Source organism: Alteromonas sp. ABV4_150 (genome assembly GCF_056311745.1).
Genome location: NZ_CM149971.1, coordinates 3,459,774 through 3,517,444, shown reverse-complemented (window position 1 = coordinate 3,517,444; position 57,671 = coordinate 3,459,774). Strand labels below are relative to the sequence as shown.

The following is a 57,671-nucleotide window of genomic DNA, read 5'->3' as shown; positions in this document are numbered from 1 at the left end:
ACCCAACCAGCGGTTAGTAACTCGTTAGCCAGATTAAGAGAAATGCTGAACGATCCCCTTTTCGTGCGCACAGGCCATAGCATGACGCCTACACCCGTAGCGCAGAACATTATTGTGCCAGCTCGACAAGCCCTCGCTTTGTTGCGAAAAAGCGTTCAAGAAAGTCACACCTTCGACCCGTTGACCGCAGAGAAGTCTTTTAACTTTGCCAGCCGAGATTTGTTAGAGGCCAGTATCATGCCCCGCCTAGTGTCTCGTCTACAGAATTTAGCGCCTAATATTGCTTTAACGAACTATGAGATCCCTCGAAGCCAAGTAGTATCAGCAATGGCGGCAGGTACGCTAGATTTCTTCGCAGATGCATCTACGTTTACTGACCCACATCTGTGTAAAGAGAAAATAGCGCAAGACCGATTTGTGGTACTCGCTCGCAAAAACCACCCTGCTCTTAAAAACGGTTTGGATTTAGATACATTTTTGCGTTTGGGGCATATCAACGTATCTCAGCGCAAGTCGGGCGCGGGTCCTATTGATGTTGCTCTCGACAAGATGGGCAAACGAAGAAAAGAGGTTATGCGTGGGCAGCACTTCTTAACCGTGCCTAGTACTATCGTAAAAACTGATTTAATCGCCTGCTTACCGTTTCATTTGGCCAAACACTACGACCTTGCCATCTATGAAATGCCGTTCGATCTTCCAGCAGTTGAATATTATTTATATTGGCATGTCAGTGCAGACCACGACTATGCACACATGTGGATGCGCGAACAAATAATGGAAGTTGCAAGCAACTTTAAGCCTAACTAATTTTAAACGCTTTTGACACGCATTGAAAAACGCCCTGCTCCCGCGGGGCGTTTTATTATTCGATTAATCTGTTAATCACATCGATAGGTTGACGTGGATTTTCGCTTTAAAAACGTGCTACTTGACTACGACAAGAAAAGCCGACTACCAACATTTTTGGCGATGGTTTACCCTTGTCGTACTCAAAAACAGAAGCCCAACTGAGCGCATAGATTGCTTTAGCATTTTTCTGAACGAAACATTCTGCATTATCAACTTTTAGACATGTGTAGTATTTGACTCAAGCGCGCAGAACGAGTTTGCATTACAGATAAAACTTTCACACCCATTTGATATAAAGATATATACCCAAGTATTGGCTAGAGTATTTTTATTCATTCAGCTTTGTCGTTTAATTCTCCCAACAAGACAACGACTAAAATTTACTTGAGGAATTAGCCATGTTGAAAATAGTTAAAGCTTCTCTAGTTATCGCTGGAACTTTCGGTGTGTCATCAATAGCACACGCAGACGTAAGCGAAGCGTTAGCAAATATATGCACCATCGTTCAGGCAGACGACAAAGGCGAACTAAGAAAGAAAATGCGTGCTGTTCAGTCTGACTATCGAATGAAACTTAAAGATTATTATTCGGGTGTAAGCTGCAGTGGTAATAGCCTTATCCGTACGGCTATGTTGAGTAACGCAGTAGAGGCCGGTGAGTTATTGGTTAAAAAGATGCCAAAAAGTGACTTGCAAGCCCCTGAAGCAGACGGCAAAACCTTACAAGCTTGGGTTGCAGAAAATGGTTTGCAAGACAGCCCTATCGCTGCGGTGCTCAACGAGCGACTGTAGAAAAATTTCACGCCATGTGAACCAGTTCAACATGGTTGCAGAGAAATCTGCACTTTAAGAAGCGACCTCCGGGTCGCTTTTTTCTTTTTAAGTTAAAAAAAGGAGAGTTAATGTTAACTCTCCTTTTGTTTACTTATGAGTAACTAAAACCTAACTGGCCTTAGCCACCGCTAGCTTTTCTTCAGAAATTGCTTCGCTTATCGAAAGTACAGGCTCATTTTGATAGACACGCTCAAGGAATACCCTGTAGACATCAGCAAATTTTTCTTGCTGAGCAAGCTCACCAAACACTTCTTCTATCTTCAAGAAGCTTAAGCTGTCCGTCTCGTTTTGCTGAGCAGCTTGATGAAGTGTATCAGACAATACGTCGTTGATTTCTAGCGGCTTTCCATCTTGAGACGCATGTTTATCAGAATAATACGACCAACACGCGACGACGAAGGCACTAATACTTACATCGCGACCCGCTGCTACGTTATCGCGTACCGTAGGCAGCAAGAATACTGGCAGTTTGGCTGAACTTTCTAAACAAATACGTGCCAAGGTATCCTTGATAAACGGGTTTGAAAAACGAGAGATTAACGTGTCGCGATAATCGAATACATCGATGCCTTCAACCTGGTCTAGGGTTGGCATCACCTCTTTTTCCATAAAGATAGACAATACCTGCTTTAACTGCACAGCTTCTACACTCTCATGGATAGTATTAAGACCAGCTACTGAACCCACTAGCCCTAGTACTGAATGCCCGGCGTTTAGCATGCGTAGCTTCAGCTTTTCATAAGGGGCCACATCGTTAACAAACTGTGCGCCCACTTCGTCGAACTGTGGCTTAATGTTGCAAAAATCGTCTTCAATAACCCACTGATCGAAAGGCTCACATACCACCGGCCAGCTATCTTCAATACCCTGCGCTTTTAACGAAACAATATCTTCGTTGGTAGTAGCGGGCGTAATTCTGTCTACCATAGAGTTAGGGAAGCTAACATTCTCGTTAACCCATTGGGCTAACGCTTGGTCAAATAGTTCGATATAAGCTAGCAACATTTTTTTCAGCACATGACCATTGTGCTGAATGTTGTCGCACGACATAACAGTAAACGGCTTAACATTGTTTTCTTTACGCTTTTTAATAGCAGCAACCAAATAACCAAACACGAGTTTTGGATTTTTGGGGTTTTCAATGTCATGAATAACGTCTGGATTAGTGGTAATAAACTCCCCAGTAGACGCATCAAAGTTATAACCGCCTTCTGTGATAGTTAAAGAAACAATGCGCACTTCAGGCTCAGACATTTTATCAATGACAGCTTGAGGATTATCCGTTGCCATCATAAACCCTGTCATTGCACCTATAACTGACGCAACGCGCGAGCCGTCATTATGTTTTTCAACTAAGGTGTACAGGTTATCTTGCTCATCGAACACTTTTTTCATTGCACGATCGTTCTCGCGAAGACCCACGCCACAAATGCCCCAAGACAAATCGCCGGTTTTCGCCATCAGCCTGTCTACGTACATAGCTTCATGTGCACGATGAAAGCCGCCTACCCCAATGTGAACGATACCTGTTTGAACATTCTCCACATCGTAGGCTGGGCGCTGAATACCAGCCGGCAACGACGGTAAATTAGCTTTGTTTAATAAAATAGACGTTTGAGATTGCATAAAAACCTTATTAGCTTTGAAGCGCTTTTTGGCGACGCATCGCCCAATACGCAGTAACGAAATAGATAACGGTGCACGCGAACCCGATATTGAAAAATAGTTCTCGATTCGCTTCGTACATTGCAAGCGTGTCACTAAGAGAAAAAGTTTTAATTGCTAGCGCGATGGACACAGCTAGGCTAGCTACAGAAGTAAGACGCAATAGTTTGGTTACAGCGCTAATATCTTCAACGTAATCGTTTTCTAACGCGGCTTCTTGTTGTTGATGCGCTTCAACGCGAGCATCGAAAGCCTCTACCTGCGCTTCTTGTTCTGGGTAAGATTGTTTTGCGCCGTACTTGGCTGCAAGCGCAGTATAAACCGCAATAGTAAAGAACCAGGTTGGTATAAACAGGTAATAGAAGGAAATCACATCTAAAGCATTTAAACCAAAGCCAAACACAAGTCCTAAGCCCCAGCTTGCAACAGCTGGTGTGCTATGGGTAAGACTTTGATAATGTGCCCAGTAGCGTGTATACCCAATTCGAGGGAAAATCATATGCTCAGCGAATACTATTGCCCCCACTGGAACAACAAGTAGCCCGGCGTAAGTGAGCAATGGTAGTAGCTTGGTAAATACAAACGGAAAGCAAGCAATAGCTACCGTAACCATACCGACAATTGCAGTGGTTTTGGTACGTGATTTATCTTTGAAAATAGCTTGTGCAGCAAGTCCTGCACGATAAAGGTTAGCATTTGCGGTAGTCCAACCTGCAACGATAACAATAACAAGGCCTGATAGACCTAGCGCGTGGAATGCAACATCGCCTGGATCGAGTTCAACAATAGATTTTTGAACGATAACTGCGGTTCCTGCCCCCATAATGCCCGCTGAAATCCATGCGATATAGTGACCGAACAACATACCTGCTGATGTGCAAAGCCCGTAGCGCTTGCGCTTTGCAAAACGTAGTAGCGCCATATCAATAAGGCCAAAGTGCGTGATAGTATTAGCTGCCCAAGAAAAGCCTATAACTTCTAATAAGCCAATGCCTGGTTCACCGCTTTGCGTTAACCCCGTCCACACTGACGTACTGCCGATGTGCATAAAGTCGTTCCACGATGTTAAAAACGTTTGTCCTATCACCGACTCTGCCAGAGCAGGCATAAGAATAAGCGGGCCACAGATAAACATAGTGAACAGCCAAGGGGCGCAAATACGTGAGAAGTCAGATACAGCGTTAAACCCATACATGGCAACAAACACAACGATAACCCCTACCGCTAGCACTACAGCAACAAAAGCTAAGTTAGTCGGATACCAGTTCAACTGCGCAGGAATATTGAGTGCAAAGCGCACAGCCGTTGCCGATACCGTGATCATCGCAGCGGATATTACAGTGAATATGATCACATTCGCCCAGTTATAGAGCTTTGTCATCGAATCACCCGCTATCTTCTGAAGATAGGAGTACAAGCTTAGACGGGTTTCAACAGCTATAGGCGTAGTGATAAGTGTCCAGCTTAAAACAGCTAATAGGTTACCAATTAGTAGACCTAACAAAATGTCGGTCATGGTGGCGCCTAAGGCGACAAACGTTGCACCAAAAACAAATTCTGTTGCGGCAACATGTTCACCGGCATATAAGCCCATGAAATGTTTCCATCCCTTTAATTTATGTTTGGCAACAGGGAGTTGCTCATCGCTTACTTGTGAAATATCAATATCACTCGACGTTGACTTCATCTTCAAATCTCTTGTTGTAGGTGGTCGTCCCTTATAGAAAATCACTTTTATGGGCATTAGCCCAACATTTGGGACATATCTCATTTTTAGAGATATTTGCACATGGGAGTGAAATTGTAAATACCTATTAACAAAACAAACTGCGATGTAAGTACATTTTTAACACAACATCATTTGCTATTTTTCGCCAAACTAGTGCTGATGAAACGCTAATCTTTTGAACTTATGAGAAAAAGGCGAGGGACCAATTGTTAATGAATTGCATATTAAAAATTACGCTTTAGACATGCGCTTTACTAAACTCTTTTAAAAGGTAGAAAGCAAAGCATCAATTACTTTACACTTAGGCAAATGTCCACACTGTTTTATAATGCGAATACCAAGATGATCGAATGTCTTTGTTCTTTTGGCAGTGAAGTCTTTGTATAACTGGTGTTTTTGATATGAGGAAAGTAACCTTTGCAAACAAATACCGTGAAGTTAGTGATTTTTGATTGTGACGGTGTACTCATTGATAGCGAAGTGCTGTCGATGGAAGCTTGGCAGGAAACGCTAAACAATTTTAACATTTCATTATCGAAGCAATACTTTATAGACCACTTTCTTGGTAAAAGCTTGGAGCACGTAGAGCAGGTAGTGAAGAACGACTTTTCGCTTGACCTTAACTACGCAATTAAAGAAAACTTTCACGCTTTACTTTACGAAAAGTTTGAACACTCATTGAGAAAAACATCTGGCATCATTGATGTATTATCTAATCTTGATGGCCACGACATCCCCTATTGTGTTGCCACCAGTAGTTCACCTGAAAGGACTGAAAAAGCGTTAAAACGCACCGAACTCTTGTCTTATTTTGAGGGTCGTATTTTCACCCGCTCAATGGTAAAAAACGGAAAGCCAGCACCAGACCTTTTTTTACTTGCCGCAGCAAAGATGAATACAAGACCTGAAAACTGTCTAGTTATTGAAGACTCTCAACCCGGTTTGACCGCAGCAGTAGCCGGCAAGATGCCCTACCTACACTACAGGGGTGGTGCACATCTACATAACGATACAAAAGCTGATATTCCGAATAACAGTAAATCACTCAATTCATGGGACGAATTTTATTCTCTTCTCCCTGACATTTTCGACGCGAGAAAAATAAATGAGTAAGAAAGCACAAAACGAACTCAACAAACTAGACGAAGCCGCTAGAGCAGGATGGATGTATTACGTTGGGGGCAAAACACAAGACGAAATTGCAAAGACCCTTAACACATCACGCCAGAGCGCTCAGCGCCTTGTAGCGTTATCTATGTCGGAAGGCTTAGTTAAAGTGCGTTTAGAGCACCCCATAGCCAGATGCATGGAGTTGGCGCAAGGGATTAAAGAAAAATTCGGGCTCACGTTTTGCGAGGTGGTACCCAACGTTGACGACGATCCTAATTCCACACAGGGACTCGGCCAAGCTGGTGCTGCCGCCATAGAGCGTGCCCTTAAATTTGATGCACCACAGACTATTGCGTTTGGTACAGGGCGCGTTCTTCGAGCATGTGCCGATGAACTATCTATTTTGCATTGCCCTCAACATAAAATAGTGTCTTTGGTTGGCAATATTGCAGAAAACGGCGAAGCAACTCGTTATGATGTTGCCGTTCACGTTGCAGATAGAGTAAAAGCACAGCATTACCCCATGCCGATACCAGTTATAGCCTCAAGCAACACAGAACGCGAAGTGTGGCAGCAACAACAGCATATATCACGTATTCACTCACTTGCTGAACAGGCAGATATTAGTTTTGTTGGCATCGGTAATTTAGGTAGCGTATCGCCGCTTTACAAAGACGGCTTTATCGGTGATGACGAATTAGGCGTCTTGGCTGATTCTGGCGCTTGTGGGGAAATAATAAGTTGGATATTCAATGAGGAAGGTGCACTCATTAAATGCGATATCAACGAAAGGGTGACGAGCTTTAAATTAAAAGCTACGCCAGAAAAGCCCGTTATTGGCGTAGCGGCCGGCGATAGTAAATTTAAAGCGATAAGGGGCGCACTTCGCTCTAAGTTTTTAAATGGCCTTATAACAACGGAGCGGACGGCATCAGCGTTACTCGACGTCTAGGACTGTGTTCCACCGAGTAAACAACCAATCTTGATGTACTTTTGCGCCCACTCACCATGGCAAAATGTGCGCAACTTCGTCTTTCAACCTTGTCAAAATGCAAAAAAAACGGCATATATGCCGTTTTTTTGCACTTTATTTGATGACTAACAGGCGCTACCCTAGCGACCTCTAATTCTCTCCAACGCCTCTTATACTAAAGGCTATAGCCTCCTTCTTTCCTTTTACACCTTTAGTATAAGGTATTCGTCAACATACTCTGTTATTCGAGTGAGTATTTTTTAATCGTTTTGTTTGTTTTTTAATTAATCCCGAACAAACAAACCGATTAATAATACAAACGAAGGAACTTTAACCATGTTGAAAATTGTTAAAACTTCTCTAATCATCGCCGCTTCTACATTAGCTTTTTCAAACGCAGCTCATGCTGACGATGTAAACGAGGCATTGGCAAATATTTGCACTATCGTTCAAGCTGACGATAAAGGTGAACTACGTAAAAAGATGCGCCGAGTACAATCAGACTTTAAACTAAAATTACGTGATTATTACTCTGGTGTCTCGTGCGGTGGTCAAAGCCTTATTCGTACAGCCCTTACTAATGATGCAGTAGAAGTAGGCACGTTGCTTGTGAAAAAAATGCCTAGCAAAGACCTTACGCAGCCAGAGTCTGACGGTAAAACCCTACAAGCATGGATTGCGGAACAAGGACTACAAAGCTCGCCAATTTCAGCAGAGCTGAATGACAGAATTTAATAACCACTTTCACATTACCATGTGAGCCAATTCAACATGGTAGCAGCACATGCTGCGCTGAAGGCCCCTCTGCTACGGGGCCTTTTTTATTGCCTTTTACTATACAGCTTCCCCTACAAAATTTAACACGACTGTTTTGGTATTAAAATATTGAGCGAGATACGCAGCCCGGAGCATGTTTATATCCTATAGGTATACTTTGGTATACCCTGTTATTTTACAATATGTTTTTCAGTCACTTAGATTCAGGTTTAATACATCTCAACGAACAAACATAATCTTAAACACAACAACCGAAGGAATTTAACCATGTTGAAAATCGTTAAAACTTCTCTAGTAATTGCGGCATCTACTTTAGCTTTCTCTAACGCTGCTCAGGCTAATGACATCAACGAAGCACTGGCAAACATTTGTACTATTGTCCAAGCAGATGATAAAGGCGAACTTCGCAAAAAAATGCGTAGTGTACAGTCTGACTACAAACTAAAGCTTCGCGATTACTACTCTGGTATTTCATGCAATGGTCAAAGCCTTATTCGCACGGCGATTACAAACAATGCCGTTGAAGTGGGTACTCTGCTAGTTAAGAAAATGCCAAGTAAAGATCTGGCTCAGCCAGAATCAGACGGCAAAACGCTACAAGCGTGGATTGCAGAGCAAGGTTTACAAAGCTCACCTATTTCAGCTGAACTTGACGGCAGAATTTAATACAACAAATTAATCACACCATGTGATACACCGGTTCAACATGGTAGCGGCAGGACGCCGCACTGGAGGCCCCTTTTAGGGGCCTCACCCCTTTCTAGGCTCTATAAAATCTATCATTTCTTTTTGCACCCACTCAGGCTTTTCCCTGTGTAACCAATGCGACGCACTCGGATTGAACCGCTTTGTAATCTGCGGAACATAGTGTTCAATTTTATCTATTACACTTAAATCAAATGCATCATCCTGCTCTCCCCATAATAGTAGCGTTGGGCAGTGAATAAATATCTCGGGTATACGAATGTCATCTAACACTTTTTTAGATACATTCATTTGAGGCACTTGTTGTGGCATTTGCCTATAGTAGCAGAGCATCGCTCTAAGGATTTCAGGGTCACGCCAATCGTTGAGTAACTCTCTTGAGTAGCTAGATTCTTGCTCAAAAAAGCAGTTTCCGATCATATTTTTTAATAGCTGAAAGTCTGTACTTGAAAGAATGTGTTCTGCGTTCCTATCTATGAGCGTAGCGATATACTGGCTTTTTTCTCTTTGCATAGAAGAGGTTTTAATTGCACGTGTAAAACAAGATGGATGCGCAGCATTTACAATAACGAGCTTGCTTATCAATGTTTGGTGAAAAGCGGCTAATGGCCACGCTATTGCCCCACCCCAATCGTGCCCCATCAAAATAACCTGACGACCTTTTCTAACTTTCTCGATAAACGCGGCCATTCGGCTAATAAGCGATGGCACTTGGTAGTCTTTTTCCTTAGGCAGTGGGGTCGATAAATGATAACCGGGCAAATCTGGAGCGATGATGTCTAGTGAAGTCGGAAGCAACGACATTAACGCCTCCCACGTATGTGCGTTCTCTGGGAAGCCATGAAGCATTATAATTATGGGGTTCTTTGCGCCCTCTTCTTCTCGGGATAAATAATGAATTGAGGCCCCATCAACCATTGCGTATTTGGAATCAACCAATGTGCTCACTTCCTCTATGTGATTTTAAGAAACAAAAAAGCCGAGCAAAATAAGGTATCCGATGATTACTGTTTAAATCATTTTCCCGGCTACATTATTTTCTCGGCCTTTAGTGCGCCTTTTCTTAACGCACGTGTCTGGCTTGTATGTCACTATTCGATAGCAAACATGCTCTCTGGCATAGACATTAAGTTGTCAGCACCTGACTGCATAGCTGAAACAAGCGAGCGAGTACGGGTTAACAAACGGTCAAAGTAGAAGCCCGTTGTTAAAATTTTACTTTTATAAAACTCGGTTTCAGTGCTACCTGCATCAAGCTGCTCTTGTGCCTTCACTGCCATTTTAAGCCAGAAGTAAGCAACGGTGACATAACCTGAGTACATTAGGTAATCGACAGACGCTGCGCCAATTTCGTCTGGGTTCGACGCTGCTGCTTTACCAATGTCCATGGTAATTTGCTGCCACTCGTCAAGATGAGAGTTAAGTGCATTGGTCCAAGCGCTAAACTGGGCGTTGTCGCGCAATGAATTACAGTAGTCGCGAACTTCTTGAACAAATACATTAAGTAATTCGCCATTAGAGCCCATTACTTTGCGACCTAATAAGTCAACAGCTTGAATACCCGTTGTACCCTCGTACATAGTACAAATACGTGTATCGCGAGCTAGCTGCTCCATGCCCCACTCTTTAATAAAGCCATGACCGCCGTAAACCTGCATGCCATAACTCGTTGACTCTTGTGCTGTTTCGGTCAAAAACGCTTTAACAATAGGCGTTAAGAAAGCAAGTTTAGCTTCTGCGACCTGCTTTTCTGCCGCATCATCGCCGTAGAGCGTGACGTCAACCATTTGCATGCAGTAAGCCGCTAGCGCACGATTTCCTTCAGCAAACGCTTTTTGTGTTAGTAGCATACGGCGCACATCAGGATGCACAATTATTGGGTCAGCAGGGCCATCAGGATTTTTACGCCCCGTTAAAGAGCGAAACTGAATGCGGTCTTTCGCATAGCGCAATGCGCCTTGGAAAGAAGCTTCAGATGCAGCTAAGCCTTCAAGACCTGTGCCGATACGCGCAGTGTTCATAAAGGTAAACATGCAGTTTAGACCACGGTTAGGTGGGCCAATTAAGAAGCCCTTAGCGCCGTCAAAGTTGATAACACAGGTTGCACTGGCTTTAATACCCATTTTGTGTTCAATACTGCCACAGGCTACCGCGTTTCTGTCTTGCTTTTCACCCTCTTCAGATACGTTGAACTTTGGTACAACAAAGAGCGAAATACCTTTTGTACCCTCTGGCGCATCAGGTAAGCGCGCCAGCACGATGTGTACGATATTCTCAGACATATCGTGCTCACCGGCAGAGATAAAGATTTTTGTGCCTGTTAAGCTGTAGCTGCCATCTTCTTGAGGCTCGGCACGGCACTTAAGCATACCTAAGTCTGAGCCACAGTGTGCTTCAGTTAGACACATTGTGCCTGTCCACTCACCGCTAACCAATTTTTCAAGAAACATTTTTTGCTGCAGTTCCGTGCCGTGAGCTTTAAGCGTTTCCATACAACCCTGACTGAGACCAGGGTACATCGCCCACGAGTGGTTAGCACCAGAGAACCACTCAGCGATAATAGAAGACAACGAGTAAGGAAGCGCTTGGCCACCGAACTCTTCTGGATGCGACATACTTGGCCAACCACCCTCAACATAGGTTTGATAAGCTTCTTTAAACCCTTTTGGCGTAGTGACTTCTCCGTCAACCCACTTACATCCTTCTTCATCGCCAGACGCGTTGATAGGTGCCAGCGTATTTTCAGAGAATTTGGCCGCTTCAGCAAAAATTGCAGACACTAGGTCTTCAGAGGCTTCGTCGAAACCCAGTTTTTGATAGTGATTTTGATAATCTAGTAGCTCATGTGTTACAAACATGGCGTCACGTTGTGGAGCTTTATAACCTTCCATACCCAATACCTATATTACTTCAAATAGACCAGCAGCGCCCATGCCGCCACCGATACACATGGTGCAAACAACATATTTCGCACCGCGTCGTTTACCTTCGATGAGTGCGTGACCCACCATGCGAGCACCGCTCATGCCGTATGGGTGACCAATAGAAATGGCACCGCCGTTTACATTTAATAATTCGTCTGGAATGCCTAACTTATCGCGGCAATACAGTACTTGTACCGCAAACGCTTCGTTAAGCTCCCATAGACCGATATCGTCCATGGTTAATCCATGCTGCTTTAATAGCTTAGGAATGGCGAACACTGGGCCAATTCCCATTTCATCTGGCTCACAGCCTGCCACTGCAATACCGCGATAAATACCAAGAGGCTGAGCATTGCCTTGTGCCGCTGAGTGCTCATCCATAATCACTGTCGCACTGGCTCCATCAGAAAGCTGACTTGCATTACCTGCGGTAATACAACCACCTTCTATCACTGGGTTAAGCGCTTTAAGCCCTTCTAGCGTGGTTTCTGGACGGTTTCCTTCGTCTTTCGACAAGGTCACTTCGCGCTCTGACGTTTCACCTGTTTCTTTGTTAAATACGGCTTGAACGGCTGTGATAGGTACAATCTCATCATCAAACTTGCCCGCTTCTTGAGCCGCTGCTGTGCGCATTTGGCTTTGGTAACCGTATTCATCTTGTACGTCACGGCTAATGTTGTAGCGCTTACCCACCACTTCCGCAGTTTGAAGCATTGGCATATAAATATCTTTGTGCTTAGCAACCAGTGCAGGGTCTACTGCACGAAACATATTCATATTTTTGTTTTGCACTAAAGAGATAGAATCTAAGCCACCCGCAACCATAATGTTGGTATCGCCTGTACGAATTGAATTCGCTGCGGTAGCAATGGCATACATGCCAGAACTACATTGGCGGTCGAGTGTCATACCCGCTACGGTGACCGGTAAACCACCCGCTAGGCCAGCCAAGCGGCCAATATTCATGCCGCCACTGCCTTGGGTTAGCGCTGCGCCCATTACCACGTCGTCGACACTGGCAGGGTCGATCCCTGCGCGTGCTACCGCGTTTTGAATAGCATGGCCACCTAATGAAGGGGCTGGTAAATTGTTCAGTGCACCTTTATAAGCGCGCCCGATTGGCGTACGTGCTGTACTTACGATAACTGCATCGCGCATTTTCATGTTCCTTTCAGTTGGGCTGAAAGTTCAGCCAAAGTTTAGCTAGGCTTATTTGCTACTTATCAAAAATACCTAGCTTTACCAAATTCGGATGTCGGGTAACGAGAGCTATCGCTAGCTCTCACCGTCGATTAATTCTCGCTAACGAGAGCTATGTTTATTTCGCTTTATAGCTTTTAAACGTGCCGCCGCTTTGGGCCAATTTCACCAACAAATCACTTGGTTCAAGCCACATCTTTCCGTAATCACCCAATTGATCACGATAGGTAGTCAGCTTATCTAAAATAGTGCCTAGCCCTACTTCGTCGGCATATTGCATAGGGCCGCCGCGATACACAGGGAAGCCATAACCGTAAACATAAATCACATCGATATCGCTAGATTTAGCTGCAATGCCTTCTTCTAAGATGGCAGCACCTTCGTTAATCAATGAGTACATGACGCGAACCAGAATTTCCTCATCGCTAATGTCTGAACGCTGAACCACGCCTAGGCGTTCTGCTTCTTGCTTGGCAATTTCTAGTACTTCTGGATCTGGGACAGGAACTCGACTCCCCGGTTCATAGTTGTAAGCTCCGCGTCCGGTTTTAAGTCCGTTGCGCCCCTTTTCTACCAAGCGATCTGCCACTGCACCGTAAGCGGGGTCGTGTGCAATGTGCTCTTGTCGAGACTGTCGTACATAGTAGCCAATATCTAATCCAGCCATATCACCCATAGTGAACGGCCCCATTGGCATGCCAAACTCGGTTAAAACCCGATCAACTTGCTCAGGTGTTGCTCCTTCTAGCAGTAAGCGGTTAGCTTCACGGCCGTAAGGCTCAATCATACGATTGCCCACAAACCCGAAACATACGCCAACCAAAACAGCGACTTTTCTGATTTTCTTGGCCATCTTCATACAAGTTTTAATAACTTCAGCAGATGTCTTTTCAGCTTTGACCACTTCAAGTAGCTTCATCACATTCGCTGGTGAGAAGAAGTGAAGACCAATCACATCTTCAGGACGCGATGTGGCTGTCGCTATTTCGTCTATATCCAATGTTGACGTATTTGAAGCCAAAATGGCGCCTGGCTTACACACTTTATCTAGCGTCGAGAAAACGGTTTTCTTTACTTCCATCTTCTCGAAAACGGCTTCGATGACGAGATCAACATCAGCTAAGTCGTCATACGACGTAGTACCTGAAAGCAGTGCCATGCGGCTCTCTACCTGCTCTTGAGTTAACTTCCCTTTTTTCGCTGAATTTTCGTAGTTCTTTCTAATAAGCGCTAATCCCTTCTCTAGCGCTTCTTCTTTGAGCTCAAGCATTGTGACTGGAATGCCGGCATTGGCGAAGTTCATAGCGATACCACCGCCCATTGTTCCAGCGCCGATAATCGCAACTTTATCAATGTTGCGCTCAGGGGTATTTTTGTCGAAATCGCTTACGTGACCTGCTGCGCGTTCAGCAAAAAAGAAATGCTGCTGGGCACGCGCCTGTGGCGTGTTCATACACTCCATGAAAAGCTTGCCTTCATTTTTAAGGCCATCTTCAAAAGCGAGCGTATAAGCACCGCGTACCGCTTCGATACATTTTAATGGAGCAAAGAAACCACGGGTCGCTTTTTTAGTTTGTGCAGTTACTGCATCAAACACCGCCTGCGTTTCGTCAGACATGGACAGCGTGATATCACTGGTGCGTTTAATCGCTTTATCTGGCGTTAATGCTTGTAAATACGCTTTTGTATCTTCAAGTAAATGCTCAGGCTTATCAGAAATTTTGTCGAAGACACCTGGAAGTTTGACCACCGACGTAGGCTTGCCTGTTACGATCATTTCTAACGATGTTTGTGCGTCGGCTAAACGAGGAAGGCGCTGAGTACCGCCTGCGCCCGGTAATATGCCTAGATTTACCTCTGGAAGACCCACCTTATTGTCGGCAAAGGTGATGCGATGATGGCAAGCTAGCGCCACTTCTAAGCCACCGCCGAATGCTGGTCCAGGGAGAACAGCAACAACCGGCTTAGACGCATTTTCAATCTTGTCTAGTACCTCAGGCAGCATGGGAGACAAATCGCCACCAGAGAATTCGCTGATGTCAGCTCCACCCGAAAAAATAGGTAGTGAAGAAGTAATAACAATGGCACTTACGCTGTCGTCATTTAGTGCATTGTTTATGCCTTCTATCAACCCTACTCTGATAGCGCGTGACAGCGCATTAACGGGCGCACTTTGCATTGTCAGCGTGGCAACACCCTGTTGTACTGCATATTCTACGGCTTTATTTTCCATCTCAGTCATAACCATGTCCTGTTTATCACGTTAACTGGATGTTATTGCAGTGTTGTCAATCATCCAAGTTTATTGGTGTTATAGACATTTATCATAATATTTAATATTGACCGCCAGCCCCTTTGTGAATTCATTTCTCTGCGCAGAGCCTGTCCTACCTTGCCTAAGGTTTATTTGACAGAAAATAAAACCGGTGTTTTTGTTAATCGAGCAACACTTGTAATTACATTTTATTTACAAAAGGATGATTGGCTATGCAAGTGCTTAAAACACCGGAAAGCGCCTTTAATAAAATCACTGACTTTCCTTACCCACCCCGTTTCACTGAAATAACTGACACAGTAAGCGGTGAAATAAGAATGGCCCATTATCAATGTGGACCTAAAGACGGACATACCGTGCTATTAATACACGGCGAACCGACGTGGGCATATTTGTACCGCAAGATGATGCCCATATTGGCTGATGCGGGATTCAATGTCATCGCGCCGGATCTCATTGGTTTTGGACGCTCAGATAAACCAGTAAGAAAGGAGGACTACTCCTACGCTCGTCATGTGATATGGCTAAAAGACTGGTTTTCACAGGCTACTAAGGGCCCTGTTACACTCTTTTGTCAAGACTGGGGAGGTTTACTAGGCCTGCGACTCGTCGCCGATATGCCTGAGCGTTTTTCAGGTGTCATGGTATCTAATACTGGGCTGCCCACCGGCGATCATTCGCCTAGTTATGCTTTCATCAAGTGGCGTCGTTTCTCTCAGGACGTGCCCGAATTCCCCACCTCAACCATTATTCAAAATGCAACAACCACCGAATTGGACGAAGCAACGCTGGCTGGCTACGATGCCCCCTTCCCTGACGAAAGCTACAAAGCAGGAGCCCGCATGTTTCCTCTTCTAGTTCCTACAAGCCCCGATAATGCTGAGGCGCAAGCAAATAGAAAAGCATGGGAAAAACTGAAGCAATACAATAAACCTTTTATTACTGCATTTGGTGATAGCGACCCTGTCACCAAAGGTGGAGAAAAAGTATTTGAAAAGCTCGTTCCTGGCTGCAACGGCATGGCCCATACACAGATAAAAAACGGTGGTCACTTTATTCAGGAAGACCAAGGGGAACTGCTGGCCAATCTGCTTGTTCAGTTTATCCAGAATACGCAGCTTAAGTAACAAGACTTTCAACCGACACGAAACTATTAACTATTAGGAGATAACAATGGACGCTCTACTCGACTTTTCTGGACAAGTCGTATTAATTACCGGCGCAGGCAGTGGTTTTGGCCGCCTGTTATCGCTAGGTCTTGCCAACCGAGGAGCGAAACTCGTTCTTTCAGACATTAACGAAACCGCCCTTGAAGAAACACAAAACGACGTAAAGGCGCTAACAAATGCAGTCGTGATAGCAGGCAATATAGCAAGCGAATCGCTTAACAAAGCTCTAGTTGATAAAGCCATGGAAACCTTTGGCAAACTAGACATTGCCGTAAATAATGCGGGTATAGCGCATAACCCAGCGCCAATTCATCAAATGACAGAGGAAATCATGGATTCGCAGTTTGCCGTCAATGTTAAAGGCGTTATGTTTGGAATGAAGTACCAGATACCCGTTATGTTGGCACAAAAGCAAGGTCACGTTTTAAATGTTAGCTCACTCGCGGGCTTGGGCGGAGCGCCAAAGGGCGGTGCGTATGCTGCAGCAAAACATGCCGTGTCAGGGATAACTCGTACAGCAGCTGTGGAATATGGCCGCAAAAACGTTCGCGTAAACGCCATATGCCCCTTTTACAGTCCAACCAACATTCTAAATGTAGACGGCTACAACACCCCTGAGGCAAGAGAACAGCTTGGCATGGGAAGCCCGATGAAACGACTGGGCGAGCCACAGGAAATCGTTAACACCATGATGCTTATGCTATCGCCAGGCAATAGCTATATGAATGGACAAACAATAGCCGTAGACGGCGGTGTAACCGCGTGGTGATGTATTGCTTGAGTATTAGGTACAAAGGTATATAAAAAAATACCCTTGTATAACACCTAATCTTTCGATTCCATTCCACATTCGGTGTAATGAAAGCGAACAAACAAAGCCGATGAATGAGGTGGGTGCAACCACCTCAGCCATCGACATCGAATCAAGTAGTACTTAATCAGATTGTCTAGCGTTTACGTTGAACAAAAAAGAGAAAAAATGTGATGACAAGGCCAAATAAAAACAGTTTTTTAGCTATCGCACTTTTTCTAGCACATTCGTTGATGAATTGCAGTTTCGCGCAAGAAGCCCAACCTACGCTTGTAAATATGAAGGAAGCGACTTCATCCCAATTACTTAAGAAGCAGCGCCAGAATAAACCGCTAGCACTAAGCACAGTGAAGCGCGGTAGCAGTACTTCGCTTCAAAGCGCCAAACAGTTGAAAAGCCAGTACCTTATTCACAGCGTACTGCCGAGTGATCGCTTTAATGCGAAGTAATTCCTAGTCTAGAACCCGGCACTCAGCTTACCTTCCAACAAAATCGCTCGACGATAACACCTTGGTCATAGCGCCTTTATAATAGCGCCAACCAAATGACATTAGCGACATTTAATTCAATTATACTAATTATGTATAGCGCGACACCATTTTGAAAACTACCTTTAAGGTTAAAATCGGTAGAAAAAGTCATAAGAAAAGAGGTGAGCATGCTATTAAAACCAAAACATATCGCGTTATTGTTTACGTTGGCCATTGCAGTGTCCGCTATGGGATAGGTACGAAGACGTTTCAATATAGAAATGTCCTTTATAAGCAGTTTTTAATCGCAGTTCTTTCTTGCTTGAAGCAACATGTTATTTGTGAGGTTAACGTTTGAAGAACTCAAAACTTAGCGGATAAGTCCACAACTCTCCTTTATTTGCTTTAACCGCTGCCACAATAGCAAAGACGAAATTCATCAGACCTAGAACGATAAAGCCCAGCGCTCCTATAATTATTAACGTCAATACAAAACAAATAACCGAGTATATCAGCAAGCTTATCAACCAATTCGCAGTCACCCTGCCGTGCTGGTTGATGTCTTCGTTCTGATCTTTGTGAGCAATCCATAGCACGATAGGCAATATGACCCCCAAACCAGGTATAACGAAGCTGGATAATTGAGAAACATGAATAAGCGTGCAATAGCTTCGAGCGTTTAAACCCCAATAGAGTGGTTCTTCCGTTGACATAACTTTTCCTTTCTATTTAGTTGGTGCTATCTGATAAATGTAAGCAAATATTTCTTCGCCGCAGTCTATTTTAACCGGAACGAAGACCCGCTCATATTGCTCACCTTCAAAATCATCTAGCATAGGCCAATTGTCGCCGAGTTGGCCAGATTCAAGCACCATTCCTTTTACTAGCTGTTTGGGCACTGAAGAGTCGGAAATGATAATACCTAGAAAACCCATTGCTGCGCCCCACCCTTGTTTAACAAGATGCCCTTTTACTGTGCCGGATAACCACCGGCCTCTAATATGGGACACAATGTGGTGGTTTGGACAATCAGGTGCAAGGCTGCCATAAATAAATAGCCTTTCTAAAGCTGGGTTAGTAACTTCAAAATCATCATTTTCGTGCTTCATTAGGTTCTTCACTTCATTGGAAGCCGTTTGAGTTTAAAGGCTTATCGATTTCTTTCCAAGAGCACTTCTTAGTAATCTCTTTTTGCGTGCCATCACTGGCTTCCGTGCATGTGAGCAACTTAAATTTGTTTTACAAAAGGTGCATTGCGATTCACAATGCTACCGCATGTCTATGTGAACATCGATTCACTTTAAAATCAAAATAATTAAAGGACAAAGTATGCTCAATCATAAACGTACTCTTATAGCAGCATTAGTAAGCGTTTCGCTTATGGGATGTGGCGAAAGTACACCACAGACAGAAACTAAACCAGAACTTACCGCCCAAGACGCAAAACAGTTCTTAGAGCAAGCTCAAAATGATATCGCGAAGATGCAGGTGCCAGCTGCACATGCAGAGTGGAGCTATGCTACCAATATCAATTTCGACACAGCAGCAGTCAGTGCTTATTTTAACGAAGTACTTTCAACGAAAGTGGCTAAGCTAGCGAAAGAAGCAGCGAAGTTTAACGATGTAGAAGTAGATACCGACACTCGCAGGCAGCTTGATCTACTTAAAAACAGTTTAACAATGCCGCCGCCGGCAGATGCACAAAAAGCTGAGCGTCTTGCAAAAATTGGTTCTGATTTAAGTGCCATGTACGGCTCTGGTGAGTATTGCAGCGAAGATGGTACGTGTAAAAGCCTGGTCGAAATGAGCGCAGAAATGGCTACCCTACGCGATGCCGATAAATTGTTAGAGTATTGGACAGGCTGGCGCGAAGTCTCTAAACCTATGGCACCACTATATGCTGAACAAGTAACACTGGCTAACGAGGGCGCTGCAGAACTTGGGTTTGAAAACGTAAGTGAGTTATGGCGTGGCAAATATGACATGCCAGCCGACGACTTCCCAAAAGAGTTGGACCGTTTGTGGACACAAGTCGAACCCTTCTACGAGTCACTTCATTGTCATGTTCGGGCAAAGCTTGGTGAACATTACGGCGAAGACGTAGTGCCACAAGACAAGCCAATTCCGGCTCACCTGTTGGGTAACATGTGGGCGCAGTCATGGGGAAACATCTACGATATCGTTAAGCCTCAACAGGAAATGAAGGTTCCTGATGTAACTGGTGCACTCGCTGCACAAGGGTACGACGAAATAGCAATGGTAAAGCAGGCCGAGTCATTTTTTTCATCTCTTGGCTTTGAAGAGCTTCCAGATACCTTTTGGGAACGTTCTATGTTTCAGAAGCCTGAAGGTCGCGACGTGCAGTGTCACGCTTCTGCGTGGGATTTGGATGACAAAGACGATCTTCGCATAAAAATGTGTATTCAAAAGACTGGCGAAGAATTTAACGTTATTCACCATGAATTAGGCCATAACTATTATCAACGCGCCTATAAAGACCAGCCTCTGCTTTACCGCGGCTCAGCAAACGATGGTTTCCACGAAGCCATTGGTGACACGATAGCTCTGTCTATTACACCTAAGTACCTTAAGCAAATTGATTTGATAGATGAAATCCCTGACGCATCAAATGATATCGGTATGCTGATGCAGGTGGCATTGGATAAAATTGCCTTTATTCCCTTTGGCTTGATGGTTGATCAATGGCGTTGGAAGGTTATGTCAGGTGAAGTAACACCGGAACAATATAATCAGCTTTGGTGGGAGCTAAGAGAAAAGTATCAGGGCGTAATGGCGCCCGTTGAGCGCAGTACTGATGCCTTTGACCCTGGTGCAAAATATCACGTACCAGCTAACGTACCTTATACGCGCTACTTTCTTGCACATATTCTGCAGTTCCAATTCCACAAATCATTGTGTGACATTGCAGGTGATGAAGGACCGCTGAATCGCTGTTCTATTTACGGCAGTGAAGAAGCAGGAAAAGCACTAAATGAGATGCTAGAAATGGGAATGAGTCAGCCTTGGCAGAATGCCCTTGAAACACTGACGGGATCACCGCAAATGGATGCCAGCACCATTGCTGATTACTTTGCACCACTAAAAAACTGGTTGGATGAGCAAAATGCAACGCGCCAGTGCGGTTGGTGATTCGTCTCAAAGTACTGAAACACAAATTTAATTTTAGCATTTATAAATAATCTAGCCCCGTCACCATGGGGCTTTTTTGTACGATTTAAACTTTTGTTCTATTGAAAGTCCTAGGTATTAGCGTAACTTACCTTTATGAATAATCTTTAATGTTGCAACAACATGTGCCGCCCTTCAGCTTACCTCTTCTTTATCCTTGCTTCATTGGTTAGCTGGAACTTTTCCGCGCACGCTCAAATTGGCGCCCCTGCCTTTCACACGTTTGATATGGAAAGCGGTATCACCCATGTCACTGTTTCGGATACCGCGGAAGATAAATACGGCTTTCTCTGGCTAGCATCACAGTCGGGCATTGATAAATTCGATGGTTATACCTTTAGAAATTTTGGAATGTGGGACAAAGATAAGTCTACGGGCCTACAAACACTCAGTGTTCTTCAATTAGAAGCAAGTTTAGACGGTCAATATGTTTGGGTTGGCACCTTTAGCGGTCTGAGTCGAATAAATGTAGACACCGAAAAGTTTATACATTACGCCCTCCCTGTTGCATCTTCTTTTGACAAACAGGTCATCAATAGGCTGAAAACTACACACGACGGCACGCTGTGGATAATATCCGAACGAAATTTGTATCGATACCACGAAAAAACAGACAGCATAGAGTTAGTCAGCTATCTTCCTGATACTACGAGCACACTTACCGATATTGAGCTCATTGGTAACACACTTTATGTAACGTCCACCTCTGGACTTTATAAGTATGATTCTTTCAAAAGTTCACTGGACTTAGTTGCATACAAAGGCGTGAACTTCACGCGACTCGTCGCTGCCGAGCGTTCGAGATTTTGGTTAGGGACTTCTTCTTACGGCATTTGCTTATTTACCCCCAACTCAGAACCCGAGGTCATCACCAAACAGTGTACCAGCGAAATACAGGGGCTGTCGGATAATTCGGTTACAGATATTCTACTTCAGCGTAATGGTGACCTTTGGGTAGCAACCGAAAGAGGTTTAAACCTTCTAAAAGCACATAGCCCATACACAGTGTTACGTTTTCCTATCAGCGATAAAGATTCAGGAGACGAGCGAGTATCAAGCCTATACCAAACGAGCTCAGGCCTTGTTGTAGTAGGAACCAAAGACGATGGGTTCGCGATTAGCAACCCAGAACTGAGTAATTTTTATACTACCGAAATAGGAAACGGGCGTATTATTGGCTCTATGGCCAGCTATCAAGGCAATAAGGTGTGGCTAACAAATGAAAAAGGGCTATGGATTTATGATGTCGTCAATAAAACCTATGAAGGACCATTTACCTCAAATAACGCACAAACCTCAGATGACAAGGCTAACGACAAGTTAACCAGTGTCTTCTACGACAAAAGCAACGATACGCTATGGGTTTCGACACGCAGTGGGTTAGCGAAGCTAAACAGTAAAACAAACCAGTTCGATATTGTGGCTTTGCAAGGAAAGTCTGGCTACAGCATAAACATGGATGCTCAAGGGGATATATGGTTCGGTGGATATAGTGATGGTGTTTTTGTTTATCGCCCTTCTGAACGGCGTGTTATCAGACAATGGCCGCTCTCCCTCACCACTCGCATTATTTTTGAAAATGAAGAAAGCGCTTGGCTGAGCACAGTAACAGGCTTGCACTTTGCGAATAAACTTACAGGTGAGTTAACGAGTATTAGCGAGTACACCGACAAAATAACTGACAGTACGGTGGTGACTTGGATCTCTCGCTCGAAGCGTGGCGGTTACTGGGTAGGAACACAAGCCGACGGCTTATATTTTGTCACTAAAGATAGTGATGACTTTTCATCTATTAATGTCACCCAAATTAAGCCTGAAAGTAGACTAAGTAAAGTTTCAATTGGCGCCATTGTCGAAGATGACGAATACGGTTTATGGATTTCTACAATAGTCGGTATTACATACTTAGCGCCCGACCTCGATACACTCTACTACTATGGCGCAGAAAATGGTGCCCTCTCTACGGGATATTATATTGGATCTGTTGCCACTACCGAAAATAACACAATCCTTTTTGGCGGGGCCGAAGGGCTCACTCAGTTTACACCCTCTGATGTCGCCAACGTAAAATGGTCCCCTAGCGTACATCTTACTAATGTAGAAACAGTAACCCGTGATCAAAGCAATGGCACTAGCGTTCAACAACGTCTTAACTTGGGCGAAAACGTAGAACTTACTCATAATAATATCGCACTTTCTATAGAGTTTGCTGCCACTGACTACATGAACGCCAACGAACTGCGCTATGCTTATAAGCTGGTAGATTTCGAAAACAGCTGGCGATTTACCGACTACAAAGCCCGTGTTGCTACCTATACCAATTTAGAGCCTGGACATTATCGCTTTACAGTAAAAGCAATAAATCAAGAGAATGTGTGGAGTAGCGATGAGGCCCAACTTGAAATTATAGTAATACCACCATGGTGGGATAAGCCAATATGGCGTGGCGCCTTGTTAGTCACTGTTCTCTTACTCATCACTTCTGTCGTTTGGCTAAGAATTTCGGCGCTAAAAGCGCGCTCAACTGAGCTCTCTTTAAAAGTAGAAGAAAAAACGAGAGACCTTGAAGCCATGGTAGAGAAGTTGACGCTTTTATCTTCTCAAGACTCTTTAACTACACTTAAAAACAGGCGTTATTTTACGCAAAGAGCCAAAGCGGAATGGCAAGAATTCAAACGTCATAATCGTGGTTTCTCTTTACTGATTGTTGATATCGACTTTTTCAAAAAAATTAACGACCAGTATGGCCACCACGTTGGCGACTCAGTTTTGGTTAAAGTAGCTAAAACCTTGGAAAATAATCTTCGAGAAAGTGATGTGATTTCACGCTGGGGTGGAGAGGAGTTTTTGATTTTATTGCCTTCACTAAATTTACAAGAGGCGTATTGGGTTGCTGAAAAGTTACGTAAAAGTGTAGCGGAACAAGTTGTCGAAACACCGCCTCACACAGTCAATGTCACCATAACTTGTGGCGTCGCAGATATAAAGGACTATGACAGTATAGATGCCTGTATTCATGCAGTTGATAAAAAGCTCTACGTAGGCAAAGAGTCTGGGCGAAATGCTGTTGTGAAATAACTATAAGCTTTCATGATTTCAAACCAGAACACCCGGCTGATTTCGCTAATTGCATCTTGCTAGCCTATTTATGCAACCAATCTCTTTAGTATGGCATTCCACCGCAGTTTATGATCGCTTTTAGCACTTGCTTACTAAGCAGTTGTGTATCTAGAAAAGATAAACACTTTTTAATTGCAAGGAGGATATCATTATGGCTAACGTACTAGTTATTGGCGCATCAGGACAAATCGGTAAACAAGCTACCGTGAAACTTTTAGATGCAGGACACAAGGTGTTAGCACCAGTTAGAAGTCCAGACAAGTTATCTGATATACAAAACGATAATCTTAGTGTTGTGGAGCAAGATCTGGAGAAAGATTTTTCTGTACACTTTGAAGGAATTGACGTGGCGGTATTCACCGCGGGCTCCGGTGGAAATACAGGCGCTGACAAAACGCTCATGATTGATCTATGGGCTGCACGCAACGCGGTAAATTACGCCAAAGCAGCGGGTACATCTAAATTCATCATGGTAAGCTCTATCGGCGCAGGTGACCCAGATAGTGTTGAGTCAGCAATTAAGCCTTACTTAGTTGCAAAGCATATGGCTGACGAACACTTAATAAACAGCGGTTTGCATCACATTATTTTACGCCCGGGTACTCTCCTAAATGAACCAGGTACACATTTAGTGCGCACTGATATGCCAAGTAATCAGGATGAAGCAGTCATTCCAAGAGAGGATGTGGCTACCGCTATCGTCGAAAGCGTTGCAAGAGAGAGTGGTGAAAATACTATCACTTACCTCTTCAAAGGCGACACGCCAATTTCACAAGTTTTATAACCCTCATTCACCCTTCCCGCTGTTGGATGTTTACTTCCAACAACGAGAAGGGCTTAAAACTTGTCGCTCAAAAAATTGGGCACATATCTAACAAGAACCTAATTTGAAAACCTTACCAAGATAATAAGCTAAATCACTTAGAAGACGTTTATGCGCCAAAGTGGAGCTGTATCAAGGAATAAGAGATTGGCTCACCCAGTTACCACTCGCATCTTTTTGATGCCACTCTCGGCTTTGAGGGTTACCTCTCAAATTCAGGTAATCTACGCAATCAATAGCAAGTATGATCACACAGAAATGAGGTGGTACTACACCAAAATCCCCTTCAACCTGTAGTGCCGAACCATCGTTTCTTGGTGTGCCGGGCTCGCCCCATAAGAACTGCTTTTTGCCTGCATCTGACAATTTATTCCAGTGCTGAGTAACTAAGTCAGCATCTTGATGTAACGTTATTATTGTTGCAGTACAAGAGAAGCGATATTGCTCCCTAGTTTTAGAGAAATACCAACAAACCTGCGAGTGAGGATTCTGGCCAAGCTGGTCATATTTATCTGAGCGAGTGTCAGAAATAACCACCAGTTGGTTGTCGTCGGTGATCCCTCTAAAAACCACGGTACGGCAGTACGGTACACCACTACCGTCCACAGTAGCCAACTGAAAGTAACGACTTTCTGGCATACTGCGGGTTTGGTGAAGACTCTTTGTCAACCCTTGTCGCCACTGGGGCATAACCACCTCCGAGAGTAAAATCGCCTATACTTACCGCTACGCGGTTTTCTTGTTAGCGGCTAAAGAAAACAGCGTGTAGAAGTTTTCCGTGGTAATTTCCGCTAATTCTTTTACCGTCACGCCTTTAAGCTCAGCAATAAATTCTGCCACTTCTACCACGTAACCTGGCTGGTTTTGTTTACCTCGATGAGGAACTGGCGCAAGCCATGGTGAGTCAGTTTCAATAAGTAGTCGCTCTAAAGGGATCGCTTTTACCACTTCACGCAATTCATCTGCTGAATTAAAGGTTACGATGCCTGAAATAGAGATATAGAAGTCCATTTCTATTGCTGCCTGCGCCATGTCTAATGACTCAGTAAAGCAATGCAAAACACCTTTGGTGTGCGCAGCTTTGTGTTGGCGGAGTAAGTTAATGGTGTCTTCCCTTGCATCCCGCGTATGAATAATTAATGGCTTTTTAGTTTCGTTAGCTACTTTGATGTGGTCGACGAAAGATGTTAGCTGGACTTCTTTACTTTCCGGGCTATAAAAATAGTCCAGCCCAGTTTCGCCGATGGCTACAACTTCTTCACGCTGCGCTTTCTCTAGCAGTTCTTCATAGCTACACGCTTCATCTTGATGTAGTGGGTGCACACCACAAGATACAGATACATCTTCAAACTGACTTACAGCTGCTAACATGCTGTCGTAATCACCAACAGATACGCACACACAAAGGAAGTGTTCAACACCTCGGGTTCTTGCGAAATTTAAGGTTTCAGCCAGCTCTTCTGGCCCTTGCTTAAGTCGGTCTAAGTGACAATGAGAATCTACGAACAAACTACACCTGTTTTAAAAAATTGCTGTCAGACAAAAGGGCTTCGACAAGCCAGCATTTGCCTATTAACGTTGAAATTGCTTTAGTAACCCAAAAAGTACCATTGATTTGTTAACACCTGCGTGCTGCAGCGTTCTTACCGCATCAACACACGCTTCATAGCGTTTAAAATCAACAGCCTGTTGACGTTTTTTATATTCGTCATGGGCCATCTGTTGACACCACAATGCGATTTGAGGCGCATTGTCCTGCCACTTATTCGCAAGCGTTTGTACTTGCAAATTTGCATCGCCTGCTAAGAGCGCTTGCATACCATCGCTAAAATTGCGATAGCTAATGTCTTCTTCACCACTGAGGGCCTCTTCTACGCGAAGAGGGGCATAGCCATAAGCTGCCAGTAACGCTTCGCTTGCATCTTCTACGCCCTTAGCGTTTAAGTAGTTCAAACTGTCTGACACTGACGGGAGCGAGAGTATCTGCCGTTCACATCGACTTAATATGGTCGGCATAATTTTATTGATACTGTCAGTGATCAGCAGCAAGAAGGTATTATTTGTGGGTTCTTCCAAGGTTTTCAACAGTGCATTAGCTGCCGCTTCCGTCATGGTATCGGCACGGGGAATCAACAACACTTTATTGCCCCCCATTTGCGCAGTACCTGATAGCTTGCCAATGCCCTCGCGAATTTTATCCACACCTAACTGCTTTTCACTTTCTAAAACATGAAAGTCTGGGTGGTTTCCAGCTTGCCTCAAATGGCAACTTTGACACTGTTCACATGGCCCATTTATGCTTGGCTGCTTACACAATAGCGCATTGCTTAACCCTAACGCGAGCTGGTATTTTCCAATTCCCTTTGGCCCTGTCAGCAATAAACCATGGTGTAGTTTTTTTGCCATATATCGCGACAGTAACGTCGAGAACGTTGTAGCAAACCAAGGCATTACTTGCATTAGCCTTTCCCCTGCTGGCTTTCGTTTCGAGCAATGTTACTGCTTTCGCTACTTGTGTTCGTCACATAGTCATTGATAATCGCAATCACGTCTTGATGAACCTTTTCCATAGGCTGCATTGCACTAACCACGACGATAGATTCATCTTGCTTAGCAAGAGACAAGTATTTTGCACGAGTTCGTTCGAAAAAGGCGAGCCCCGCTTGCTCAATGCGGTCAAGCTCCCCTCGCCCGCGGGCGCGCTCTAGTCCAACCGCAGGCTCGACATCCAGATATAGAGTTAAATCTGGCTTAAACCCTTTAAGGGCGATATCGCTGATGGCCGACATTGTTTCTCCACTGACGCCCCGACCACCGCCTTGATAGGCTTGAGATGACAGGTCGTGTCTGTCACCTACCACCCACGCACCAGCATCAAGTGAAGGTAAGATTTTATTGGTAAGTAATTGTACACGCGCCGCATACATAAGAAGTAGTTCAGTCTCCTCACTCACGGTCTCATCCCAGTCGTGTTTTACACATTCTCGAATGGCTTCTGCCATCGGTGTGCCGCCTGGCTCACGAGTTTGCTCAACGCGCTTTCCTGCACCTTTTAATGCTTGAACAATCAGCCCAATCACTGAGCTTTTTCCTGCCCCTTCAAGGCCTTCAACTACAATAAACTTTCCGCGCATTACTTTTTAAACTCTGTTTTTATTTAGCTATAACGTATCGGTTGTCTGCATCAATACGGCTATCGTTTTAACTGGTATTTTCGCACAGCTGCATTGTGTTCAGCTAGTGTCGTAGAAAATTGATGGCTGCCATCGCCCTTCGCCACAAAATAGAGTGCATCCGTTGTCAGTGGGTGCAACGCAGCGTGAATGGCGGCCTTGCCTGCCATCGCGATAGGCGTAGGTGGGAGCCCTTTAATAACATAGGTATTGTAAGGCGTTGCTGTTCGCAAGTGCTTACGGGTAATGTTTCCGTCAAACGTAGGACCGATACCATAAATCACGGTGGGATCAGTTTGAAGACGCATATTTCTGTTTAGCCTATTGACGAAAACGCCTGAAATCATGTCACGTTCCGCAGGCACAGCCGTTTCTTTTTCAATGATACTCGCCAAGATAAGAGCCTCGTAAGGTGTGGCTAACGGCAGTTCGGCATCCCGTAACTCCCATTCGCTAGAGACAAAGTCAATTAGCGCGCGGTGTGCTCTTTTCAATACCTCGCTTGCGGTTGTGCCTTTGGTAAAGAAATACGTATCAGCCAAATATACGCCCTCTGTATGCGAAACGTTTTCGCAACACCAATCTACGCCATTATCCTGAGGGAGCTGGTTTAGTTTCCCTTCATTTAAATCAAACACCAAATCTGTGTTTTGTTTAAGCACCTCAAGCCACTGTGCAAGGGTTAGCCCTTCAACTAGACTCACTGCGAAGAGATGCTCATCGCCCTCAGTAAACAAGGTAAACACATCTACTAGTGACTGCCCTGGGCGCAGCATGTAGGTGCCAGACTTAACAGACGTACTGCCTGCAAAGAATTTGAGCCACACCTTAGCAACAAAGGGCGACACATCGGTCATGCCTATTTTACGCAGGTGTTTCACGGTACGATAAGCGTTACTGCCGTTCTTTATCGTAAATAAGGTTTCACTTTTTAATGCTAGTTCATCGGTAACCTTGCTCGAGACATACATTACGCCAGAGGCTGCCCCAACAACGGCAAGCATGACAAGAGATAATAGAATAACAATTACCCGCTTCATGCTTGAACTTCCCCTTTCTTCATTGCTTTACATTCCATTTTATTTCTTTTTACTACTAATCTGGTGAAGCTCGTAAAACGTTGACGAACCCCGTTGTAAGAAGTGCGTTTTAGTTAATTTTGAAGCGCAGTCTGAAGCCGTTTCTTTAGCGCTACAATCGCATCGCTTCTTACATCAAAATCGACATAAGAGAAATCCGGCATTTGTATTTTCTGTACCGGCATTACGCCCATTAGTGCATTGGTAATTACCACTGCACTCGCTTTTCGCAAATAAGAAAGGTCATATTCCCCCACGTGAAGCGAACAATTGTCATTTAACAGCGAATCAATAAGACACTGCCTGACTACGCCATTGACACCGCTTCCTTTCAAAGACGGGGTATACCATTGTTCATTGAGGTAGAAAAATACATTGCCAGCACTGGCTTCAATAATGTTATCTTGGGTATCGCAAACAATAGCATCGTGTGCGCCAGCGTCGTCTACTTCGTGCTTAACTAAGACTTGTTCTAGCCTGTTCATATGCTTTACACCCGCAAGCAATGGTTGAATGGCTAACCGTGTTTGAGCGCAAATTACCGTTGCCCCTTCATTCGTAAGACTATCGTAATGGACAGGGTAAGGGTGCTGGCTAAATCTGATTAATGCTTCACTGTCTTCGCTTCGCGCATACCCTCTTCCGGCTTGACCTCCCGACACGTGAACTTTTAGCACATATTTTAAAGACGCGTTATCACCTGAACCGTTCTTTATGGCCTTAACTTGTTCAGCAATTGCAACTTCAAGCGCGCGGATATCAATATTGAGCTTGATGGCTGCCGCATCGTGCTCTAAACGTGAAATATGATAAGGCAATAATTCTACTTGATGTTCACTTACCAACAATGTGGTAAACACACCGTCGCCATAGTTAAACGCCCTGTCACTTGATGAAATAGGCGTAGCGCTAGGAATAATTCTCACTGCCTACTCTTGTTCGCCGTTATTGTGGTTGAGGGAAGTATACCAACTTGCGTTTGCCAAACAATGACTAGCTGAATTGATTTGGCTGTAGCGGTGCTCAAAGAGACCTGAGTTTTATGATATTCACTGTGAGATTTAACTGTATAAACAACAAAAGGCAGCCGAAGCTGCCTTTTAACTTTGCGTGAAGTTCACTTAATCAGCGATAATTACGCTATATTAGTTACGCCGTATTAGATACGCTTGAAAATCAATGAGCCGTTCGTACCACCAAACCCGAATGAGTTACACAGTGCGTAGTCTTCATTGAATGCTTTCGCTTTGTGTGCAACAAAGTCTAAGTCGCAGCCTTCACCTGGTTCATCCAAGTTAATGGTTGGCGGCGCCATTTTGTCACGCAGTGCCAAAATAGTGAAAATTGCCTCAACCGAACCCGCTGCACCAAGTAAATGACCTGTCATTGACTTGGTAGAACTAACAAGTAACTTGTGAGCGTGATCGTTAAACACACGTTTTACCGCAGCTACTTCAGCTATATCACCTGCGGGCGTAGACGTACCATGTGCGTTAACATAGCCAATTTCGCTTGCATCCATCTTCGCGTCGTTTATTGCGTTTTGCATAGATGCGGCCGCGCCTTCACCATCTTCAGGTGGAGATGTCATGTGGTATGCGTCGCCGCTCATGCCAAAACCAACAAGCTCAGCATATATGGTCGCACCACGCGCTTTTGCGGCTTCATATTCTTCTAGCATTACCACGCCAGCGCCCTCACCCATGACAAAACCATCGCGGTCTTTATCCCATGGGCGGCTTGCTGCTTGTGGGTTGTCGTTGCGAGAAGACAACGCACGTGCTGCGGCAAAGCCAGCCATACCTAACGGCGTAATAGACGCTTCTGCGCCTCCGGCTAGCATGGCATCAGCATCGCCGTAAGCAATCGTTCTTGCGGCAATACCAATGTTGTGAACGCCTGTAGTACACGCAGTCACAACGTTTAAATTCGGTCCTTTCAACCCTTCCATGATAGACAAAAAGCCTGAAATCATGTTGGTAATGGTTGAAGGTACAAAGAATGGCGATACGCGCTTAGGTCCGCTATTTGTCAGTTTTAAATGGTTTTGTTCAATTTGCTCTAAACCACCAATACCTGAACCAATAGCTACACCTACGCGATGCGCATTATCTTGTGAAACAGTTAAACCAGAATCGACCAAGGCTTGCTTGCCTGCTGCAATACCCAGCTGGATAAAGCGGTCCATTTTCTTGGTTTCTTTCTTTTCAATGTATTCCTGCGGATCAAAATCGTTAATTTGACCTGCGAAACGGGTTGAATAGTTACTACAATCGAAATGGGTGATTTCACCAATGCCGCTTTCGCCCGCGAGCAATTTGCGCCATGTGTCTTCGCTATTAAGACCTAATGGTGAAAGCATTCCAAGACCAGTAACCACTACGCGACGTTTTGTCACAAAAAGCCCTCGCTTTGGAACTAAGGTAGGAGATACAAAAACGGCTCTGTAAGAAGAGCCGCTTTGTCGCTACTTAAGACTTAAGCGTCTTTGTTAGCGTTGATGTAGTCAATTGCAGACTGAACAGTAGTAATTTTTTCTGCTTCTTCGTCAGGAATTTCAGTATCGAATTCTTCTTCCAAAGCCATCACTAGCTCAACAGTGTCAAGTGAATCAGCGCCTAAATCGTCAACGAATGAAGCTTCTGCTTTTACTTCTTCTTCTTTCACGCCAAGTTGTTCAACAATGATTTTCTTAACGCGTTCTTCAATGTTACTCATAATTCTAGGTTTCCCTTAAACGTCACTAGATAATAAAAGTGCCGCTAGTTTATTTTGCAAGGTGCATCCTTGCAAGCACCAGTTTAAACAAATTTTCTGGTCAAACCAGCGACATTCGAAATTCGTAAAATACTATTTTTACATCCAAGTTCGGGTAAATACCACCCCAAACTAAGGAAAATTCGCAATTTTTGCGAATTTACCCCATATACATACCACCATTTACATGGATAGTTTCGCCTGTAATATAGGCTGCACCATCGCTCACTAAAAAGGCAACAGTGGCTGCAATTTCATCAGGCGCACCTAAACGGTTCGCCGGAATATCTTTGAAAATGGCTTCTTTTTGGTCATCGGTCAGCGCTTTTGTCATATCGGTATCGATAAAACCAGGCGCTACAACGTTGATGGTGATACCACGAGAAGCTACTTCACGAGCCATCGATTTAGAAAAACCAATGACCCCTGCTTTCGCTGCAGCATAGTTTGCTTGGCCAGCATTGCCCGCACTGCCCACCACTGAACCAATATTTACAATGCGACCACAGCGTTTCTTCATCATACCGCGAAGCACCGCTTTTGACATTGTAAAAATAGAAGTTAAATTGGTGGCGATAATATCCTGCCACTCGTCATCTTTCATGCGCATTAGCAGATTATCACGTGTGATACCTGCATTATTGACCAAGATATCGATGCTACCAAAAGCTTCGTTAATTGCTTTTAATGTTGTATCAACGCTTTCTTTGTCAGTGACATTTAGCGCAAAGCCCTTGCCGCCAAACTCAGAAAGATAGTCGCTGATTGTTTGCGCACCGTTTTCACTGGTTGCGGTACCGATAACCGTAGCACCTTGTTGTGCAAGTTGTGTGGCAATCGCTTTACCTATACCTCGGCTTGCGCCAGTAACAAGCGCAATTTTACCGTCTAATTGACTCATTGCGTTTCCTTATTGTTTTAATGCTTCAACACCATCAGGTGTATTAACTGCAAGAGACGTAAGGCTCTTATCAATACGTTTGTTTAGTCCGGTAAGTACTTTACCTGGACCTACTTCAATAACGCGCTCAACGCCCGCTGCCGCAAGATATTCAACAGTACGTGTCCATTGAACGGGGCAATAAAGCTGTCTAACTAATGCGTTTTTAATTGCATCACCTTGGGTTTCAATGGTGACATCAACATTATTCACAATATTGATTGCAGGCTCATTAACGTTCAATGACGATAACGCGTCTTCTAACTTATCTGCTGCAGGACGCATTAACTCACAGTGTGAGGGAACGCTTACCGCAAGAGGAAGTGCGCGCTTTGCGCCCGCTTCTTTACACGCATTAGCAGCTTGCTCTGCAGCGTTCTTTTCCCCTGCAATAACCACTTGGCCTGGAGAGTTAAAGTTAACTGGTGCAACCACATCGCCTGTAGCAATCGCAGTTTGCTGACAAATATCAGCAATGGCAGCGTCGTCTAATCCGATAATGGCATACATGGCACCTGCACCTGCTGGTACAGCTTCTTGCATGTATTTACCACGGGCTTCCACAAGCTTGATAGCATCAGCAAAATCCATGGCGCCGCCACATACTAATGCTGAGTACTCACCAAGGCTGTGACCCGCTAGGTAATCTACATCGATGCCCTGTTCGCGGATAACACGCCAAATTGCTACGCTAGCAGCAAGCAGCGCTGGCTGAGTGATATGGGTTTCGTTGAGTTTACCGTCTGCATCGTTTTGGACTAAATCCCACAGGTCGTAGCCGAGCGCGTCAGAGGCTTCTTTAAACGTTGCTTCGATAATAGGAGAAGTCTCAGCAAGTTCTTTTAGCATACCTACGCTTTGAGAACCTTGTCCTGGAAATACACAGGCTGTCTTTGTCATGTCGATTCCTTATTATTTTTAATTTACTAGAAACGAGAAAACGTCGGAGATGGAGTGCCCCTATCGAGGCAAAAATCACCAAGGCTAATAGCGTACAAGCGCTGATGCCCAAGCAAATCCGCCTCCGAATGCTTCCAGTAATAAATGCTGTCCGCGTTGAATGCGCCCGTCTCTGATAGCTGTATCAAGCGCTGTAGGCACAGTAGCAGCAGAGGTATTACCATACTGCTCTAACGTAAGCACTACTTGATCAAGAGACATATTCAGCTTTTTAGCTGTCGCTTTAATAATTCTAAAGTTTGCTTGGTGAGGTACTAACCAGTCAAGATCAGATTTTTGCATACCGTTAGCAGCAAGGGTTTGTTCAACCACTTCTGAAAGCTTGGTTACCGCAACCTTAAAGACTTCATTACCACGCATCACACCCCAGTTCTCGTGAACCGACTGCTCGTCACCACGGGTTGGATTACCCACGTACAGCAAATCGCCGTGAGAGCCTGATGCGTTGATATGTGTGGAAAGAATGCCAGGTTCATCACTGGCTTCAATAATCGTCGCGCCTGCCGCATCGCCAAACAAGATAACCATGGTTCTGTCTTCAGGGTTTATCAAGCGGCTCAAACAGTCGGTACCGACTACAAGAATACGTTTCGCCATGCCAGACTTAATGTATTGATCGGCAACACTTAATGCGTAGCAATAGCCTGCACACGCAGCAGCTACGTCAAATGCAGGAATACCGTCAATATCTAGAATGCGTTGAATTTCACATGCTGTGCTTGGAAGCGCATAGCGACCACTCGTGGTAGCGCACACAATCATGTCGATAGATTTCGGGTCTATGCCAGCCATTTCAATGGCTTTCTTACTGGCTTCTGCCCCCATGGTAGCAGCGGTTTCATCTGCTCCAATAATACGTCGCTCTTTTATCCCGGTACGGTCAGTGATCCATTCGTCACTGGTGTCCACCATTTGCTCTAAATCTGCGTTTGTACGCACGTCGCTGGGATAATAGCTACCTGTTCCTATAAAGCGTGAATATTTGCTCAAAGCTGCTCCAACAATACCGTTTCTATCTTTGTCTTTATCTTTTCAGGTAAATGCATCTTTGCTTCTTTCATTGCTTGCACGATGGCGTAATAAAAGGCGTCTTTTTGTGCATTTCCGTGACTCTTGATAACAATGCCGCGCAATCCTATCAGACTCGCACCGTTATACTGGTCGGGGTTCACGCTGTTATAGATAGATTTCAGTAACGGGAAGGCAATTTTTGCCAATAATCGGGTATAAAAGTTCTTCTGTGACTGGCGTTTTACTTCGTTTATCACTAACTTAGCCAGTCCTTCGCTTGATTTAAGCGCTACATTTCCGGTAAAACCGTCAGTTACCACTACATCGGCATGATCGGTGAAAATGTCGTCACCTTCTACATAACCAATATAGTTTATGCCTGGCGCGTCTTTAAAAAGCTGGTCGGCAGATTTTACCTGCGCGTTACCTTTAATATCTTCTTCGCCCACGTTCAATAAGGCCACCCGTGGCGATGCTATACCCGCCACCTCTTGCGCAAGCACTGAGCCCATAACGCCATACTGAAAAAGAATCTCGGGCGTGCAGTTTACATTAGCGCCTAAATCAAGGAGAAAAACGTCATGGTGTCCTGTCGTAGGCATCATATTGATAAGCGCTGGCCTATCAATGCCTGATAAGGTTTTTAGTAAGTAGAAAGACAAGGTAAGTAGTGCACCGGTATTACCTGCACTTACGCACGCATCTGCTTCACCGCTCTCAACGAGTTCGATAACGCGACGCATAGAAGAGTCTTTTTTATTTCGTAGCGCTGATGTAGGCGCTTCGCCCATTTCAACCACTTGTGAGCAATGCTTTATAGTAACGCGGTTGCGTTCAACATTGGTAAGGGGTTGTAGGCTCGAGCTGATAATTTTTTCGTCACCGCACAATGTGAAATGCACATCGGGATGAAGTTGGATAGCCTTTACGGCTGCAGAAAGGATAACAGGGGGACCATGATCGCCCCCCATGATATCTAACGCGATGGTTAGTTTAGACAAAATGTAGTCGCCGTATTACGCGCCGATTACTTTCTTGCCTTTATAATAACCGTCAGCGGTCACGTGGTGACGACGGTGAGTTTCGCCCGACGTTGAATCGACAGACAAAGTCGCGCCTGTCAATGCATCGTGTGAGCGACGCATACCGCGCTTAGAACGCGTTTTACGATTTTGTTGTACTGCCATAACTTACTCCTGGTCTCGCTTAAGTTCTTTCAAAACCGCGAAAGGGTTTTGTCGCTCTTGTTCCGGTTCAATCTTTCCAAACGACATATCGTCTTGCTTCACTGTACACTCCGACTCTGCATGAAGGGGCACAATTGGCAAAGATAACAGTAGCTCGTCTTCAAAAATTTGAAGCAGATTAACTTCTCCGTGGTCGTTGACCTCTACCGGTTCGTAAGCCTCGGGAATGATGTCATCGCTTTCCTGTTCTTCTCCCTGCACTGGAGTAAAACAGAATTCCGCTTCCACGGGATAATCGAGTTCACCATTACACCTTTGACAGATAAGTGTTACCTGCGTGGCTAAATGACCGTGAAAAACAGTAAGACCCTGCGCGTCTTTTTCGAACTGCACTTCTGCGTCCACATAGTCACTGCATCGGACAACTGCTTCACTCAATCGTTCCATATCTTTAGACGCAATCACGCCCCGGTAATCGGAACGTTTCATGGCACTTTTAGTCGGTTCAACCGAATGAGGGAGTTTCACTTTCTGCATAGGGCGCGCATGATATAGGGTCAACCCCTCCCTGTCAAAGCAAAATTGCGTTTTAACCTACAATAAAACGCTGTATGTGGCGCGCAGTGATAATGTAACATTGTACTACTAACTGAAAGTACGCAACATATTGATTTTATAAAAGGAGTAATTGTGGCTTCCCTCGTTCTCGCCTCATCATCGCAATACCGAAAGATGTTGCTCGCCAACATTGGTATTCAGGTAGACACCCACGCACCAGATATTGACGAAACGCCCTTTGCGAACGAAAGCCCTACTGCATTGAGTTTACGTTTAGCCGAACAAAAGGCGCACAAGGTTGCCGCTGAATTAGAAAAGATAAATAACGACACCATTATCATAGGTAGTGATCAAGTAGCTTTGGTCCAAACCGATGCGGGCCCGCAGTTACTTGGCAAACCGGGTACGTCTGAAAATGCAGTAAAGCAACTAATCGCGTGCCAAGGTAAACAAGTGGCATTTTATACCGCACTTTGCCTTCACCAACCTAGCGCCAATAAAACGATAACACAGGTAGATGAAACACACGTTTTGTTTCGCTATAACAGTGAAGCTGCCATTCGCGCCTATGTCGATAAAGAGCAACCACTTGATTGCGCCGGCAGTTTTAAAAGCGAAGGTTTGGGTGTATTACTGTTCGATAAAATAGAAAGCCGCGACCCTAACAGTTTAATAGGTCTTCCTATAATGCTGCTAAATGAATTACTGAGTGTACACTTCAATGTCGATTTATTAGCAATGGCAGCGCAGTAAGCCACTAATTCTGTTAGAGCAGCGCTATTTAAATAGCGCTGTTTTTAGTTCACTTATAGAGTGTACAAGTGCCACAGGTGATAATGCTTCTAAATGAACCTGCGCGTGCACACCGTATGACACCCCTATTCTATCCATTCCAATGGTTTTGGCCATTTGCATGTCGTAGGTTGTGTCACCAATCATCACGGCGTCTTCTATTTTTACACTAAGTTCATCAAGTAACTGTAGCAGCATGTCGGGTGAAGGCTTTGATTCTGCCTCATCGGCGGTACGTGACGCACTAAAGAAACGCTCTGTCCCTGTTTGTGCCCACGCTCTATCAAGACCGCGGCGCGCTTTTCCCGTCGCCACGGCTAGTGTACATCCTGCTTCTTTCAAATTAACAAGTAGCTGCTCCACGCCCTCAAATAGCGGGCACGGTGTTGTATCGCGGGTAACAAACGCTTCTTTGTACGCTGCCACTAAACGATCGGCTAACTCATCGTCTTCAATTTTAAAAAGTTGCTTGATGGCGGGCTTTAAACTTATACCAATAATGTGGCCTACTTCGTCATAGGTAGGAATTGGCATATTGCACTGCTTTGCAGCAAGCTGCATACAGCTGACGATTTTAGCAGCCGAGTCCATGAGCGTGCCATCCCAATCAAAGATAACAAGTTTGTACTTAGGTAGTTTTTCACCTAACGAAGTGAGAGGCTGTGTTTCCACAGCCTGGTTCTTTGAATGCATATTTTACAGCGCTTTAAGTGTATTTGAGAGAGTGTCGTCTAAGGCTGCAGTAAAGGTCACCCGCTCTTCTGTTGCCGGATGTATCAGTGAAATACTGCGAGCGTGAAGGAAAAGTCTATTAAGCCCTTTTTGGCGCATCGCTGCGTCAAAATCTGCATCGCCGTATTTTGGGTCACAAGCAATAGGATGACCCGCATGCAAACAGTGAACGCGAATTTGGTGAGTTCTGCCTGTAATGGGCGATGCCTCAACTAGGGTAGCTCCTGCGTACTCTTCTAATATGCGATAGCGCGTTTCAGAAGGCTTACCGTCATCACTTACACTTACCATGCGCTCGCCCGATTGCAGCACGTTCTTGCGAAGCGGTGCTTTAACTTTAAATCGGCTTTTAGGCCATTCGCCTGCAACCAGTGCATTATAACGCTTGTCCATTTTACCCGTGCGAAGTTGCTCGTGCATGTGACGAAGGGCAGAACGCTTCTTAGCAATTAAAATACAGCCAGAGGTATCTCGGTCAAGTCTATGTACCAACTCCATAAACTTGGCATCGGGTCGCAAGGCTCTTAAACCCTCTATGAGACCAAAACTTAAACCGCTACCACCGTGCACGGCCATTCCCGAAGGCTTGTTGATAACAAGTATACGGTCGTCTTCGAATAGGATGTGCGACTCAAGTGCTGCAATTTTATCGAGTTTAGGCGATGGAGCCGGTGCACCTTCCGACACGCGAACCGGTGGAATTCTGATTAAATCGTCGGCTTGTAGTTTGTATTCAGGCTTAACACGACCTTTGTTCACTCGCACTTCACCTTTGCGTAAAATGCGATAGATCATACTTTTGGGCACGCCTTTTAACTGCGTACGCAAAAAGTTATCGATACGTTGACCAGCCAAATCGGCTTCAACCGTTACAAAACGTACTTTTTTGGGGGCTTCTTCTTTCATGCCCAGAGTATACCTCATTGGTATTTCTCTGGGCTAATTGAAAGTGATAAATAATTGAAAAAAGCATTTATCGTCGCAATTTTAACCAAAGGCAATTTTTTACCATTCGTCTGTACTCAGTACACAGCCTACTTATTGAGATATACACAATTTATTCACTTGCTTTCCTTGCTAAATTTGCGGTTTTGGTGCGATAATTAACGTCGTTTTTTGAACGGTAATATTCACAATTTAGTTTTTGACAGTAAGTGGTAAAAAAAGCCCTTTCAGAAACGTGAAACTCAGCGTTATAAAAACAACAAACGAGAACGAGATAGCAATCTACAAAGAACGACGATGCTACTCACACTTGTAAAACGAAAAAGTATGGCGTTCGCGTTGGTAGCATCCGCAATGAAAAAACATTTTTCAGACCAACCAAGCTAGAGAGGCAACGACTACACTGCCGTGATAAAGCAACCGCCATTGCTTGCGAACATAAAATAAGTTTGCCGTTAACTAACAGAATTAAATGACTAGCGAGCATATAAAAATGCTCGTAAAAAAGAATACAGTAATAAGGGCTAGTCGCTCCCGACATCCTTAAAGCAGTGTGGCCATTACAATTCGCTAGCGATTTTGCCTGAAAATAAGGCACTAGCGAAAACAGTTGAAACTAAGCACTAAAAACGGTGCTGACATGGCCAACCACCAGGGATAATGCGACGCAACAACAAGGTCCCCGTCCAGCCGTGAGGTTGCGCGGTGAGGGTTTGCACATGTCACTTTAATTTTGTGTCTTAACGGCTGTACTAAAACAGAGTTAGATACAATGAAAAGAATGTTAATTAATGCAACTCAGCAAGAAGAGTTGCGCGTTGCCCTTGTTGATGGGCAGCGGTTGTACGATTTAGATATTGAAAGCCCAGGGCACGAGCAGAAAAAAGCGAACATCTACAAAGGTAAAATTACCCGCGTTGAACCAAGCTTAGAAGCCGCTTTTGTCGACTACGGCGCAGAGCGTCACGGTTTCCTCCCTCTAAAAGAAATTGCCCGCACTTATTTCCCAAAAGGTTACAAATTCGAAGGCCGTCCAAACATCAAAGATGTAATCAAGGAAGGCCAAGAAGTTATTATTCAAATCGACAAAGAAGAGCGTGGCCAAAAAGGTGCGGCTTTAACTACCTTCCTATCGCTTGCGGGTAGCTATTTGGTGCTTATGCCGAATAATCCACGCGCTGGCGGCATCTCTCGTCGTATTGAAGGCGACGAGCGTACTGAGCTTAAAGAATCACTAAGCAAATTAGACCTTCCTGAAGGTATGGGCCTAATTGTGCGTACTGCCGGTGTAGGTAAGTCATACGAAGAATTAGAGTGGGATTTAAAAGTTCTGCTTAAACACTGGGAAGCGATTTCAGAGGTAGCTGAAGAGCGCGAAGCTCCTTTCTTAATTCACCAAGAAAGTAACGTTATTGTTCGCGCTATCCGTGACTATTTACGTCGTGATATCGGTGAAATTCTTATCGATAAAACCAGCATTTATGAGCAAGCGCTACAGCACATTCAGCTAGTGCGCCCTGACTTTGCAAATCGTGTAAAGCTTTATCGTGGTGAAGTACCATTATTTAGCCACTACCAAATCGAAAGCCAAATTGAGTCTGCGTTCCAACGCGAAGTGCGTTTACCGTCTGGTGGCTCAATTGTTATCGACCCTACTGAAGCACTAACCTCTATTGATATCAACTCTGCCCGCGCAACAAAAGGCGGTGATATTGAAGAAACAGCGCTTAACACAAACCTAGAAGCGGCAGACGAAATTGCTCGTCAGTTGCGTCTTCGCGACTTAGGTGGCTTGGTTGTTATTGACTTCATCGACATGACACCAGTACGTCACCAACGTGAAGTCGAAAACCGCATGAAAGACGCGGTAAGAAGCGACAGAGCACGTGTACAACTGGGTCGCATTTCTCGCTTTGGTCTTTTGGAAATGTCTCGCCAGCGTTTACGCCCTTCTCTAGGTGAATCAGCGCACCACGTGTGCCCTCGCTGTTCTGGTCACGGTACTATTCGCGGTACAGAATCTTTAGCGCTGTCTATTCTTCGTATTTTGGAAGAAGAAAGCATCAAAGAAAATACAGGGCAAATTGAAGCACAGTTGCCGGTTCCAGTTGCGACCTACCTACTTAACGAAAAGCGTAAGTCAATCCAGCTTCTTGAAAAGCGTCATGGCGTAGATTTACTGCTTATTCCTAATGCAAACTTGGATACACCTCATTACCAAGTATTGCGTCGTCGTCCGGACGATGTTGTGTCTGACGCAAGCTACGACGTAGAGCTAATGCCTGCAGTAGAAGCTGAAACAGAAACGACAACCACGGCACCAGTTAAACGCGAAGAACCCGCGCTTAAAGGGCTTGTTGCGCCAACGGCTGCACCTGTTGTAGCGCCGAAAGAAGAGCCGGCAAAGAAAGCTGACGACGTGCCTTCGCTGTTTGCACGCTTTGGCAAATGGATTAGCGACTTATTTGGTAGCGAAAGCGAAGAAGAAACCAATAAAGACAAGAAAGCACAATCTGGTAACCAAAATAGAAACAACCGCACTCGCAATAACGACGACCGTCGTCGCAAGCCGCGCAATAAAAACAACCGTCGTGGCAGCCAGTCTAAAGGCCGTGACCAAGACAAAGATCAAAACCGCGATAGTGACCAGAGAGATAATCGCAAACCGCGCGGCGATCAGCGAAAAGACCAGCGTCAAGAACAACGGTCAGACCAAGACGATAAGCGCAATAACAAAGGCCGTAAGCCGCGTAAAGCACAGCAGCCTCGCGATGAACAGCAAAAGCCTAAACACGAAAAGCAAGATGGCGAGCAGCAAGAAAACCAAGCGCAGAAGAAGCGTGAAGTGGCTGAACGCAGAAAACGTCGTGACAAGCGCCGCAGCGTTCGTGTGAAAAAAGATGACACTGCCGTAAATACTGCAGAACAAAATGACGCTCAAACAGCACCTGCGTCGAAAGAAGCACAGGTACAGCAGAAGCCTAAAGCTGATGCAAAACCTAAGTCGTCTAAAGTAGAGAAAGCACAGGCGCCAGCTGAAAGTAATGTTGAGTCTAAGCAGGACGCTAATAAACCAGCGCCGCAAGCGGAACAGCAAGTAGCTGAAAAATCTGTAGACGCTAAGCCTGTAGCGGCTCAATCGGATGCGGCTAAGGTTGATGGTCAAACTTCAGTAGCTAATGACGCTGTTGAAGCGACTACTGATGCGAACAGTGAAGCCAACAGTGAAGAGCAAGGTCAAAAACGTGAAGGTCGCGGTCGTTCACGCCGTTCACCTCGCCATGTTCGTGCCGCAGGTCAACGTCGTAAGAAAGAAGCACAGCAAGTTGACGACGCTGAGACTCAAGCTAAGCAGCCTGGTGAGCTTTCACCGCAAACACCTGAAGCTGAAGTTGAAGTTAAAGCGACAGCTAAAGCTGAAGCACCTATTGTTGAAGAAACGCAAGCACAGGAGCCTGGTCAACTAGCACCAGCTGACGAACAGCCTGTTTCTAACCAAGGCAAACAAGAAAAAGCCAAGCTTGATGTGGAAGCCGTTCAGGACGAACTTCAGTTTGATGCAGAGCCTTCAGCGGGTAATGAAGCTTCAGCGAGTGAAGAGCCTGTAGTAGATAAGCCCTCTACAACTCAAGAAACTGCAGCGGAAGACAAGGCTACCACTGAAACCGAGCAGGTTAAAAAAGCCGAAAGCGCTGAGCAAGCAAGTACACCTGAAGACACCACGTCTGCAGCAGACGCTGACACTACAGATGAAACTGTTGATACTGAGACTTCAAACACAGCGTCAGAAGCTAAAGATGAACCAGCATCGCCAGAACAAGTTGAAATTAACTTGGCAGATGCGCCATCTGAAACTGAGGCACCAGCAGAAAAAGCCAAACCAGCTGAGTCGGTAACTAAAGAAAAACGCACTGTAACAACAGCGCCGACTTCACCTAGTTTAGCCGCTAGCGGAAAAGGCAAGCGTGGTGCATCTCACCCTATGGCATTGCCAGCGGTGGTGAACGACACATTTGTCGATGTTGCGCTTACGGCAAAAGCTGACGATACTCGACCTGCACTAGCTGTATCGGGAAGAACTGCAGCCATGTCGCACGCGAACTCGCGCGCATCAGCGGCTACAACACTTCCCCAATCAGTAAATGACATTGTTGAGACGGCAGCTGTGACTGAGTAAACCTCAGTAGCTAGTGCTTTACTAGCTTAAGAATGCAAAAGCCGCTTTCGAGCGGCTTTTTTGTTTATTTTTGAACTTTTGAGAACGAATTCTAATTGAGCAAGAAATGTCAGACACGGTAAACCAGCAATATATCGATTGGTTAAGCCAAGTGTGTAATGCACGGGTATTAAATACGCAACTAATTCAGCCTCTTTGGAGTGGTTACGGTGCGTGCTTTCGCGCCACACTAGACTATTCTAGCGACGTCACCGCACAAGACAGCAATATTGTCAGCGTTACTCGTATAGATGAAATTCAGCAATTACAAGATAGTCCAACTACTCTACCCAAAGCCAACTACCAGCCAGTTACTAAGGTTGTAGTAAAATGCGCCGCACCGCCAAACACGCTTTCACATCCCAAAGGTTGGAACGGCGAGGCTAGCCACAATCGTAAGTGCCAATCTTTTAAAGTTGAAAACTGTTTTTACAGCGAATTACAAACGCATACTGATGCTTTATGCCGTACAGCTAAATATATAGGGCATAGCCAACAGGGCGAAGCCTCCCTTCTTGTTATGGAAGATTTAGCGCACACTGGCTACTCCCGCACAGCCTCTTCACTTACCCCAGTGCAATGCGAAATAGTTCTAAAATGGTTAGCTCACTTTCACGCGCGCTTTCTGAATGTGAGAAGTGAATTCGAGAGCTGTAATTTAACGCTATGGCATGAAGGAACTTATTGGCATTTAGCAACCCGTGAAGATGAGTTCCAAGCCATGCCAGAGGGCTTGCTAAAACAAAACGCAGTTAGCATTGCCAAAACGTTAGCCAGTGCTAACTATCAAGCACTAGTTCATGGCGATGCTAAGGTAGCTAACTTCTGTTTTACTGAAGATTTTTCCGCCTGTGCCGCCGTCGACTTTCAGTATGTAGGTTATGGTGTCGGCATAAAAGATGTGGCGTACTTTTTGGGCAGTGCCTTATCAACTAAAACCCACATCAAGCATCGTGACACACTGCTTAATACTTACTTTCAAGCGCTCAAAGATGCGCTACACGCTCGATTGTCTAACACTGATAATTCAGCTCGTTTCACGCGAGCTGACATTGCGCTAATTATTGCTGAATGGAAGTATTTGTATTCCTTCGCCTGTGCTGACTTTTATCGCTTCTTAGCGGGCTGGAGCCCAGAACACTGGAAAATAGATGAAGAACTTCAATATCAAACAGATATTGCCTTAACCATGTTAGATCACAACCGCTAAACGTTTACGCTTTAATATCACGCTTAATAACGCTCGTACTTTTATAGTGACACACTTTGTCCGCGCTCTTATTTGTGTAAATCGTCTTTTTCAACCTTCTATTTATAAAGCATTAACGTCTAGTCGCTAATTGCTTACTCAACTCGCATTCACTGTGTTTAATCACAATAAAACTGCACCATTACATAAATCTTCTCGTATATATTGCCAAACAATCATAATGCCGTTGCCATGTACAAACGTAAACTTTATCTGTTTGGGTTACTGTCCACATTTATATTATTGACTGCATTGGCCAGTGCAGCCGTTTCGGCCCATTTAACACGTACAAACTTAGCCCAAGCTCAGCTAGCTCAATCGCTGCTGTCTGAGCATCAGCAGTTATCAAGCATTTCCTATCGACTTTTTAAGCAGCTTACCGACGAGCTTATTTTTGGTAAGAATGCAAACCAAGCGAAAGTACGTAATAAGCAACAACAGATAGAAAATTCGCTGAACCGAATAAAGCTGCTGGAACTTGACCAACGTGAAGCACTAGGGCTTGAGTTAACATTAGGGAGTGTAGAAGATACTGACGAACTCGAAGAACTCATTCGTAGCATAGTGGCTGAATTTAGGGCAATCGCGCTTGCTAACGATAACACTCCGCTTAACCAACAACAGCGTCTTCAAACATTATTAGAAGTCACCATCGACAATCAGTTTAGGGAAGCCATTAACTCTGCTGTAAATCGCCAAACAGGAGTGGTGTCGCGCATAAACGCTAGCATCGAAACACTCAACACCAGCATTGTATGGTTTACGGTTAGTTTGGGCCTTATTACCTGCCCCTTCATTTTGCTGGGTTGCTACTGGCTATTTAATGCCCTTTACCAGCCACTTACTGTCATTCGTACAGGCACTGACGCCATTGCTTCAGGAAACTATCAATACCGATTGCCTGAAACGTTAGACAGCGAATTTACTGACTTGGTGAAAGCGCTTAACTCTATGATTGCGCGTTTAAAAGAGCACGAAGATCAGGCAGATGCCCATCGCAAGCACCTAGAGTTTGAAGTGGAGAGCCGCACTCGCGCGCTAAAAGAAGCTAATGAAAAACTAACAAAACAAGACGCTAAACGTCGCCAATTCATGGCCGATGTTAGTCACGAGTTGCGTACGCCGCTGACCATTATTCGCGGCGAAGCACAGGTCACGCTCAGGCAAGCTGCAGCAAGCAATGAAATATACAAAGAAACGCTAGAAACCATTCTCGAGCAAGCCGTTAATTTAAGTAAATTGGTCGATGATTTACTGCTGCTCGCACGGGCCGAGATGCACGAATTTACAGTAGATTTGGTTAAATCGGATTTACATAACCTGCTTACGCAAAATATTGCGTTGTGGCAAAAATTTACGAAACCAAGAGTTTTAAACCTTGAATGGCTAGCCAATAATGAGGTTCAAGTGCTCGTGGACAAAGACAGAATTGCTCAGGTACTAACCATTCTCATCGAAAACGCGCACAAATACTCGTATCCAGAAACACCCATTGTGCTGCGTGTTGAGAGTGAAGGCCCGAATATCAACGTATCAGTCATTGATAACGGTGACGGCATTTCTTCAAGCGATTTGCAGCACGTTTTTGAACGCTTCGTTAGATTAAAGCGCAAAGGCAATGGAATGGGACTGGGTTTGTCCATTGCTAAAGCCATCGCAGAGGCACACCACGGTACGTTAAATGCGTATTCTACATTAGGCAAAGGCTCGCAGTTTACGTTGACGCTGCCAGTGTTACAAAACCACGCGATACCCATAGATTAGTAATTAACGTTTAGTAAGATCAAACGAATAGGACCATAACAATAATGAAGATTCTTATTGCTGATGACGAAGCACCACTACTTCGCTTTTTATCGCGAGGCTTAAGCGCGGAAGGCTTCGAGTGTATCGAAGAGTCGGCATTGCACAACTTGGTGACGCGCATTCGACACGATTCCCCAGCCATTATCGTACTCGATCGCATGTTTGGCGACGAAGATAGCGTAGAACTGTTGCCTGCAATTAAATCTCTCCCTCATGCTCCTATGGTTTTACTTCTTACAGCAGTAGATGAGGTACGAGAGCGCGTGAATGGTTTAAAACAAGGTGCAGACGATTATCTATGTAAACCCTTTGATTTTGACGAACTGCTAGCGCGTATTACGGCCTTAAGCCGAAGAGTGGCAAATACACCGGTTACCCAATTAGGACTCACCATCGGGCCATTAACTATCGATGACGAATCTCGTATTGCGACACTGTTAGGGGAAGAAATTACACTCACGAAATTAGAATACGACATGCTCTATTACTTCGCCGAAAATGCTGAAAAAGTGCTGTCTCGAGAACGCATATTAAGTCGAGTATGGCGAAGCCACAGCGATCCGCTAACTAATGTTGTTGATGTCTATATCAGTAGGCTGCGACAAAAGCTTCACAGCAGTGATGCCATATTTATTGAAACTCTTAGAGGTAACGGCTATCGGTTGACCACCAGAAAATAGTCGTTTCGTCTCATTAGCTATTGCATTCGTGTGTTACCCGGCCTAACTTGAACACTCGTTCAAATCTATAAAGGATAATTATGGCCCGTTCACTTTCTTCACTACTCTCACGAATATGTTGTGCAACCGCTTTAGGCCTTGGCCTTTTATCATCACCTGTTTTCGCGCAAGCAGAAAGTACCAATGCAATACAGGTAGATAAAAAACAATTGCGGGCACCTAAAGTTATCTTTTTTGATGTAAACGAGACCCTTCTCGACCTTACCGCCATGCGCAGCTCGGTAGGTAAAGCACTGGGAGGGCGAGATGATTTGTTACCGCTTTGGTTCTCTACCATGCTGCATCACTCTCTGGTCGACTCAACCACTGGTCGCTTCCATACCTTTGGAGAAATTGGCGTTGCCTCACTATTGATGGTTGCTGAAATTGAAGGTATTGAATTAACCAAAGACCAGGCTAAAACGGCAATTGTCACGCCTTTGCGAAGCCTACCCCCACACCCAGACGTACGCGATGGCTTGCAAGCGTTAAAAGATAAGGGCTATAAACTGGTGAGCCTTACCAACTCCTCAAATAAAGGCGTGTATACCCAGTTTAAAAATGCAGACCTACTGTCTTACTTCGACGAGCGACTTAGCGTTGAAGATATTAACTTGTACAAGCCAGATACACGCACTTATGAATGGGCTATTGAAAAAATGGGCATAGCAGCAGAAGACGCTATGTTAGTCGCGGCTCACGGTTGGGATATAGCTGGGGCTAAACAGGCGGGCTGGCAAGCAGCGTTTATCGCTCGACCGGGCAAAGTGCTCTACCCTTTAGCGCTATCGCCTGACACTGTAGTGAACGGGCTAGATGAGCTGGTATCTCAACTACCGAATGCGAAATAAGCATTCGGGTCTTAATTGATATTATCTAGATACCTATAAAAGCACCGCTAATCGGTTGGCAAGAGTAAATAAGGTCGCTTAACACTCTGGCTAGGCACCTGAGCCAAGGCTGTAAGGTCATGCTAACCGATTTTTCGAGCTAGTCTCCGAACTATGCTTTTGCGGTGCCTTGCCTTTTCATATCTATATGAGGGATATCATCTTCCAAGTACATCGTCGAAGTTGCCTCAAACCCAAAGCTTTCATAAAAGCGTTTTAGATACTCTTGTGCACCAATTTCAATATCGCACCCCGGCCATAATGCCTCACAATGATTAATGGCTTCACGCATAAGAGCTTTGCCCGCACCTTTGCCCCGAAAGGCTTCACCAGTCGCCACACGGCCTATGCTTACCGATGGGTAACTTACGCCTTTACTAAGTAACCGTGCACACGCCACAAGTTTATTATTTTCAAAACCCATTAAATGATGGGTTTGCGGATGCCGGTCTTTTTCGTCTAGTTCCGGATAGGGGCAGTTTTGCTCAACAACAAAAACATCGACTCGCAGTTTAAGCAGGTCGAAGAGTTGGTTATTCGTAAGTTCATTAAATGTAAGTGATTGCCAAGAAACCATGTTGTCTCGATGAGTTTTTATTATTAATGTTTAAAAAGCGCGCTATAACTGGTGCTGTAAAAATCCAAAAGTAAAAAACTAAAGCTTGTTACCTACTTGCTTAGTGTAACGCATAGCATTTTTACTACAAAGCTAAAGCGCTTACTTCATCTTAAGAATATAGCGGTCGTAGCACCTTACCTAGTAAAACTGGCAACAGGAAATAAGGGTTTAATTGATGAACCCTTTAATTTAGTCGGCGTAATTAATTGGAACACCGTTTAAAAATAGTTAAGGTGCTTTGCTATTAGGTCTTGTAAACATGAGCAAACACCCGCGCGGGCACAGGGGCAGAAAATGAGTGATAAGCGCAACATCAAATATTACGACAAACCCGCTGGCGGATGGGGCGCTTTGAAAAGCGTAACGCAAAGCTGGATCCAGAGCGAGAAGCCGCTTAAAAATTTACGGGCGATGCTTAAAACCAATCAGGATAAGGGTTTTGACTGCCCGGGCTGTGCTTGGGGTGAGTCACCTGAAAGCGGATTAGTGAAGTTTTGTGAAAACGGTGCTAAAGCAGTGAACTGGGAGTCTACCGGCCGTTATGTCGACCCTGCGTTTTTCTCAAACCATTCAGTAAGTTCACTAAAGAAGCACACTGACTATTGGTTAGAATCACAAGGTAGACTTACACACCCAATGCGCTTCAATGCTCAAACTGATCATTATGAATCCATATCATGGGACGATGCCTTTGCACTTATCGCTAAACATTTAAATGCTCTGAGTTCACCACATCAAGCCGAATTCTATACTTCAGGACGGGCAAGTAACGAAGCCGCTTACCTATATCAACTTTTTGTACGCGCGTTTGGTACTAACAATTTTCCCGATTGCTCGAATATGTGTCATGAAGCTTCGGGACAAGGTATGAAGCCCACCATTGGCGTAGGTAAAGGCACGGTTACGTTTAACGATTTTGAAAAAGCGGATACTATATTTGTTATCGGGCAAAACCCGGGCACTAACCACCCTCGTATGCTAGAGCCGCTGCGCGATGCTGTTCGCAGAGGTGCACAAGTTGTATGTTTAAATCCGCTAAAAGAGCGCGGGCTAGAAAAGTTCCAACATCCTCAACATCCCATAGAAATGCTAACCAATGGCTCAACGCCAACCAATACCGCCTACTTCAGGCCTTCCCTTGGTGGTGACATGGCAGTGATGCGCGGCATCGCCAAATGGTTGCTAACCTGGGAGCTGGAAGCAAAAGCGGATAACGCTCCTCCCGTGTTTGACCATGATTTTATCAATACGCATACCAACGGCATGGACGACTATTTAGCCGTAGTCGACAATACGAGCTGGGAACATATTGAAGCACAAAGCGGTTTATCGAAAAACGACATATGCCACGCGGCTACTATGTACAAGCGCGGAGAACGGGTGATCATGTGCTGGGCTATGGGGATTACACAGCACAAGCACTCTGTTGCTACGGTTCAAGAAATTGTGAATGTACAGCTATTGCGAGGAAACGTGGGTAAGCCCGGTGCGGGTCTTTCTCCGGTACGGGGCCACAGTAATGTGCAGGGTGACAGAACGGTGGGTATTAATGAAGCTCCGCCTGAAACCTTACTCGATGCATTAGAAAGCAAGTTTAACTTCGCAGTACCCCGAGAACAGGGTCACAACACTATTCAAGCGATTCAGGCTATGGAAAGTGGCGAATCTAAAGTATTCATCGGCTTAGGCGGTAATTTTGCACAGGCGACACCGGATACACCCCGTACACACGCTGCGTTATCAAAATGCGATTTAACGGTACATATCGCTACCAAACTAAACCGCTCTCACCTAACTACAGGCAAGGATGCAGTTATTTTACCGTGCTTAGGTAGAACTGAAGTAGACATGCAGGCTAATGGACAACAAGGTGTAACCGTTGAAGATACGTTTTCTATGGTTCATATCTCCTATGGTCAACTACCGCCGAGTTCGCCTGAACTTCGCTCAGAACCAGCCATAATCGCGGGTATCGCCAAAGCAACACTGGGCAACACACCGGTAGACTGGGATGTCTTAATTAGCGATTACGATAACATTCGTGAACTTATTGCCGATACCATAGACGGCTTTAAAGACTTTAATACTAAACTTGCACAGCCAGGCGGCTTTCACCTAGGTAACGCAGCAAGTGAAAGGCACTGGTTAACACCTTCAGGCAAGGCTGAATTTGCCGTTAACTCGCTGCCAGATTCGCTGTTAAATGCCGACCTAGTTGCTCAAGGTGAAAAGCCCGACCTTATTTTACAAACTCTGCGTTCCCACGACCAGTACAACACAACTATCTATGGTATGGATGACCGTTACAGAAACGTGTTTGGCGCCCGTGATGTCCTTTTTGTTAACGAACGCGATATCGAAAAACTGGGATTTAAAGACGGCGATAAAGTGGATATTACGTCAATGTGGAACGATGGCAAGACCCGCCAAATTAAACAGTTTATGTTGGTAGCTTACGACATTCCGCCGGGCCAAGCTGCGGCGTATTACCCCGAAACCAATCCGCTAGTACCTCTAGAAAGCTACGGCGACGGAACCTTCACGCCAACGTCGAAGTTTATTGCGATCAAACTTTCAAAGTCCGAGTCGGATGGACGAATTGCGGTGAATACGCTCTCGGAGGGTCATATTTAGGCACGTGGATAAGGGAAACTCCATAGCGGTTAGCCCACTTAACTGATGATGCTGTAGGAGCTGAGAGTGTCACGAGCAAAGGTAATTTTGCTCGTATCGCTTTTTGCACTAGTTCTAAGCTACAGCGACTGGTTAGCACTACAAGGCAATCCTTCTGGTAAAGATTATTAGCTGCGATTGCCCCAATTAACTTATCAAACGCGTTATGCCTACCTATATCTTCACGACACGCTAGTACATTGCGCTTAGCATCCATGTAGAGCGCGCCGTGCACTGCCCCACTTTGCTTCGCTAATGCTTGCGCTTGAGATATAAGGTTTCGCAACCCTTCAAACCAGCTTGCGTCTGGCAGGGGTATTGGGTCTACAGGTTGGAGTTGAGGCAATGCATTATCCAGTGCTTCGACACCACAGAGCCCGCAGCCCGACGCTCCCGCCAATTGCCGTTTATTTTCTTTTAACTTCCAAAAAGCCCGGTTGGCAATGTCGACTTCGGCATTAACGTGTTCGTTGTGATGAGTCAACTCAATACCGTAGAGCTCGCGAGGATGCTCGATAATATCGTTACTCAAACTGAAGCCAACTATAAAGTCTTCAATGTCTTTGGGCGTAACAAGCATTACTGCATAGTTGATACCGTTGTAACTAATGCTTAATGCGACCTCTTCAGCAAGAGTAAAACGTAGAGTTTTAGGTGTTCCATCTAAAACTAATGCTTGATGTTCGACGTTATTTGTCATCAGGCCAATCACCTGGCGTATTAACGTTCAGCCAATGCGCCTCATCCACAAGGGTTATCTTTTCGCTCTGTTTTCCTTGTTCACCATTTACCTTTTTGGGGCGCGCAAGATTAGCTTCTTCAAGCGCAACAGCATCTATGCTATCCAAGAACCCCACCACACGACGCTTGTTTTGGTTAACTAAGTAACGCGTTAACCTGGCTGCGATATCCTGTGAAACGGGCAAGTAAAAAGGCAAAAAGCGGTTTTCCACATAAACCGACCGCTGGGATTCACGCCCTGCTGATACTAGCAATTTCAAAAGCTGAGGCGTCATCTGGGGCATATCCACAGGAAGGACAAGCAATTCAATAAGACTGTCACTTCCATTGTTCGCATTGCACAAATCATCTATAGCAGCGTGCACACCACCCAGTGGACCTGCGTCTTCAATAATATCAACTAAAAAACCTGCCGCATTTCGGTTGATTAAGACCCCATCACACCCTGCAGCTTTTAACAGCGATGACGCATGTTCAATAAGCGTGATTCCCTGATAACGCATAAGGGCTTTATCTTGTCCCATTCTGCGCGATTGGCCACCCGCTAACACAAGTCCGATAAGAGTTTTATATACTTTATCCACTTTATATTTCTCTCTTATCAAGCTTTTCATCATTATTTATTCTATAAATTCAGCATGTTGCTTTGCAATAGTAAACTAGGCATTGGTTAGATTACACAGCTTGCAGAGGGCGCGCACTAGTTGGTAGAAACTTTTTTCTTAGTACTAATCCAAACGAAAGTAGAAACAGCCAAACCGTAGCAGCCTCATCTACTGCATGAGTAACAGTGGTTAAATAACCAATATCAGCAAACGACGCCACAGTGTTATCACTCAACGTAATTGGATAGGGCCCTAAATAGCCGGTCATTAAGTCCGATGAACCACCGGGCCAAGGCTCGTCCCAATGGCTATTGGCAGTACCTGCGCCTCCGCCAAGTTCAACAGGAATGAAAGTGGCGTCTTCTACGAACTCACGGCGATAAATTTCCAAAGCGTATTCTCCAGTATAGCGCCCTGTGCCATTGACATAATTAGATTGACTCCCTGCGATAAAAAAATCGGTCGTCCACAAAGTACCAAACCCAATAACATGAGCCATTTCGTGTACGATGACATCGAAAAGTGTTCCGTTATTTTCCATGTTATTTAAATCTGCCGTGTCAAAGCGCATCCGACCTTTATTTGCGTAAACAAAAGTACTGTCAGAAAGCTGAGTAACACTTGACGGACCTGCACTGCCTAATATCCCGCCGGTACCATCAATCGGCGTTCCACTTGCCTCTATAATCATACTGTGGTCAAAAGCGCTTTGAACGCCTATTAAGTATGATTCCCAATAGGCAATTGCGTCGTCAAATGCACTAGATTGTGAGGGTGTTAACCCTCCAAGATTATTGATGGAGATGTTGAATAGCCCAGCATTTACGGGTAGTGACATGCATAATGATATTACGACACCTAGAACTAGCTTCGGTAAACCATTCATGGCTTCCCTCCTAAATTAAGAAACAACATCTAACGCAAATCATTTGGGGCAACGATACTTATGCGCATTAATAACTATAGACTAGAAAGTAGAGGTAACACCTTCCCTAAACTTTTTTATTGTTAACGGCCAATATAAGATTTTCTAAAGCGAACTATTTGTGAAAAGTCGCAATAAATACAATACTTTAGGGTGGTGCAAGCGATAGCTATGAAGGGGTTTTTAAGTTCAACTGCAAATGGAGCATGCAAATAGAGAGCGGGTATTGGGAAAAGTCCTTAACACGTTAGTAAATGCAGCTATGGTTGAAAGCATTTACTCACCACCGAGCTATTCTTAAAGCCACAGGTGGTGAGCTTGAAAAGATTACCAAGTTAAATCGTCTGGGATTTCATAGTCGGCATACCAATCGTCTTCATCTTCGTCTTTTCCATCGCTACCGCTTTTATCTAAATCTGCGCGATAGATAATTGAAGACTCATCACGCTGGGCAATCTTGTCAGCCACCGGCGTTGGCACCAGTTCGTAAGCATCGTCGAGTAACACCACAGTCAAACGACCTTTTGTCACTTGCTTGTGCATTTCTTCACTCACATACATGCGTTTTACCACGTTATCGTGTGTGAAATTAAGTACAGTTTCACCTTTGCGTGGCTGTTTATTAACGTTAATAAGCTGCCTAACTTGAGCCGCAATCGAACGTTTTTCACGCTCTTCCTGCTGCAATTGATTTAACTCACGAGAACGGGCTTTTTTCTCTTCCGCCGCTTTCTGGGCTGCTAACGTTGCCTCATCTACCACCGGCTGTTTCTGCTTATTTTTCTGTTTTTGCTTTTTGCGTTTGTCAGCGCGCGCTTGTTTTGCCGTCGCTTTGTCAGCCAGTCCGGCTTTTAAAAGTTGATCCTGTAAAGAGGCCATAATTCACTCTCTATTGATTAAGTAACGAACCTTGCGTGAGCTGTGGTGCAAGACTCTAATGGATATATCAAGACGTAATAAGCCCGAATAAATTCGGGCTTAGGATTTATATTTCTGCGTAATGTATAAGCTAAGCGTTATTTTTTCTTAGCTTTTGACTTAGCCGCCGGCTTTTTCGCTGCCTGCTCCTGCCATTTGCCGTTGTCGTACCACGCCGACCACCCGGTGGCTTTTCCGTTTTCGTTTTCGGACATCACATACTGCTGTTTGGTCTTTCTGCTGTAGCGAACTATTGCAGGGTTACCATCAGGGTCTGTTTTTGGCGCATCAGCAAGATAATAGAATTTCGGCGATATTCTATCTCTAAAGCGGGCAAGTTCTTCCACTTTCGGCGCACGAGTCTCGCGTGACTTAGGGAAGTTATGCGCTGCCAAGAAAATGCCCGACGCCCCATCGCGTAGCATAAAGTGAGCGTCTGACTTTTCACACGGAAGCTCAGGTAAATCGACCGGATCTTCTTTAGGTGGCGCAGCTTCCCCGTTTCTTAGCAGCTTACGGGTATTCTTACATTCTTCGCTAGTACAGCCGAAGTATTTACCAAACCGACCGTTCTTAAGCTCCATATCACTGCCGCATTTATCGCATTCGATAATAGGGCCGTCGTAGCCTTTAATTTTAAATGTTCCCGTCTCAACCAAGATGCCATCACAGGTGGGGTTGTTACCACAAACGTGAAGCTTACGGGTCTCGTCTACCAAATAACTGTCCATAGCAGTGCCGCATTTAGGGCAACGCTTTTTAGAGCGAAGCGCTTCTGTTTCAAGCTCTTCCTCGTCATCTACCTTCACCACTTCATCACCAGGCGTTAGGTTCATGGTGTTGGTGCAACGCTCTTTAGGCGGTAAGTTATAACCTGAACAGCCCAAGAAAACGCCGGTTGAAGCCGTTCTCACATTCATTTCGCGGCCGCATTTGTCGCATGCGATATCCGTAGGTATTGCCTGATTTAGGCGCATACCGCCCTCTTCAGGATCTTTTTCGGCGTTCAGCAGTTTCCCATAAAAGCCGCTGTAGAATTCATTAAGAACATCTTTCCAATCTTTATTGCCTTCAGCAATATCATCAAGATGCTGTTCCATGTTTGCCGTGAAATCGTAGCTCATTAAATCGTCAAAGTTTTCCATCAGACGATCGTTGACTATTTCTCCCATTTTCTCGGCGTAGAAACGTTTATTTTCCAAACGCACATAGCCGCGGTCTTGTATGGTTGAAATGATACTAGCATACGTAGAAGGACGACCAATGCCGCGTTTTTCAAGCTCTTTCACCAAAGACGCTTCGTTAAATCGCGCTATTGGCTTAGTGAAGTGTTGCTTAGGATCAAGTACTTTAAGATCAAGCACATCACCTTTTTGTACATCGGGCAACATAAGTTCTTCTTCGCCTTTTTTGCGAAGCTGAGGCTGCACGCGCGTCCAACCGTCAAACTTAAGTACTCGGCCTTTTGCTGTAAGTTCGTAGTCCCCTGCCGCTACTTTGATGGTAGTTGCATCGTACTTTGCCGGCGTCATTTGACACGCTAAAAACTGGCGCCAAATAAGCTCATATAGACGCTGTGCATCGCGCTCCATATCACCTAGACTTGCAGCACTAATGCTCACATTTGAAGGTCGAATCGCTTCGTGCGCTTCCTGCGCACCCTCTTTACTTCCATAGCGGTTAGGCGAATCTGGTAAATACTTACCACCAAAATTATCTGAGATATATGCTCGCGCGCTATCTACTGCCTCTTGACTCAAATTGGTCGAATCAGTACGCATATAGGTGATGTAACCCGCCTCATAAAGACGCTGAGCCATCATCATGGTTTTCTTAACACCGAAGCCCAAACGTGTGCTCGCTGCTTGTTGCAGCGTAGAGGTAATAAATGGCGCAGAAGGACGACTTTGCGTTGGCTTCGACTCGCGGCTTTCTACCGTGTAGTTAGCCCCTTCTAATTCAGCAAGTGCTTTGTCTGTTTCAGCTTTGTTTTTAGGCTTAAATGCATTACCTTGATGCTTGGCAACCAACATACGAAGCGCTGCTTTTTGTTGGCTGGTCAAGTCTGCATGTACATCCCAGAACTCTTCTGGTACGAAGGCTTTGATTTCGCGCTCTCGCTCGACAACAAGCCTAACCGCTACCGATTGAACACGCCCAGCTGAAAGGCCGCGCGCAATCTTTTTCCACAGCAATGGCGACACCATAAAGCCCACAACGCGGTCTAGGAAACGGCGAGCTTGCTGCGCATTAACACGAGATATATTTAGCTCGCCCGGGTCTGAAAATGCTTCTTGAATCGCATTTTTAGTAATTTCGTTGAACACTACCCGCTGATATGTCTTATCTTTTTTGCCTAGCAGCTCTTGTAAATGCCACGCAATCGCTTCTCCCTCGCGGTCCAAATCCGTTGCGAGATAGATAGTGTCAGCATCTTTTGCGAGCTTTTTAAGTTCGTTGACTACCTTTTCTTTACCCTGCAGCACCTGATAGTGAGCCTTCCAGTCTTTCTCTGGATCAACGCCCATTCTGTCTACAAGTTTTAAGTATTCGTGACGACGAAGATATTCTTGACGCTCTTCTTCGCCTAAAGTTTTGAGTTCTTTAGCCGGTTTTTTAGGCTCTACTTTGCCTAACGCCTTCGTCGGAAGATCTCGAACATGGCCAACCGAACTTTTTACGATAAAATCTTTGCCAAGATATTTATTTATCGTTTTTGCTTTGGCTGGTGACTCGACTATGACCAGTGATTTTGCCATATAATTGAACTAAACCTATTGATTTTTAATGACTATTTACGTCAATTTCTGAAAACTGGAGCAGCCCGACACTATATATAGGGTACTCGCTCTTTTTTAACATATATCTACAAAGTGAATGGAAAACAAGATCTTCTTCATACTTATTCTTCCCACCGCTCTAAACGCGCACAAAAACTGTACATTAAATGAGCAGTGCGATTGGCATCGGTCTTAAAAGCCGTATAATGCCAGCCATTCCAACCTGACCTAACAACGCACTCAGGTTTAAAGACGTGCCGTGTTTGACTCTGAGAAAAGCGAAAGCGTTACCGTTGCTATGAACTTATTCGCAGTATCTTTAAGAATGTAGCATATGGGGTCAACAGCAAAAACTACAAGAATGAGGGAAAGTATGAAGCAGTTTGAAGTTAACTTTGATGGTCTTGTTGGCCCTACCCACAACTATGCCGGCTTATCGTTTGGCAATGTCGCTTCCCTAAACAATGCGAATGCCAAAAGCAGCCCTAAGCAGGCTGCAAAGCAGGGTCTTGCAAAAGCAAAAGCGTTGGCCGATATGGGAATGGTTCAAGGTGTATTAGCTCCGCAAGAACGCCCTGATATTGCGGCACTTCGTCGATTAGGCTTTACCGGTTCTGATGCCCGCGTGCTAGAAAGCGCTGCAAAGCAGTCTCGCGAGATTTTCTTGGCATGTTGCTCTGCTAGTAGCATGTGGACTGCAAACGCCGCCACTGTGTCTCCTAGTGCCGATACTGCCGATGGTCGCGTTCACTTTACCCCTGCAAACTTAACGAA

General features: G+C 44.8%; 50 protein-coding genes (2 of these 50 cut by a window edge). 20 read left to right on the top strand and 30 right to left on the bottom strand.

Translation table 11 applies throughout. The features are described 5' to 3' along the window. Positions 1 to 807, top strand: the 3' portion of a protein-coding gene (locus ACYX4M_RS15240) for a LysR family transcriptional regulator (RefSeq protein ID WP_476080748.1). 96 nt of this gene lie to the left of the window's left edge; only the last 807 of its 903 coding nucleotides appear in the window; its start codon lies beyond the left edge, outside the window; the stop codon is at positions 805 to 807. Between the two features lie 440 nt (positions 808 to 1,247). Next, positions 1,248 to 1,640, top strand: coding sequence for a DUF3718 domain-containing protein (locus ACYX4M_RS15235; protein ID WP_334058213.1), 393 nt, complete (start codon positions 1,248 to 1,250; stop codon positions 1,638 to 1,640). 150 nt (positions 1,641 to 1,790) lie between these two features. Here the strand turns inward: ACYX4M_RS15235 and ACYX4M_RS15230 are convergent, their stop codons facing one another. Further along, a complete protein-coding gene (locus ACYX4M_RS15230) occupies positions 1,791 to 3,308 on the bottom strand; it encodes a mannitol dehydrogenase family protein (protein ID WP_476080747.1) in 1,518 nt (505 codons plus the stop codon). A 10-nt stretch (positions 3,309 to 3,318) separates the two neighbouring features. After that, on the bottom strand, positions 3,319 to 5,034 hold the full coding sequence (locus ACYX4M_RS15225) for a purine-cytosine permease family protein (RefSeq protein WP_476080746.1): 1,716 nt from the start codon (positions 5,032 to 5,034) through the stop codon (positions 3,319 to 3,321). 459 nt (positions 5,035 to 5,493) lie between these two features. Here ACYX4M_RS15225 and ACYX4M_RS15220 point away from each other — a divergent pair, with 459 nt between their 5' ends. From ACYX4M_RS15220 to ACYX4M_RS15205, 4 genes are all read left to right on the top strand, one after another. Next, a complete protein-coding gene (locus tag ACYX4M_RS15220) occupies positions 5,494 to 6,189 on the top strand; it encodes an HAD family hydrolase (RefSeq protein WP_476080745.1) in 696 nt (231 codons plus the stop codon). After that, positions 6,182 to 7,138 carry a sugar-binding transcriptional regulator gene (locus ACYX4M_RS15215; protein ID WP_476080744.1) on the top strand — a complete coding sequence of 319 codons (957 nt, stop codon included), beginning with the start codon at positions 6,182 to 6,184 and terminating at the stop codon, positions 7,136 to 7,138. Before ACYX4M_RS15220 ends, ACYX4M_RS15215 begins: the two co-directional genes overlap by 8 nt. Before the next feature lie 357 nt (positions 7,139 to 7,495). After that, the gene (locus tag ACYX4M_RS15210; protein ID WP_334058211.1) at positions 7,496 to 7,894 is read left to right on the top strand and encodes a DUF3718 domain-containing protein; all 399 of its coding nucleotides are present in this window, start codon (positions 7,496 to 7,498) and stop codon (positions 7,892 to 7,894) included. Between the two features lie 309 nt (positions 7,895 to 8,203). Next, on the top strand, positions 8,204 to 8,602 hold the full coding sequence (locus ACYX4M_RS15205; RefSeq protein WP_118495189.1) for a DUF3718 domain-containing protein: 399 nt from the start codon (positions 8,204 to 8,206) through the stop codon (positions 8,600 to 8,602). Between the two features lie 84 nt (positions 8,603 to 8,686). Here the strand turns inward: ACYX4M_RS15205 and ACYX4M_RS15200 are convergent, their stop codons facing one another. From ACYX4M_RS15200 to ACYX4M_RS15185, 4 genes are all read right to left on the bottom strand, one after another. After that, positions 8,687 to 9,580, bottom strand: a complete 894-nt coding sequence (locus tag ACYX4M_RS15200; RefSeq protein WP_476080743.1) for an alpha/beta fold hydrolase — start codon at positions 9,578 to 9,580, stop codon at positions 8,687 to 8,689. Between the two features lie 152 nt (positions 9,581 to 9,732). Beyond that, the gene (locus tag ACYX4M_RS15195) at positions 9,733 to 11,532 is read right to left on the bottom strand and encodes an acyl-CoA dehydrogenase C-terminal domain-containing protein (protein WP_476080742.1); all 1,800 of its coding nucleotides are present in this window, start codon (positions 11,530 to 11,532) and stop codon (positions 9,733 to 9,735) included. Between the two features lie 9 nt (positions 11,533 to 11,541). Next, the gene (locus tag ACYX4M_RS15190; RefSeq protein ID WP_476080741.1) at positions 11,542 to 12,723 is read right to left on the bottom strand and encodes an acetyl-CoA C-acyltransferase; all 1,182 of its coding nucleotides are present in this window, start codon (positions 12,721 to 12,723) and stop codon (positions 11,542 to 11,544) included. 160 nt (positions 12,724 to 12,883) lie between these two features. Further along, complete coding sequence (locus ACYX4M_RS15185) at positions 12,884 to 15,007, bottom strand: 3-hydroxyacyl-CoA dehydrogenase NAD-binding domain-containing protein (RefSeq protein WP_476080740.1); 2,124 nt, start codon at positions 15,005 to 15,007, stop codon at positions 12,884 to 12,886. A gap of 245 nt (positions 15,008 to 15,252) precedes the next feature. Here ACYX4M_RS15185 and ACYX4M_RS15180 point away from each other — a divergent pair, with 245 nt between their 5' ends. The 3 genes from ACYX4M_RS15180 (at position 15,253) to ACYX4M_RS15170 (ending at position 17,469) form a co-directional block, all read left to right on the top strand. Then, positions 15,253 to 16,167, top strand: a complete 915-nt coding sequence (locus ACYX4M_RS15180; protein WP_476080739.1) for a haloalkane dehalogenase — start codon at positions 15,253 to 15,255, stop codon at positions 16,165 to 16,167. 46 nt (positions 16,168 to 16,213) lie between these two features. Next, the gene (locus ACYX4M_RS15175; RefSeq protein WP_476080738.1) at positions 16,214 to 16,978 is read left to right on the top strand and encodes an SDR family NAD(P)-dependent oxidoreductase; all 765 of its coding nucleotides are present in this window, start codon (positions 16,214 to 16,216) and stop codon (positions 16,976 to 16,978) included. Positions 16,979 to 17,193: 215 nt separating this feature from the next. Continuing rightward, positions 17,194 to 17,469: a hypothetical protein gene (locus ACYX4M_RS15170; protein ID WP_476080737.1), complete on the top strand. Its 276-nt coding sequence runs from the start codon at positions 17,194 to 17,196 to the stop codon at positions 17,467 to 17,469. Between the two features lie 368 nt (positions 17,470 to 17,837). On the opposite strand, the gene ACYX4M_RS15165 is transcribed toward ACYX4M_RS15170, so the two are convergent. Continuing rightward, positions 17,838 to 18,203, bottom strand: a complete 366-nt coding sequence (locus ACYX4M_RS15165) for a DUF4870 domain-containing protein (RefSeq protein WP_474831272.1) — start codon at positions 18,201 to 18,203, stop codon at positions 17,838 to 17,840. Between the two features lie 12 nt (positions 18,204 to 18,215). Continuing rightward, positions 18,216 to 18,599 carry a gamma-glutamylcyclotransferase family protein gene (locus tag ACYX4M_RS15160; RefSeq protein ID WP_476080736.1) on the bottom strand — a complete coding sequence of 128 codons (384 nt, stop codon included), beginning with the start codon at positions 18,597 to 18,599 and terminating at the stop codon, positions 18,216 to 18,218. 220 nt (positions 18,600 to 18,819) lie between these two features. Between ACYX4M_RS15160 and ACYX4M_RS15155 the strand changes: the two genes are divergently transcribed. The 3 genes from ACYX4M_RS15155 to ACYX4M_RS15145 all read left to right on the top strand — a co-directional run bounded on the left by ACYX4M_RS15155 (position 18,820) and on the right by ACYX4M_RS15145 (position 24,583). After that, complete coding sequence (locus ACYX4M_RS15155) at positions 18,820 to 20,640, top strand: M2 family metallopeptidase (RefSeq protein WP_476080735.1); 1,821 nt, start codon at positions 18,820 to 18,822, stop codon at positions 20,638 to 20,640. A 162-nt stretch (positions 20,641 to 20,802) separates the two neighbouring features. Next, positions 20,803 to 23,757, top strand: coding sequence for a ligand-binding sensor domain-containing diguanylate cyclase (locus ACYX4M_RS15150; protein WP_476080734.1), 2,955 nt, complete (start codon positions 20,803 to 20,805; stop codon positions 23,755 to 23,757). Positions 23,758 to 23,950: 193 nt separating this feature from the next. Then, positions 23,951 to 24,583, top strand: coding sequence for an SDR family oxidoreductase (locus ACYX4M_RS15145; RefSeq protein ID WP_476080733.1), 633 nt, complete (start codon positions 23,951 to 23,953; stop codon positions 24,581 to 24,583). A 171-nt stretch (positions 24,584 to 24,754) separates the two neighbouring features. On the opposite strand, the gene ACYX4M_RS15140 is transcribed toward ACYX4M_RS15145, so the two are convergent. The 14 genes from ACYX4M_RS15140 to yceD all read right to left on the bottom strand — a co-directional run bounded on the left by ACYX4M_RS15140 (position 24,755) and on the right by yceD (position 36,266). Beyond that, positions 24,755 to 25,312, bottom strand: a complete 558-nt coding sequence (locus ACYX4M_RS15140) for a pyridoxamine 5'-phosphate oxidase family protein (RefSeq protein ID WP_476080732.1) — start codon at positions 25,310 to 25,312, stop codon at positions 24,755 to 24,757. A gap of 36 nt (positions 25,313 to 25,348) precedes the next feature. Continuing rightward, positions 25,349 to 26,131: a TatD family hydrolase gene (locus tag ACYX4M_RS15135; protein WP_476080731.1), complete on the bottom strand. Its 783-nt coding sequence runs from the start codon at positions 26,129 to 26,131 to the stop codon at positions 25,349 to 25,351. Between the two features lie 63 nt (positions 26,132 to 26,194). Beyond that, on the bottom strand, positions 26,195 to 27,082 hold the full coding sequence (holB, locus tag ACYX4M_RS15130) for a DNA polymerase III subunit delta' (RefSeq protein WP_476080730.1): 888 nt from the start codon (positions 27,080 to 27,082) through the stop codon (positions 26,195 to 26,197). Then, a complete protein-coding gene (gene tmk, locus ACYX4M_RS15125) occupies positions 27,082 to 27,756 on the bottom strand; it encodes a dTMP kinase (protein WP_476080729.1) in 675 nt (224 codons plus the stop codon). The genes holB and tmk overlap by 1 nt, the downstream gene beginning before the upstream one ends. 59 nt (positions 27,757 to 27,815) lie before the next feature. Further along, entirely contained in the window at positions 27,816 to 28,835 is a 1,020-nt protein-coding gene (gene mltG, locus ACYX4M_RS15120) for an endolytic transglycosylase MltG (protein ID WP_476080728.1), read from the bottom strand. A 113-nt stretch (positions 28,836 to 28,948) separates the two neighbouring features. Next, complete coding sequence (pabC, locus tag ACYX4M_RS15115; protein ID WP_476080727.1) at positions 28,949 to 29,800, bottom strand: aminodeoxychorismate lyase; 852 nt, start codon at positions 29,798 to 29,800, stop codon at positions 28,949 to 28,951. Positions 29,801 to 30,033: 233 nt separating this feature from the next. Further along, complete coding sequence (fabF, locus tag ACYX4M_RS15110; protein WP_423077872.1) at positions 30,034 to 31,272, bottom strand: beta-ketoacyl-ACP synthase II; 1,239 nt, start codon at positions 31,270 to 31,272, stop codon at positions 30,034 to 30,036. A gap of 80 nt (positions 31,273 to 31,352) precedes the next feature. Then, complete coding sequence (gene acpP, locus ACYX4M_RS15105; RefSeq protein WP_012518211.1) at positions 31,353 to 31,592, bottom strand: acyl carrier protein; 240 nt, start codon at positions 31,590 to 31,592, stop codon at positions 31,353 to 31,355. 199 nt (positions 31,593 to 31,791) lie between these two features. Continuing rightward, on the bottom strand, positions 31,792 to 32,532 hold the full coding sequence (gene fabG / locus ACYX4M_RS15100; RefSeq protein ID WP_476080726.1) for a 3-oxoacyl-ACP reductase FabG: 741 nt from the start codon (positions 32,530 to 32,532) through the stop codon (positions 31,792 to 31,794). A 9-nt stretch (positions 32,533 to 32,541) separates the two neighbouring features. After that, positions 32,542 to 33,471: an ACP S-malonyltransferase gene (gene fabD, locus ACYX4M_RS15095; RefSeq protein WP_476080725.1), complete on the bottom strand. Its 930-nt coding sequence runs from the start codon at positions 33,469 to 33,471 to the stop codon at positions 32,542 to 32,544. Positions 33,472 to 33,555: 84 nt separating this feature from the next. Continuing rightward, a complete protein-coding gene (locus ACYX4M_RS15090) occupies positions 33,556 to 34,521 on the bottom strand; it encodes a beta-ketoacyl-ACP synthase III (RefSeq protein ID WP_014949212.1) in 966 nt (321 codons plus the stop codon). Further along, a complete protein-coding gene (gene plsX, locus ACYX4M_RS15085) occupies positions 34,518 to 35,543 on the bottom strand; it encodes a phosphate acyltransferase PlsX (protein WP_476080724.1) in 1,026 nt (341 codons plus the stop codon). The genes ACYX4M_RS15090 and plsX overlap by 4 nt, the downstream gene beginning before the upstream one ends. Positions 35,544 to 35,558: 15 nt before the next feature. Beyond that, positions 35,559 to 35,729 (bottom strand): 50S ribosomal protein L32, encoded by a 171-nt coding sequence (gene rpmF / locus ACYX4M_RS15080; protein WP_012518206.1) that lies wholly within the window; start codon positions 35,727 to 35,729, stop codon positions 35,559 to 35,561. 3 nt (positions 35,730 to 35,732) lie between these two features. Further along, positions 35,733 to 36,266, bottom strand: coding sequence for a 23S rRNA accumulation protein YceD (gene yceD / locus ACYX4M_RS15075; RefSeq protein ID WP_179983187.1), 534 nt, complete (start codon positions 36,264 to 36,266; stop codon positions 35,733 to 35,735). Between the two features lie 153 nt (positions 36,267 to 36,419). On the opposite strand from yceD, the gene ACYX4M_RS15070 reads away from it, so the two are divergent. Beyond that, positions 36,420 to 37,040 (top strand): Maf family protein, encoded by a 621-nt coding sequence (locus ACYX4M_RS15070; RefSeq protein ID WP_476080723.1) that lies wholly within the window; start codon positions 36,420 to 36,422, stop codon positions 37,038 to 37,040. A gap of 24 nt (positions 37,041 to 37,064) precedes the next feature. Here ACYX4M_RS15070 and ACYX4M_RS15065 read toward each other — a convergent pair whose 3' ends face one another. Together ACYX4M_RS15065 and rluC are read right to left on the bottom strand one after the other, a co-directional pair. Beyond that, positions 37,065 to 37,772 (bottom strand): HAD family hydrolase, encoded by a 708-nt coding sequence (locus ACYX4M_RS15065; protein ID WP_476080722.1) that lies wholly within the window; start codon positions 37,770 to 37,772, stop codon positions 37,065 to 37,067. A gap of 3 nt (positions 37,773 to 37,775) precedes the next feature. Then, the gene (rluC, locus tag ACYX4M_RS15060) at positions 37,776 to 38,717 is read right to left on the bottom strand and encodes a 23S rRNA pseudouridine(955/2504/2580) synthase RluC (RefSeq protein ID WP_476082890.1); all 942 of its coding nucleotides are present in this window, start codon (positions 38,715 to 38,717) and stop codon (positions 37,776 to 37,778) included. 811 nt (positions 38,718 to 39,528) lie between these two features. On the opposite strand from rluC, the gene rne reads away from it, so the two are divergent. The 5 genes from rne (at position 39,529) to ACYX4M_RS15035 (ending at position 47,597) form a co-directional block, all read left to right on the top strand. Beyond that, a complete protein-coding gene (gene rne, locus ACYX4M_RS15055) occupies positions 39,529 to 42,933 on the top strand; it encodes a ribonuclease E (protein ID WP_476080721.1) in 3,405 nt (1,134 codons plus the stop codon). A 106-nt stretch (positions 42,934 to 43,039) separates the two neighbouring features. Beyond that, on the top strand, positions 43,040 to 44,182 hold the full coding sequence (locus tag ACYX4M_RS15050; RefSeq protein ID WP_476080720.1) for a phosphotransferase: 1,143 nt from the start codon (positions 43,040 to 43,042) through the stop codon (positions 44,180 to 44,182). Positions 44,183 to 44,413: 231 nt separating this feature from the next. Then, the gene (locus ACYX4M_RS15045; RefSeq protein WP_476080719.1) at positions 44,414 to 45,985 is read left to right on the top strand and encodes a sensor histidine kinase; all 1,572 of its coding nucleotides are present in this window, start codon (positions 44,414 to 44,416) and stop codon (positions 45,983 to 45,985) included. 44 nt (positions 45,986 to 46,029) lie between these two features. Continuing rightward, positions 46,030 to 46,707 carry a response regulator transcription factor gene (locus tag ACYX4M_RS15040; protein WP_476080718.1) on the top strand — a complete coding sequence of 226 codons (678 nt, stop codon included), beginning with the start codon at positions 46,030 to 46,032 and terminating at the stop codon, positions 46,705 to 46,707. A gap of 80 nt (positions 46,708 to 46,787) precedes the next feature. Then, complete coding sequence (locus tag ACYX4M_RS15035; protein WP_476080717.1) at positions 46,788 to 47,597, top strand: haloacid dehalogenase type II; 810 nt, start codon at positions 46,788 to 46,790, stop codon at positions 47,595 to 47,597. A gap of 151 nt (positions 47,598 to 47,748) precedes the next feature. Here ACYX4M_RS15035 and ACYX4M_RS15030 read toward each other — a convergent pair whose 3' ends face one another. Beyond that, a complete protein-coding gene (locus ACYX4M_RS15030; protein ID WP_476080716.1) occupies positions 47,749 to 48,213 on the bottom strand; it encodes a GNAT family N-acetyltransferase in 465 nt (154 codons plus the stop codon). A gap of 336 nt (positions 48,214 to 48,549) precedes the next feature. Here ACYX4M_RS15030 and ACYX4M_RS15025 point away from each other — a divergent pair, with 336 nt between their 5' ends. Then, complete coding sequence (locus tag ACYX4M_RS15025) at positions 48,550 to 50,889, top strand: FdhF/YdeP family oxidoreductase (protein ID WP_476080715.1); 2,340 nt, start codon at positions 48,550 to 48,552, stop codon at positions 50,887 to 50,889. On the opposite strand, the gene fdhD is transcribed toward ACYX4M_RS15025, so the two are convergent. From fdhD to topA, 5 genes are all read right to left on the bottom strand, one after another. Next, positions 50,822 to 51,628, bottom strand: a complete 807-nt coding sequence (gene fdhD / locus ACYX4M_RS15020; RefSeq protein WP_476080714.1) for a formate dehydrogenase accessory sulfurtransferase FdhD — start codon at positions 51,626 to 51,628, stop codon at positions 50,822 to 50,824. The genes ACYX4M_RS15025 and fdhD overlap by 68 nt on opposite strands. Then, complete coding sequence (gene mobA / locus ACYX4M_RS15015; protein WP_476080713.1) at positions 51,618 to 52,286, bottom strand: molybdenum cofactor guanylyltransferase; 669 nt, start codon at positions 52,284 to 52,286, stop codon at positions 51,618 to 51,620. The genes fdhD and mobA overlap by 11 nt, the downstream gene beginning before the upstream one ends. Positions 52,287 to 52,344: 58 nt before the next feature. After that, the gene (locus ACYX4M_RS15010; RefSeq protein WP_476080712.1) at positions 52,345 to 53,160 is read right to left on the bottom strand and encodes a leishmanolysin-related zinc metalloendopeptidase; all 816 of its coding nucleotides are present in this window, start codon (positions 53,158 to 53,160) and stop codon (positions 52,345 to 52,347) included. Between the two features lie 366 nt (positions 53,161 to 53,526). Next, positions 53,527 to 54,078, bottom strand: a complete 552-nt coding sequence (locus ACYX4M_RS15005) for a DUF2058 domain-containing protein (RefSeq protein WP_334058135.1) — start codon at positions 54,076 to 54,078, stop codon at positions 53,527 to 53,529. Positions 54,079 to 54,215: 137 nt separating this feature from the next. Beyond that, complete coding sequence (gene topA, locus ACYX4M_RS15000) at positions 54,216 to 56,876, bottom strand: type I DNA topoisomerase (protein ID WP_476080711.1); 2,661 nt, start codon at positions 56,874 to 56,876, stop codon at positions 54,216 to 54,218. 394 nt (positions 56,877 to 57,270) lie between these two features. Here topA and astB point away from each other — a divergent pair, with 394 nt between their 5' ends. Next, on the top strand, positions 57,271 to 57,671 hold the 5' portion of the coding sequence (gene astB, locus ACYX4M_RS14995) for an N-succinylarginine dihydrolase (protein WP_476080710.1). It continues 940 nt past the right edge of the window; only the first 401 of its 1,341 coding nucleotides appear in the window; the start codon lies at positions 57,271 to 57,273; its stop codon lies beyond the right edge, outside the window.

Excerpts from the sequence above, each read along its gene's own strand:
- ACYX4M_RS15235 (WP_334058213.1), top strand. The coding sequence starts at position 1,248 with ATGTTGAAAATAGTTAAAGCTTCTCTAGTTATCGCTGGAACTTTCGGT.
- ACYX4M_RS15230 (WP_476080747.1), bottom strand. The coding sequence starts at position 3,308 with ATGCAATCTCAAACGTCTATTTTATTAAACAAAGCTAATTTACCGTCG.
- ACYX4M_RS15225 (WP_476080746.1), bottom strand. The coding sequence starts at position 5,034 with ATGAAGTCAACGTCGAGTGATATTGATATTTCACAAGTAAGCGATGAG.
- ACYX4M_RS15215 (WP_476080744.1), top strand. The coding sequence starts at position 6,182 with ATGAGTAAGAAAGCACAAAACGAACTCAACAAACTAGACGAAGCCGCT.
- ACYX4M_RS15210 (WP_334058211.1), top strand. The coding sequence starts at position 7,496 with ATGTTGAAAATTGTTAAAACTTCTCTAATCATCGCCGCTTCTACATTA.
- ACYX4M_RS15205 (WP_118495189.1), top strand. The coding sequence starts at position 8,204 with ATGTTGAAAATCGTTAAAACTTCTCTAGTAATTGCGGCATCTACTTTA.
- ACYX4M_RS15195 (WP_476080742.1), bottom strand. The coding sequence starts at position 11,532 with ATGGAAGGTTATAAAGCTCCACAACGTGACGCCATGTTTGTAACACAT.
- ACYX4M_RS15190 (WP_476080741.1), bottom strand. The coding sequence starts at position 12,723 with ATGCGCGATGCAGTTATCGTAAGTACAGCACGTACGCCAATCGGGCGC.
- ACYX4M_RS15185 (WP_476080740.1), bottom strand. The coding sequence starts at position 15,007 with ATGACTGAGATGGAAAATAAAGCCGTAGAATATGCAGTACAACAGGGT.
- ACYX4M_RS15180 (WP_476080739.1), top strand. The coding sequence starts at position 15,253 with ATGCAAGTGCTTAAAACACCGGAAAGCGCCTTTAATAAAATCACTGAC.
- ACYX4M_RS15175 (WP_476080738.1), top strand. The coding sequence starts at position 16,214 with ATGGACGCTCTACTCGACTTTTCTGGACAAGTCGTATTAATTACCGGC.
- ACYX4M_RS15170 (WP_476080737.1), top strand. The coding sequence starts at position 17,194 with ATGACAAGGCCAAATAAAAACAGTTTTTTAGCTATCGCACTTTTTCTA.
- ACYX4M_RS15165 (WP_474831272.1), bottom strand. The coding sequence starts at position 18,203 with ATGTCAACGGAAGAACCACTCTATTGGGGTTTAAACGCTCGAAGCTAT.
- ACYX4M_RS15160 (WP_476080736.1), bottom strand. The coding sequence starts at position 18,599 with ATGAAGCACGAAAATGATGATTTTGAAGTTACTAACCCAGCTTTAGAA.
- ACYX4M_RS15155 (WP_476080735.1), top strand. The coding sequence starts at position 18,820 with ATGCTCAATCATAAACGTACTCTTATAGCAGCATTAGTAAGCGTTTCG.
- ACYX4M_RS15150 (WP_476080734.1), top strand. The coding sequence starts at position 20,803 with ATGTGCCGCCCTTCAGCTTACCTCTTCTTTATCCTTGCTTCATTGGTT.
- ACYX4M_RS15145 (WP_476080733.1), top strand. The coding sequence starts at position 23,951 with ATGGCTAACGTACTAGTTATTGGCGCATCAGGACAAATCGGTAAACAA.
- ACYX4M_RS15140 (WP_476080732.1), bottom strand. The coding sequence starts at position 25,312 with ATGCCCCAGTGGCGACAAGGGTTGACAAAGAGTCTTCACCAAACCCGC.
- holB (WP_476080730.1), bottom strand. The coding sequence starts at position 27,082 with ATGCAAGTAATGCCTTGGTTTGCTACAACGTTCTCGACGTTACTGTCG.
- tmk (WP_476080729.1), bottom strand. The coding sequence starts at position 27,756 with ATGCGCGGAAAGTTTATTGTAGTTGAAGGCCTTGAAGGGGCAGGAAAA.
- mltG (WP_476080728.1), bottom strand. The coding sequence starts at position 28,835 with ATGAAGCGGGTAATTGTTATTCTATTATCTCTTGTCATGCTTGCCGTT.
- acpP (WP_012518211.1), bottom strand. The coding sequence starts at position 31,592 with ATGAGTAACATTGAAGAACGCGTTAAGAAAATCATTGTTGAACAACTT.
- fabG (WP_476080726.1), bottom strand. The coding sequence starts at position 32,532 with ATGAGTCAATTAGACGGTAAAATTGCGCTTGTTACTGGCGCAAGCCGA.
- fabD (WP_476080725.1), bottom strand. The coding sequence starts at position 33,471 with ATGACAAAGACAGCCTGTGTATTTCCAGGACAAGGTTCTCAAAGCGTA.
- rpmF (WP_012518206.1), bottom strand. The coding sequence starts at position 35,729 with ATGGCAGTACAACAAAATCGTAAAACGCGTTCTAAGCGCGGTATGCGT.
- yceD (WP_179983187.1), bottom strand. The coding sequence starts at position 36,266 with ATGCAGAAAGTGAAACTCCCTCATTCGGTTGAACCGACTAAAAGTGCC.
- ACYX4M_RS15065 (WP_476080722.1), bottom strand. The coding sequence starts at position 37,772 with ATGCATTCAAAGAACCAGGCTGTGGAAACACAGCCTCTCACTTCGTTA.
- rluC (WP_476082890.1), bottom strand. The coding sequence starts at position 38,717 with ATGAAAGAAGAAGCCCCCAAAAAAGTACGTTTTGTAACGGTTGAAGCC.
- rne (WP_476080721.1), top strand. The coding sequence starts at position 39,529 with ATGAAAAGAATGTTAATTAATGCAACTCAGCAAGAAGAGTTGCGCGTT.
- ACYX4M_RS15050 (WP_476080720.1), top strand. The coding sequence starts at position 43,040 with ATGTCAGACACGGTAAACCAGCAATATATCGATTGGTTAAGCCAAGTG.
- ACYX4M_RS15045 (WP_476080719.1), top strand. The coding sequence starts at position 44,414 with ATGTACAAACGTAAACTTTATCTGTTTGGGTTACTGTCCACATTTATA.
- ACYX4M_RS15040 (WP_476080718.1), top strand. The coding sequence starts at position 46,030 with ATGAAGATTCTTATTGCTGATGACGAAGCACCACTACTTCGCTTTTTA.
- ACYX4M_RS15035 (WP_476080717.1), top strand. The coding sequence starts at position 46,788 with ATGGCCCGTTCACTTTCTTCACTACTCTCACGAATATGTTGTGCAACC.
- ACYX4M_RS15030 (WP_476080716.1), bottom strand. The coding sequence starts at position 48,213 with ATGGTTTCTTGGCAATCACTTACATTTAATGAACTTACGAATAACCAA.
- ACYX4M_RS15025 (WP_476080715.1), top strand. The coding sequence starts at position 48,550 with ATGAGTGATAAGCGCAACATCAAATATTACGACAAACCCGCTGGCGGA.
- fdhD (WP_476080714.1), bottom strand. The coding sequence starts at position 51,628 with ATGACAAATAACGTCGAACATCAAGCATTAGTTTTAGATGGAACACCT.
- mobA (WP_476080713.1), bottom strand. The coding sequence starts at position 52,286 with ATGATGAAAAGCTTGATAAGAGAGAAATATAAAGTGGATAAAGTATAT.
- ACYX4M_RS15010 (WP_476080712.1), bottom strand. The coding sequence starts at position 53,160 with ATGAATGGTTTACCGAAGCTAGTTCTAGGTGTCGTAATATCATTATGC.
- ACYX4M_RS15005 (WP_334058135.1), bottom strand. The coding sequence starts at position 54,078 with ATGGCCTCTTTACAGGATCAACTTTTAAAAGCCGGACTGGCTGACAAA.
- topA (WP_476080711.1), bottom strand. The coding sequence starts at position 56,876 with ATGGCAAAATCACTGGTCATAGTCGAGTCACCAGCCAAAGCAAAAACG.